The organism is Amycolatopsis sp. MEPSY49 (genome assembly GCF_051337345.1).
Taxonomy (GTDB): Bacteria; Actinomycetota; Actinomycetes; order Mycobacteriales; family Pseudonocardiaceae; genus Amycolatopsis.
Genome location: NZ_JBDLYJ010000002.1, coordinates 646231 through 701662, shown reverse-complemented (window position 1 = coordinate 701662; position 55432 = coordinate 646231). Strand labels below are relative to the sequence as shown.

Annotated in this window: 53 protein-coding genes (2 of these 53 running past the window's edge); 23 read left to right on the top strand and 30 right to left on the bottom strand. The window is 72.4% G+C overall.

The features are described 5' to 3' along the window. From ABFJ78_RS12370 to ABFJ78_RS12345, 6 genes are all read right to left on the bottom strand, one after another. Positions 1–399: the 5' portion of a bifunctional nuclease family protein gene (locus tag ABFJ78_RS12370; RefSeq protein WP_009078856.1), read on the bottom strand. It extends 75 nt beyond the left edge of the window; the window shows 399 of its 474 coding nt (coding positions 1–399); the start codon lies at positions 397–399; its stop codon lies off the left edge, out of view. A 216-nt stretch (positions 400–615) separates the two neighbouring features. Next, a complete protein-coding gene (gene ftsR / locus ABFJ78_RS12365; RefSeq protein WP_436386074.1) occupies positions 616–1362 on the bottom strand; it encodes a transcriptional regulator FtsR in 747 nt (248 codons plus the stop codon). Then, positions 1359–1829, bottom strand: coding sequence for a glycogen accumulation regulator GarA (gene garA / locus ABFJ78_RS12360; protein WP_086679381.1), 471 nt, complete (start codon positions 1827–1829; stop codon positions 1359–1361). The genes ftsR and garA overlap by 4 nt, the downstream gene beginning before the upstream one ends. 115 nt (positions 1830–1944) lie before the next feature. After that, on the bottom strand, positions 1945–2331 hold the full coding sequence (gene gcvH / locus ABFJ78_RS12355; RefSeq protein WP_086679382.1) for a glycine cleavage system protein GcvH: 387 nt from the start codon (positions 2329–2331) through the stop codon (positions 1945–1947). 159 nt (positions 2332–2490) lie between these two features. Then, entirely contained in the window at positions 2491–3117 is a 627-nt protein-coding gene (locus tag ABFJ78_RS12350; protein ID WP_436386072.1) for a CDP-alcohol phosphatidyltransferase family protein, read from the bottom strand. A gap of 13 nt (positions 3118–3130) precedes the next feature. Continuing rightward, entirely contained in the window at positions 3131–3361 is a 231-nt protein-coding gene (locus ABFJ78_RS12345) for a hypothetical protein (RefSeq protein ID WP_436386772.1), read from the bottom strand. Positions 3362–3678: 317 nt separating this feature from the next. On the opposite strand from ABFJ78_RS12345, the gene ABFJ78_RS12340 reads away from it, so the two are divergent. Then, the gene (locus tag ABFJ78_RS12340) at positions 3679–4188 is read left to right on the top strand and encodes a hypothetical protein (RefSeq protein WP_436386070.1); all 510 of its coding nucleotides are present in this window, start codon (positions 3679–3681) and stop codon (positions 4186–4188) included. 34 nt (positions 4189–4222) lie between these two features. Further along, on the top strand, positions 4223–4627 hold the full coding sequence (locus tag ABFJ78_RS12335) for a hypothetical protein (RefSeq protein WP_436386069.1): 405 nt from the start codon (positions 4223–4225) through the stop codon (positions 4625–4627). Between the two features lie 56 nt (positions 4628–4683). Here ABFJ78_RS12335 and ABFJ78_RS12330 read toward each other — a convergent pair whose 3' ends face one another. Next, positions 4684–6387 (bottom strand): AMP-binding protein, encoded by a 1704-nt coding sequence (locus ABFJ78_RS12330; RefSeq protein WP_436386067.1) that lies wholly within the window; start codon positions 6385–6387, stop codon positions 4684–4686. A 13-nt stretch (positions 6388–6400) separates the two neighbouring features. Beyond that, positions 6401–7243: a crotonase/enoyl-CoA hydratase family protein gene (locus ABFJ78_RS12325; RefSeq protein WP_436386066.1), complete on the bottom strand. Its 843-nt coding sequence runs from the start codon at positions 7241–7243 to the stop codon at positions 6401–6403. A 136-nt stretch (positions 7244–7379) separates the two neighbouring features. On the opposite strand from ABFJ78_RS12325, the gene ABFJ78_RS12320 reads away from it, so the two are divergent. Further along, positions 7380–8255: an alpha/beta fold hydrolase gene (locus tag ABFJ78_RS12320; protein WP_436386064.1), complete on the top strand. Its 876-nt coding sequence runs from the start codon at positions 7380–7382 to the stop codon at positions 8253–8255. 12 nt (positions 8256–8267) lie between these two features. Continuing rightward, positions 8268–8795, top strand: a complete 528-nt coding sequence (locus tag ABFJ78_RS12315) for a hypothetical protein (RefSeq protein ID WP_436386063.1) — start codon at positions 8268–8270, stop codon at positions 8793–8795. Here ABFJ78_RS12315 and cobA read toward each other — a convergent pair. From cobA to rpmB, 5 genes are all read right to left on the bottom strand, one after another. Next, positions 8783–10009 (bottom strand): uroporphyrinogen-III C-methyltransferase, encoded by a 1227-nt coding sequence (gene cobA / locus ABFJ78_RS12310; protein WP_436386061.1) that lies wholly within the window; start codon positions 10007–10009, stop codon positions 8783–8785. The two genes, ABFJ78_RS12315 and cobA, sit on opposite strands and share 13 nt — an antisense overlap. A gap of 86 nt (positions 10010–10095) precedes the next feature. After that, positions 10096–10341, bottom strand: a complete 246-nt coding sequence (gene rpsR / locus ABFJ78_RS12305; RefSeq protein WP_436386060.1) for a 30S ribosomal protein S18 — start codon at positions 10339–10341, stop codon at positions 10096–10098. Between the two features lie 5 nt (positions 10342–10346). Continuing rightward, on the bottom strand, positions 10347–10652 hold the full coding sequence (rpsN, locus tag ABFJ78_RS12300; protein WP_436386058.1) for a 30S ribosomal protein S14: 306 nt from the start codon (positions 10650–10652) through the stop codon (positions 10347–10349). Next, the gene (gene rpmG / locus ABFJ78_RS12295) at positions 10652–10819 is read right to left on the bottom strand and encodes a 50S ribosomal protein L33 (protein ID WP_003091682.1); all 168 of its coding nucleotides are present in this window, start codon (positions 10817–10819) and stop codon (positions 10652–10654) included. Before rpmG ends, rpsN begins: the two co-directional genes overlap by 1 nt. Further along, a complete protein-coding gene (rpmB, locus tag ABFJ78_RS12290) occupies positions 10819–11055 on the bottom strand; it encodes a 50S ribosomal protein L28 (RefSeq protein WP_372665303.1) in 237 nt (78 codons plus the stop codon). Before rpmB ends, rpmG begins: the two co-directional genes overlap by 1 nt. 78 nt (positions 11056–11133) lie before the next feature. On the opposite strand from rpmB, the gene mrf reads away from it, so the two are divergent. From mrf to ABFJ78_RS12245, 9 genes are read left to right on the top strand one after another with little or no spacing between them, the layout of a single operon-like run. Next, complete coding sequence (gene mrf, locus ABFJ78_RS12285; protein WP_436386056.1) at positions 11134–12384, top strand: ribosome hibernation factor-recruiting GTPase MRF; 1251 nt, start codon at positions 11134–11136, stop codon at positions 12382–12384. Next, on the top strand, positions 12381–12635 hold the full coding sequence (locus ABFJ78_RS12280; RefSeq protein ID WP_436386055.1) for a type B 50S ribosomal protein L31: 255 nt from the start codon (positions 12381–12383) through the stop codon (positions 12633–12635). The genes mrf and ABFJ78_RS12280 overlap by 4 nt, the downstream gene beginning before the upstream one ends. Then, on the top strand, positions 12635–12784 hold the full coding sequence (rpmF, locus tag ABFJ78_RS12275; protein ID WP_125316285.1) for a 50S ribosomal protein L32: 150 nt from the start codon (positions 12635–12637) through the stop codon (positions 12782–12784). Before ABFJ78_RS12280 ends, rpmF begins: the two co-directional genes overlap by 1 nt. Beyond that, on the top strand, positions 12781–13830 hold the full coding sequence (locus ABFJ78_RS12270; RefSeq protein WP_436386053.1) for a GTP-binding protein: 1050 nt from the start codon (positions 12781–12783) through the stop codon (positions 13828–13830). The genes rpmF and ABFJ78_RS12270 overlap by 4 nt, the downstream gene beginning before the upstream one ends. A gap of 21 nt (positions 13831–13851) precedes the next feature. Continuing rightward, a complete protein-coding gene (locus ABFJ78_RS12265; RefSeq protein WP_436386052.1) occupies positions 13852–14544 on the top strand; it encodes a hypothetical protein in 693 nt (230 codons plus the stop codon). Between the two features lie 54 nt (positions 14545–14598). Further along, positions 14599–15033 carry a MarR family winged helix-turn-helix transcriptional regulator gene (locus ABFJ78_RS12260; protein WP_436386050.1) on the top strand — a complete coding sequence of 145 codons (435 nt, stop codon included), beginning with the start codon at positions 14599–14601 and terminating at the stop codon, positions 15031–15033. Further along, the gene (locus ABFJ78_RS12255) at positions 15030–16700 is read left to right on the top strand and encodes an MFS transporter (RefSeq protein WP_436386049.1); all 1671 of its coding nucleotides are present in this window, start codon (positions 15030–15032) and stop codon (positions 16698–16700) included. Before ABFJ78_RS12260 ends, ABFJ78_RS12255 begins: the two co-directional genes overlap by 4 nt. Further along, complete coding sequence (locus tag ABFJ78_RS12250) at positions 16697–17437, top strand: dienelactone hydrolase family protein (RefSeq protein ID WP_372665310.1); 741 nt, start codon at positions 16697–16699, stop codon at positions 17435–17437. The genes ABFJ78_RS12255 and ABFJ78_RS12250 overlap by 4 nt, the downstream gene beginning before the upstream one ends. Before the next feature lie 11 nt (positions 17438–17448). Further along, positions 17449–17721, top strand: coding sequence for a DUF6295 family protein (locus ABFJ78_RS12245; RefSeq protein ID WP_086675395.1), 273 nt, complete (start codon positions 17449–17451; stop codon positions 17719–17721). 1 nt (position 17722) lies between these two features. Here ABFJ78_RS12245 and ABFJ78_RS12240 read toward each other — a convergent pair whose 3' ends face one another. From ABFJ78_RS12240 to ABFJ78_RS12225, 4 genes are all read right to left on the bottom strand, one after another. Further along, the gene (locus ABFJ78_RS12240; protein ID WP_436386047.1) at positions 17723–19138 is read right to left on the bottom strand and encodes a pyridoxal phosphate-dependent decarboxylase family protein; all 1416 of its coding nucleotides are present in this window, start codon (positions 19136–19138) and stop codon (positions 17723–17725) included. Continuing rightward, positions 19125–20438, bottom strand: a complete 1314-nt coding sequence (locus ABFJ78_RS12235; protein WP_436386046.1) for an MFS transporter — start codon at positions 20436–20438, stop codon at positions 19125–19127. The genes ABFJ78_RS12240 and ABFJ78_RS12235 overlap by 14 nt, the downstream gene beginning before the upstream one ends. A gap of 121 nt (positions 20439–20559) precedes the next feature. Continuing rightward, positions 20560–21585 carry an LLM class F420-dependent oxidoreductase gene (locus tag ABFJ78_RS12230; protein ID WP_436386045.1) on the bottom strand — a complete coding sequence of 342 codons (1026 nt, stop codon included), beginning with the start codon at positions 21583–21585 and terminating at the stop codon, positions 20560–20562. A 9-nt stretch (positions 21586–21594) separates the two neighbouring features. Further along, on the bottom strand, positions 21595–22557 hold the full coding sequence (locus tag ABFJ78_RS12225; protein WP_436386044.1) for an oxygenase MpaB family protein: 963 nt from the start codon (positions 22555–22557) through the stop codon (positions 21595–21597). Positions 22558–22676: 119 nt separating this feature from the next. On the opposite strand from ABFJ78_RS12225, the gene ABFJ78_RS12220 reads away from it, so the two are divergent. The 5 genes from ABFJ78_RS12220 (at position 22677) to ABFJ78_RS12200 (ending at position 27461) form a co-directional block, all read left to right on the top strand. Beyond that, positions 22677–23267 (top strand): TetR/AcrR family transcriptional regulator, encoded by a 591-nt coding sequence (locus tag ABFJ78_RS12220; protein WP_436386042.1) that lies wholly within the window; start codon positions 22677–22679, stop codon positions 23265–23267. A 58-nt stretch (positions 23268–23325) separates the two neighbouring features. Next, entirely contained in the window at positions 23326–24111 is a 786-nt protein-coding gene (locus ABFJ78_RS12215) for an IclR family transcriptional regulator (RefSeq protein WP_436386040.1), read from the top strand. A gap of 95 nt (positions 24112–24206) precedes the next feature. Further along, positions 24207–26015, top strand: a complete 1809-nt coding sequence (locus ABFJ78_RS12210; protein WP_436386039.1) for a glycosyl transferase — start codon at positions 24207–24209, stop codon at positions 26013–26015. Between the two features lie 20 nt (positions 26016–26035). Further along, positions 26036–26881: a DUF4397 domain-containing protein gene (locus tag ABFJ78_RS12205; RefSeq protein WP_436386038.1), complete on the top strand. Its 846-nt coding sequence runs from the start codon at positions 26036–26038 to the stop codon at positions 26879–26881. After that, positions 26871–27461: a class F sortase gene (locus ABFJ78_RS12200; RefSeq protein WP_436386037.1), complete on the top strand. Its 591-nt coding sequence runs from the start codon at positions 26871–26873 to the stop codon at positions 27459–27461. The genes ABFJ78_RS12205 and ABFJ78_RS12200 overlap by 11 nt, the downstream gene beginning before the upstream one ends. Here the strand turns inward: ABFJ78_RS12200 and ABFJ78_RS12195 are convergent. From ABFJ78_RS12195 to ABFJ78_RS12170, 6 genes are all read right to left on the bottom strand, one after another. Continuing rightward, entirely contained in the window at positions 27458–28561 is a 1104-nt protein-coding gene (locus tag ABFJ78_RS12195) for an LLM class flavin-dependent oxidoreductase (RefSeq protein ID WP_436386035.1), read from the bottom strand. The two genes, ABFJ78_RS12200 and ABFJ78_RS12195, sit on opposite strands and share 4 nt — an antisense overlap. Continuing rightward, on the bottom strand, positions 28558–29568 hold the full coding sequence (locus ABFJ78_RS12190) for an ABC transporter substrate-binding protein (protein ID WP_436386034.1): 1011 nt from the start codon (positions 29566–29568) through the stop codon (positions 28558–28560). The genes ABFJ78_RS12195 and ABFJ78_RS12190 overlap by 4 nt, the downstream gene beginning before the upstream one ends. Next, complete coding sequence (locus tag ABFJ78_RS12185) at positions 29555–30256, bottom strand: ABC transporter ATP-binding protein (protein WP_436386033.1); 702 nt, start codon at positions 30254–30256, stop codon at positions 29555–29557. Before ABFJ78_RS12185 ends, ABFJ78_RS12190 begins: the two co-directional genes overlap by 14 nt. Next, positions 30241–31059, bottom strand: coding sequence for an ABC transporter permease (locus ABFJ78_RS12180; protein WP_436386032.1), 819 nt, complete (start codon positions 31057–31059; stop codon positions 30241–30243). Before ABFJ78_RS12180 ends, ABFJ78_RS12185 begins: the two co-directional genes overlap by 16 nt. Positions 31060–31184: 125 nt before the next feature. After that, positions 31185–31895, bottom strand: a complete 711-nt coding sequence (locus ABFJ78_RS12175) for an MBL fold metallo-hydrolase (RefSeq protein ID WP_436386031.1) — start codon at positions 31893–31895, stop codon at positions 31185–31187. 16 nt (positions 31896–31911) lie between these two features. Then, positions 31912–32865: a zinc-dependent alcohol dehydrogenase family protein gene (locus ABFJ78_RS12170; protein ID WP_436386029.1), complete on the bottom strand. Its 954-nt coding sequence runs from the start codon at positions 32863–32865 to the stop codon at positions 31912–31914. Between the two features lie 48 nt (positions 32866–32913). Between ABFJ78_RS12170 and ABFJ78_RS12165 the strand changes: the two genes are divergently transcribed. After that, positions 32914–33483, top strand: coding sequence for a TetR/AcrR family transcriptional regulator (locus ABFJ78_RS12165; protein ID WP_436386028.1), 570 nt, complete (start codon positions 32914–32916; stop codon positions 33481–33483). Here ABFJ78_RS12165 and ABFJ78_RS12160 read toward each other — a convergent pair. Together ABFJ78_RS12160 and ABFJ78_RS12155 are read right to left on the bottom strand one after the other, a co-directional pair. Further along, positions 33415–34581: a hypothetical protein gene (locus tag ABFJ78_RS12160; RefSeq protein WP_436386027.1), complete on the bottom strand. Its 1167-nt coding sequence runs from the start codon at positions 34579–34581 to the stop codon at positions 33415–33417. The two genes, ABFJ78_RS12165 and ABFJ78_RS12160, sit on opposite strands and share 69 nt — an antisense overlap. Positions 34582–34842: 261 nt before the next feature. Continuing rightward, entirely contained in the window at positions 34843–35355 is a 513-nt protein-coding gene (locus ABFJ78_RS12155) for a DinB family protein (protein ID WP_436386026.1), read from the bottom strand. 44 nt (positions 35356–35399) lie between these two features. Here ABFJ78_RS12155 and ABFJ78_RS12150 point away from each other — a divergent pair, with 44 nt between their 5' ends. From ABFJ78_RS12150 to ABFJ78_RS12140, 3 genes are read left to right on the top strand one after another with little or no spacing between them, the layout of a single operon-like run. Next, positions 35400–36251 carry a hypothetical protein gene (locus ABFJ78_RS12150; protein ID WP_436386024.1) on the top strand — a complete coding sequence of 284 codons (852 nt, stop codon included), beginning with the start codon at positions 35400–35402 and terminating at the stop codon, positions 36249–36251. Between the two features lie 54 nt (positions 36252–36305). Continuing rightward, positions 36306–37970: an ABC transporter ATP-binding protein gene (locus tag ABFJ78_RS12145; RefSeq protein WP_436386022.1), complete on the top strand. Its 1665-nt coding sequence runs from the start codon at positions 36306–36308 to the stop codon at positions 37968–37970. Further along, a complete protein-coding gene (locus ABFJ78_RS12140; RefSeq protein WP_436386021.1) occupies positions 37967–39718 on the top strand; it encodes an ABC transporter ATP-binding protein in 1752 nt (583 codons plus the stop codon). The genes ABFJ78_RS12145 and ABFJ78_RS12140 overlap by 4 nt, the downstream gene beginning before the upstream one ends. A 137-nt stretch (positions 39719–39855) precedes the next feature. Here ABFJ78_RS12140 and ABFJ78_RS12135 read toward each other — a convergent pair whose 3' ends face one another. Next, positions 39856–40725 carry a LysR family transcriptional regulator gene (locus ABFJ78_RS12135; RefSeq protein WP_436386019.1) on the bottom strand — a complete coding sequence of 290 codons (870 nt, stop codon included), beginning with the start codon at positions 40723–40725 and terminating at the stop codon, positions 39856–39858. 75 nt (positions 40726–40800) lie between these two features. Between ABFJ78_RS12135 and ABFJ78_RS12130 the strand changes: the two genes are divergently transcribed. Next, positions 40801–41409 (top strand): dihydrofolate reductase family protein, encoded by a 609-nt coding sequence (locus tag ABFJ78_RS12130; protein ID WP_436386017.1) that lies wholly within the window; start codon positions 40801–40803, stop codon positions 41407–41409. A gap of 47 nt (positions 41410–41456) precedes the next feature. Here the strand turns inward: ABFJ78_RS12130 and ABFJ78_RS12125 are convergent, their stop codons facing one another. The 4 genes from ABFJ78_RS12125 to ABFJ78_RS12110 all read right to left on the bottom strand — a co-directional run. Continuing rightward, entirely contained in the window at positions 41457–41666 is a 210-nt protein-coding gene (locus ABFJ78_RS12125) for an MbtH family protein (protein WP_400873095.1), read from the bottom strand. Between the two features lie 10 nt (positions 41667–41676). Further along, positions 41677–42702 carry an ABC transporter substrate-binding protein gene (locus ABFJ78_RS12120; protein ID WP_436386015.1) on the bottom strand — a complete coding sequence of 342 codons (1026 nt, stop codon included), beginning with the start codon at positions 42700–42702 and terminating at the stop codon, positions 41677–41679. A 96-nt stretch (positions 42703–42798) separates the two neighbouring features. After that, a complete protein-coding gene (gene panD, locus ABFJ78_RS12115; RefSeq protein WP_436386014.1) occupies positions 42799–43209 on the bottom strand; it encodes an aspartate 1-decarboxylase in 411 nt (136 codons plus the stop codon). Between the two features lie 2 nt (positions 43210–43211). Further along, positions 43212–55432, bottom strand: partial view of an amino acid adenylation domain-containing protein gene (locus tag ABFJ78_RS12110; protein ID WP_436386012.1) — the 3' portion only. The gene runs 5908 nt beyond the window's last position; the window shows 12221 of its 18129 coding nt (coding positions 5909–18129); its start codon lies beyond the right edge, outside the window; the stop codon is at positions 43212–43214.

The window sequence follows — 55432 nt, the reverse complement described above, 5'->3', positions numbered from 1 at the left end:
CTGCTCGTCCGGGATGATCAGGCCCGCCTCCTCCAGCACCGCGTCCACGGCGTGGATGGGGACACCGATCCGCAGGGCCAGCGCGACCGAGTCGCTCGGCCGGGCGGACACCCGGATGTCGCCGTCGAAGACCAGTTCCGCGAAGAACGTGCCTTCCTTGAGGTCGGTGATGACGACCTGCTCGAGCTCCCGGCCGAGCGCTCCGATGACCTCTTTCAGCAGGTCATGGGTGAGCGGACGGGCGGGCCGGACTCCCTGTTGCTCCAAGGCGATGGCGGTGGCTTCGACCGAGCCGATCCAGATCGGCAGGTACCGTTCACCCTCGGTCTCCCGCAGCAGCAAGATCGGCTGATTCGCGGGCAGCTCGACCCGCACACCGACGACGCGCATCTCGCTCATCGGGCTTCGCCTCCCTCTCGTGCACGCGGGCGCAGGTACTGGAACGTTTCGGCGCCGCCACTGCCGACGCTACCCGTCATTCCCACGCTGTGCTCGCTGTCGAGACTATCTCGGTTCGCCTGCCGCAAACCCCTGCCTTCACGGTACGGCATGCGGCACCGAACATTCAGTCATTGACATGGGACCGCAAAGAGGATCTCACTGCCCCGTTGCTGATCAACACCCCGTGACGCCGCGGATTCCCGCCTTGACGAGAAGCGTGTGGAGCGTCACGGACAGTGCCGCGACCTCCCGGACGACTTCGTCCGCCCTCGACTTCGCTTCCGGGTCACGGTGCCGATACACCGGGGTCACGATCTGCTCCAGCAGCCCGACCTCCCGGTCGGCCGCGGCGCGGAAGGCACGCAGGTGTCTCGGCTCGATACCGAATTCGGTCATCGCCTTCACCGTCCGCGCGACCAGCACCGCGTCCGGGTCGAAGAACCCCGCGGGACCGGAGCGGACCAGGCCGTACTGCTGCAGCTCGGCCAGGGCGGCGGCGTCGATGCCGGCCTGCTCCAGGAGCTCCTCCTGGGTCAGGCGCTGCTCCTTGCCCACGGCGAAGTCCTCCGCCACGGGCAGGCCGACGTTCTCCGCCGTCACGTCGATCGGCACCAGCCGCCGCGGCGGGCGGGGCAGGGCCGCGGCGGGCTCGGCACCCGAGTCCGCCGCGTCCAGCTGCTCCTTGATGACCTTCAACGGGAGGTAGTGGTCCCGCTGGGCGGCCAGGACGAACCGCAGGCGCTCCACGTCCGCCGCGGCGAACTGCCGGTAGCCCGAAGGCGTCCGGCCCGGCGTGACCAGGCCTTCCGCTTCGAGGAACCGGATCTTGGAGATGGTGACATCGGGAAAGTCCCCGCGCAGCTGCGCGAGTACCGCCCCGATGCTCAGTCCGTGGTTCTGTGGCCGCCCGGCCGCCGTCACTGCGCCCCCTGGCCCCCGTGACCCGGGCCGGTCAGGAAGACCAGGCGGAACTTGCCGATCTGCACCTCGTCGCCGCCCGCGAGGACGGCCTGGTCGACCGGCTCGCGGTTGACGTAGGTGCCGTTGAGGCTGCCGACGTCGATGACGACGAACTCGCCGCCCTCGCGCCGGAACTCCGCGTGCCGCCGCGAGACCGTGACGTCGTCCAGGAAGATGTCGCTGTCCGGGTGCCGCCCGGCGCTGGTGGTGTCGCGGTCGAGCAGGAACCGCGAACCCGCGTTGGGCCCGCGCTTCACGACCAGCAGGGCCGAACCCGGCGGCAGGGCGTCGACACCCTGGACCGGCGCCTCCGCGGCCGGGGCGGGCTCGTGGCCTTCGGCTTCGGCCAGGAAGTCGGCCCGGAAGACAGAGGTCCGCTCCGGAGACTGCTCCGGGGGAACGCCGCCGGGCCCGTCGTTCGTGCTCACCTGAGCTCTCCTCCACACATGCTGTGATGCCTAGTACTCAAGAACGTGTAGCTGCCAACGTACCGTGCCTGATCGATTCTCCGAGCCCCGGCTCCCCGAACCGGCGGAGCGGGCTTCAGCCCTTGGTCAGGGCGTCGTACGCCTCGGCTTCGAGCAGGGCTTCCAGGCCCGCCGGGTCGTCGAGCCGGATCTCGATCAGCCAGCCCTCGCCGTACGGGTCGCTGTTGATCAGCTCGGGCGAGTCGGCGACGGCGTCGTTGACCGCCACGACCTCGCCGTCGACGGGCGCGAACAGCTCGGAAACGCTCTTGGTCGACTCGACCTCGCCGAACACGTCGCCCGCGCTGACCTGGCGGCCGACCTCGGGCAGGTCGACGAAGACGACGTCGCCGAGCTGGTCCTGGGCGTACTCGGTGATGCCGATGCGGACGAGGGTGTCCTCGCCGCGGGTGGCGACCCACTCGTGTTCCTCGGTGTAGCGAAGCTCTTCAGGAGCGGACACCGCCGGTCCCCTTTCATGCCCTCACTGGCGAAACGTGCTGGGCGAAGTCTTACACCCACACGGCGCAGCCGCCCGGCACGGGCCGGGAAAAGGTCGCCCTCAGTCGCCGGTGGGGCGTGCGCTGCCGTGGCCCGAACGTCACCTGCCGGCGCGGGTGGCTCAGTCCCGCGGGAAAGCGGCGCCGCGCAGGGCGTTGCGCGCCTGGACCACGTACAGCACCCCCGACCACACGTACAGGACCGCGCCCCAGATCGTGAACGCGTAGCCGATCGGCCGGGCCACCGCCGCCACGTCGGAGCCGCCCTGGGCGAGCAGCAGGAACGGGAACGCGTACATCAGCACGAACGTCGCGCCCTTGCCGATGTACGTCACCTCCGGCGGGGCGAAACCGCGGCGGCGCAGCACGGCCACGCACACCCCCAGCACCGCTTCGCGCAGCACCAGCGGCACCACGACCCACCACGGGATGATGTCGCGGACCAGGAACGCGATCAGCGTCGCGAGGATGTAGAGCCGGTCGGCCGCCGGGTCGAGCAGCTGGCCGAGCCGGGACATCTGGTTGAGCCAGCGGGCCAGCTTGCCGTCGAGCCAGTCGGTCAGCGCGCTGAACACCAGCAGCGCGAGCGCCCAGCCGTCCTCCTTCGGCCCCAGCAGCAGCCACAGGAACACCGGGACGCCGGCGAGCCGCAGCAGCGACAGCATGTTGGGGACGTTGAAGGCCTGCTTGAGCAGGGACGGCTCGGCGGCGCTCGCCTGCGCGGCGGGTTCGGGTGCGGCTGTGCTCACCCGCCCAGCGTAGTCAGCAGGCGCGGCGGCGGCTCCAGCCGCGCCGCTGCAGTTCGGCGCTGCTCAGCGCCTCGGGACGGCCCCGGTAGTCGGTGCCCATCCAGCGGACGCGGCCGGGGCGCGCCTCCAGGACGTACGGCCGCCCGCAGCACCAGACGACGCTGCTGGGGACGGTCGGCGGGCCGGACGGGCCGGTGTTCTCGTCGGTGCTGGGTTCGGGGCTGGTCGCAGCGTCGGCGTTCATCGCTCTCACGGGCTCGGGACGGGTGTCGGGGACGGGAAGCTCGTCGGCCTCCACCAAGATCTTCGGCACGCGGAGCCGCTTTGTTAACCGGCTCGGCCGGAATTAGACCGATCGATTCTTGATGGCAGCGTGAGGTTTCGGAGCGTGAACGGAATGTTAATTGTCCATTGTGGACAGCGCAGGAGCGCCCACCGTGACCGGCCGCCACCCGGCTGGAGTAATCTGCCGCACACCTGTGGGCGAGCCGCTCCACGGGGCCCCCACCCGGACGGGCCAGAATGACCGGGCCAGGCCCGACCCGGGGAGGAACGATCGCGGTGCCCCACCCGACCACCACGAGGACGTGGCGGCCGCTGCTCGCCGCCTGCCTCGCCGTACCCGCGCTGGCGGCCTGCTCCGGCGAGCCGGGCGCGCAGGCCCCGGCCTCGTCGGCCCCGCCTTCGACGTCCGCCGCGGCGTCGGCGTCGACCACCGCTCCCCCGCCGCCACCCGCCGACGGCAGCTCGTCCGCGCCCGCGCCGGTGACGAAGCCGTCCGGCGCGCCGCCGTCGGTGCCCGGCTCCTGCGGCACGGTGACCGCCGCCAGCGGGCTGACGCTCTACGTGTTCGACAGCGGCTCGGCCGGCGTCAGCTGCGTCGCGGCGACGAAGCTCGTCGGCGACTTCCACCGCAAGATCGCCGGGCGCCAGGGCGCCGGCTCGAACGACGCGGTGAACGAGACCGTCGACGGCTGGCTGTGCACCTCCGGGCCGCCGGCCGCGCAGGGCGGCACCACCTGCACGAAGGGCGAGCAGACGGTGTTCGCCGCCGTCGTGCCCTCCGAGTGACCCCTCCCGATCCGTTTCCGCTCTTGAAGGGCCCATGAAGACACTCGCGTACCCCCTGCTGCTCGTCGCCGCGGCCGCCGTCCTGGCCGGCTGCGGCGGCGGTGACCCGGCGCCCGCCGCGCCGTCCTCCGCCGAGCCCGCTGCCGTGCCCGCCGCGGCCGCGGCCGCCGGGTCGACGGCCCCCGGCGTCCCCTGCGGCGACGTCACCGGCACGGGCGGCGCGAAGACGGCGGTCGTCGCGCACGGCCAGGTCGACTGCGCCGCGGCGACCAAGCTGCTGAAGGACTACTTCGCGAAGCTGACGCCGGCCGACGCGAACGACGCCGACGGCCCGGGCCCGATCGTCCTCGGTGAGTGGACGTGCGGCAGCGGCGCCGGCGACCCGGTGACGGCGTGCTCGACCGAGGACGGCCGCCAGGTCGAGGGCACCCGCGGCTGACCGGGCGCTCGCCGATGACGTGAATGACTCATTCACGTCATCCGGAACGGGCCCGGTCAGCCCTTGAGGTCCGGGAAGTCCTCTTCGCGGTACTCGGTCCCCTCGGCGCGCTTCGGGTCGCTCTCGCGGCCCCGCAGCTCGACGCGGCGGATCTTGCCCGAGATCGTCTTCGGCAGCTCCGCGAACTCGAGCCGCCGGATGCGCTTGTACGGCGCCAGGTGCTCGCGGCAGTACGCCAGGATCGACCGCGCGGTCGCGGCGTCCGGGGAGAAGCCCGAAGCCAGCACGACGTACGCCTTGGGCACCGCGAGCCGGATCGGGTCCGGGGCCGGCACGACCGCCGCCTCCGCCACGGCCTCGTGCTCGATCAGCACGCTCTCCAGCTCGAACGGCGAGATCCGGTAGTCGGACGCCTTGAACACGTCGTCCGTGCGCCCGACGTACGTGATGTAGCCGCGTTCGTCGATCGAACCGACGTCGCCGGTGTGGTAGAAGCCGTTCGCGAACGCCGCCGACGTCCGCTCGTCGTCATCCGCGTAACCGGTCATCAGGCCGACGGGACGGTGCTGCAGGTCGAGGCAGATTTCACCTTCCGACGCGCGCTCGCCGCTGACCGGGTCGACCAGCGCCACCACGAACCCGGGCAGCGGGCGGCCCATCGATCCGGGCACGACGTCCTGGCCCGGTGTGTTGGCGATCTGGACGCTGCTCTCGGTCTGGCCGAAGCCGTCGCGGATGGTGACGCCCCACGACTTCTGCACCTGCTCGATCACCTCGGGGTTGAGCGGCTCCCCCGCCCCGACGACCTTCTTCGGCGGCGTCTTCAGCGCCGTCAGGTCGGCCTGGATCAGCATCCGCCACACCGTCGGCGGCGCGCAGAAGCTCGTGACGCCGCAGCGGTCCATCTGGGCCATCAGCGCGCCCGCGTCGAAGCGGTTGTAGTTGTAGAGGAAGACCGTCGCCTCGGCGTTGAACGGCGCGAAGAAGTTGCTCCACGCGTGCTTCGCCCAGCCGGGCGAGGAGATGTTCAGGTGGACGTCGCCCGGTTCGAGCCCGATCCAGTACATCGTGGACAGGTGACCGACCGGGTACGAGACGTGCGTGTGCTGCACCAGCTTCGGCTTCGCCGTCGTACCGGAGGTGAAGTAGAGCAGCAGCGGGTCGCCGGCCTTCGTCGGGGCGTCCGGGGCGAACTCCGGGGACTGCGCGAACGCGGCCGAGTACTGCTGCCAGCCCTCGACCGGCTCCCCCACCGCGATCCGCGTGTAGTCGCCGGAGACGTCCGCGAACTTCGGCGCGTCCACCGAGCGGACCACGACGTGCTTCGCCGCGCCGCGCTCCACGCGGTCGGTCAGGTCGGCCGGGCCGAGCAGCGTGGACGCCGGGATGATCACGGCGCCGAGCTTGATCGCGGCGAGGATGGTCTCCCACAACTCGCCCTGGTTGCCCAGCATGAGGATCAGCCGGTCGCCGCGGCGGACGCCGAGACTCCGCAGCCAGTTCGCGACCTGGTTGGACCGGCCGGACAGCTCCGGGTAGGTCCAGCGGTTCTCGGTGCCGTCCTCCTCGACGATCCACAGCGCGTACCGCTCGGCGTTGTCCGGGTCGTGCGCGACGACGTCGAACCAGTCGATCGCCCAGTTGAACTCGTCGAGTGACGGCCAGGCGAAGTCCCGGTAGGCCGTCTCGTAGTCCTCGCGGTGGGCCTGCAGGTAGTCCCGCGCGACGCGGAACGCGTGGTGGACCTCCGAAGCGGTCACGGCTGCCTCCTAGTTACTCGCCCTTGAACTCCGGCGGGCGCCGCTCCAGGAACGCCTGGACCGCTTCGCCGAGGTCCTTGCTGGGCAGGAACGCCGAGTTCCATGCCGCGACGTACCGGAGGCCGTCGGCGACCTGGCGCTCGGTGTTCGTCGCCAGTACCTGCTTCGTACCTTGCACCACGAGCGGCGGGTTCGCAGCGATCTCCCCGGCGAGTTCCCGCGCGGCCTTCAGCAGCGCGTCCTGGTCGGCGTGGACGTCGTTGACGAGACCGATCTTCTCGGCGCGCGCGGCGTCGATGTCCTTGCCGGTCAGCGCGAGCTCCCGCAGGTGCCCTTCGCCGATGATCGAGGCGAGCCGCTGGAGGCTGCCCAGGTCGGCCACGATGGCGACGCGCACCTCGCGGACGCTGAACTTCGCGTCGGCGCTGGCCAGGCGGATGTCCGCGGCCGCGACGACGTCGACCCCGCCGCCGATGCACCAGCCCGAAACGGCCGCTACGACCGGTTTGCGGCATTCCGCGATCGAGCTGACCGCCGCCTGCAGCGACCGGACCTGGTCGAGGAAGGCCGTCCGCGGGCCGGCCAGGTTCTCGCCGCCGAGCATCGGCGCCCAGTCGCCCATCATCGCGGGCAGATCGAGGCCGTAGGAGAAGTGCTTTCCGCTGCCGGTCAGCACGACCGCCCTGACCTGCGGGTCGGCGTCCAGCGCGCGGAAGACCAGCGGCAGCTCGCGCCAGAAGTCCGGCCCCATCGCGTTGCCCTTCGACGGGCCGAGAAGCGTCACTTCGGCCACGGGGCCGGCGACGTCGACCTTCAGGGAGACGAGATCGGGCAAGCTGTCAGCGGTAGCGGTCATGGGGGTCATCTTCACCCATGACCGCGCCGGGCCGCCATTGGCACCTTGTCAACTGATGGGGACGTCACTGTGCCGAAGCGGGCCGGGGATGCTTTCCTGAACAGAGGTCACCACGACACGGGGAGGACGGTGGGACATGAGCCCGGCCAGCGCGACCGCGATCGAGCCCGATCCCCCCGCCGCCCCGGCGCGGCGCGCGTCCCGCCCGATCGAGCTGACCGGCTCGTTCGAGCACGAGGGACACCGGCTCTGGTACACCGAGTTCGGCAGCGGCGACCGCGTCGTCGTGCTCACCCACGGCATCATGCTGACCCGCCGCATGCACGCGCCCCTCGCGCGCCGGCTGGCCCGCGCCGGGTTCCGGGTGGTCACGCTCGACCTGCTCGGCCACGGCGACTCCGACCGGCCGACCGAGTCGTGGCTCTACTCGATGCCGTCGTTCGCCGAGCAGACCCTGGCGCTGCTGGACCACCTGGAGGTGTCCGCCGCGGTGATCGGCGGGACGTCGCTCGGCGCGAACGTCTCGCTGGAAGTCGCGGTCCTGGCCCCCGACCGGGCCCGCGGGCTGATCGTCGAGATGCCGGTGCTGGACAACGCGATCGTGGCGGGGCTGATCACGTTCGCGCCGCTGCTGATGGCGGCCCGGTTCCTGCCGGTGACGGTCCAGGCGGTGGCGCTGGCGGCGTCCCTCGTCCCGCACGGCAACCAGTGGGTCGACGTCGTGACGGACACGCTCTCGCAGCGTCCCGCGCCGATGGCGGCGTTGCTGCACGGGGTGCTGTTCGGCCGGATCGCGCCCCCGAAGTCGGTGCGCCGCAAGATCACCACGCGGGCGCTGGTGATCGGCCACCAGGGCGACCCGATCCACCCGTTCGGCGACGCGGACACGCTCGCCGTGGACATGCCGGACGCGGAGTTCGTCCAGGCGCGCAGCCCGGTGGAGCTGAGGTTCGACCCGACCCGGCTGTCCGACGCGATCCGGGATTTCGCCGCGAGCTGCTACGAGGACTGAGATGCTGCGCCCATGCCTTTGGTGTGGGTGACCGGCAACTCCGGGGCCGGCAAGTCGGCGGTCTGCGCGCTCTTGAAAGACCGGGGCGAGCTCGCGGTCGACGCGGACATGGAGGGCTACAACCACTGGGTGGACCGGACGAGCGGGCAGGTCGTCGCCGATCCCCCGGATCCGGTCCCGGCGGGCTGGCTCGACCGCTTCGGGTGGAAGACCAGCCGCGCGCGGGTCGAGGCCCTCGCGGCGGAGGCGCGCGAAGAGGTCGCGTTCTTCTGCGGCTCCACCGAGAACGACGAAGAGGTGCGGGATCTCTTCGACCTCGTGGTCTGCCTGGTGGTCGACGACGACACGCTCCGGGACCGGCTCCTGAGCCGCACTTCGAACAGCTTCGGCAAGCACCCGGAAGAGATGAAGGCGGCCCTCGACGCCAACAAGGGCGCCGAGGCCGCCTACCGGAGGCTCGGCGCGACGATCGTCGTCGACGGCTGCCGGCCGCCGGCCGAGGTCGCCGACGCGATCCTCGCCGCCGCCTACGAGGATTGAACCGGCGCCAAGCCCGCCACCGGGCCGATGACGATGATCGCCGGCGGCCGGACCCCCGACGCCGCCGCGTCCGTGACCACCGTGTCCAATGTGGACCGCAACGTTCGCTGGGTCCGCATCGTGCCGTCCTCGATGATCGCCACCGGGGTGTCCGCCGGGCGGCCGCCGTCCAGCAACGCCTTCGCGAACTGCGGCAGCCGCTCCACGCCCATCATCAGCACGATCGTGCCGCGCATCCGGGCCAGCAGCTCCCAGTCCACCAGCGACCGGTCGTCGCCCGGGGCGACGTGGCCGGAGACCACCACCACCTCGTGCGCGACGCCGCGGTGGGTGACCGGGACGTCCGCCACCGCCGGGACCGCGAACGCGCTCGTGATGCCCGGGACCATCGTCACCGGGACGCCCGCCTCGGCGCAGGCCAGCACCTCTTCGAAGCCGCGGCCGAACAGGTACGGGTCGCCGCCCTTGAGGCGGACCACGAACTTGCCCTCCTTGGCCTTCTCGATCAGCGTCCGGTTGATGACGTCCTGGCTGGCCGCGCGGCCGTAGGGGATCTTCGCCGCGTCCACGACCTCGACCTCGGGCGCGAGCTCGTCGAGCAGCTCGCGCGGCCCCAGCCGGTCGACCACGACGACGTCGGCGCGCGAGAGCAGCCGGCGGCCGCGGACGGTGATCAGCTCCGGGTCGCCCGGGCCGCCGCCGACCAGGGCCACGCCGGGGAGAGTGCCCTCGGGGTGCGGGCGGCGGCCGTCTTCGATCGTGCCGTTGTGCAGGCCGTCGAGCATCGAGTCGCGGACCGCCGCCGAGCGCAGCGGCTCGCCGCCGGACAGGACACCGAACAGCAGGCCGCCGTGCCGCCCGGACGCCGGCGTCACCGCGGAGCCGGACTCGCCCTCGTCGGCGCGGACGCAGAAGACCCGCTCGCGCTCGGCCTCGGCGCAGATCGCCGCGTTGACGTCCGGGTCGTTCGTGCAGGCCAGGGCGTACCAAGCATCGCGAAGGTCGCCCTCGGCGTAGCCGCGCTCGTGCCAGACCAGCTCGCCCGCGTCCGCCATCCCCTGCACCGACGGCGTGGTGTGTGGCGACACCAGTTCGATGCGCGCGCCCGCGCTGATCAGCCGCGGTAGCCGCCGCTGGGCCACCGAGCCGCCGCCGAACATCACAACGCGGCGGCCGGTGAGCTGGAGGCCGGAGAGGTAGTGCGGGTCGTCCATGGGCGGGAGTTTATTGACGGTTCACCCGCGCGCCAGCCCAGCGTGGGTCACGCCACCCGGAGAACCTTCCGGGTGGCGTGACCACGTCAGCTCGTGCGGCCGGCCGCCGGGTACGGCAGCAGCGCCATCTCCCGGGCGTTCTTGATCGCCGTGGCGACCTGCTTCTGTTGCTGCGGTGTCAATCCCGTCACGCGGCGGGCGCGGATCTTGCCCCGGTCCGAGATGAACTTCCGCAGCAGCTCGACGTCCTTCCAGACGACCTCGGTGACCTTCGCGGCGCGCAGCAGGTTCACCTTGCGCTTGACCGGGCGATCCCGGTTCGGCCTGGGCATCCGGCTCACCAGCTCGACTTCGTGACGCCGGGCAGCTCGCCGCGGTGCGCGGCCTGCCGCATTTTCACCCGCGACAACCCGAACTTCCGCAGGTAGCCGCGCGGGCGCCCGTCGGCGGCGTCGCGGTTGCGGATGCGCGTCGGACTCGCGTCGCGCGGCAGCTTCTGCAGCGCGACCACGGCCGCCCCCTTCTCCTCCGGAGACGACGACGGCGATGCGATGACGGCCTTGAGCTCGCGGCGCCGGGCGACGTACCGCGCCGCGACCGCCTTCCGCTGCTCGTTCTTCGCGATCTTCGACTTCTTGGCCATCAGCGCTCTTCCTTGAACTCGACGTGCTTGCGCGCGACCGGGTCGTACTTCCGCAGGACCATCCGGTCGGGGTCGTTCCGCCGGTTCTTCTTCGTGACGTACGTGTAGCCCGTGCCCGCGGTGGACCGCAGCTTGATGATCGGGCGGACGTCGGTGCTCTTCGCCATTACAGCTTCACTCCCCTTGCCTTCAGCTCGGCCACGACGGCCTCGATGCCGCGCTTGTCGATCGTCTTCATGCCCTTGGCGGAGACGCGCAGCCGCACCCAGCGGCCCTCGCTCGGCACGAAGTACCGGCGGTTCTGCAGGTTCGGCTCCCAGCGCCGGGATGTGCGGCGGTGCGAGTGCGAGACCTGCTTGCCGAAGCCCGGCTTGCGGCCGGTGACCTGGCACACGGCGGACACGAGACCTCCCAAGTTGGTATCGGTTTTCGTTTTCATCTACTCTACGCACCGTACCCCGCCCGTATTCCTGGAGCCCTCGTGACCCCTGATTCCCGCACCCCGCTCGTCTTGGTGAGCGGCCTCGCGCCGGGACCGAACGCCACGCTCGCCGAACTGCTGCGCGTGGCCGGGCCCGGCACCGCCGTCGTCCACCACGACCTGCGCGAGATCCACTCCGGCGTCGTCCGCCGCCGGCTCCGGCTCGAGCAGCGCGACCAGCTGACCGTGCTCGAGCTGGCCCACGGCTGCGTGTCCTGCACGCTGCGCGAAGACCTCCTCCCGCTGCTGCGGCACCTGGCGCGGATGCCGCAGGTCCGCCGGATCGTCGTGCGGCTCGACGAAGCCATGGAGCCGGAACCGGTGAGCTGGGCGATCCGGAACGTCCTGGTCGGCGACCACCCGGTGAGCGACGACGTCGACCTGCGCGCGGTGCTCACCGTCGTGGACTGCGCGACCTTCCTCGCCGACGCGACCGGCGACGACGTCCTGGCCGAACGGAACCTGCAGGCCAGCCCGGAGGACGAGCGCACGGTCGCGCAGGTCGCGCTGTCGCAGGCCGAGTTCGCCGACGTCCTCGTGCTGGCCGGCGCCGCGACCGACGCGTGGACCGCCGCGAAGGCGTCCGCGGTCCTCGACCGGGTCGCGCCGTCGGTGCCCCGCGTCGAGCTGAGCCGGATCGACGGGCACAGCGTGCTCGACGCCGTTCCCGCGGACGCCCGGCGCGGCGAGGTCACCGACATGCACGGCGCCCTGCTGCGCGGCCAGCCGCCGGTGCACGTCGACTGCGGCATCGGGCTGGTCACCTTCACCGCGCAACGGCCGTTCCACCCCGGGCGCCTGCACGACGCCCTGGACGTTCTGCTCGACGGCGTCGTGCGGACCCGGGGGCGCGCCTGGGTGGCGAGCCAGCCCGATGTCGCGTTCTGGATCGAATCGGCCGGCGGCGGCCTCGGCATCGGCCACGCCGGGCCGTGGCTCGCCGCGCCGGACGGTCCGGAGTGGACGGACGTCTCCCCCGAGCGCCGGACGCTCGCGTCCCTGCGGTGGCACCCGGTGCACGGCGACCGCGCGCAGGAGCTCGTCGTCGTGACGGACCAGACAACGCCCGACGAGATCGACGCGGCCCTGCGCGGCGCTCTACTGACCGAAGAGGAACTCGCGGCAGGACCCGAGGCGTGGGCGCGCTACCCCGACCCGTTCGGCGACTGGCACGAAGAACCGTGCGAGGACACCGAACCCGACCCGGCGCGGCACGACGCGACCGCGGCGAACCGAAAGGAAGACCAGTGAAGACCGGAATCCACCCCGACTACCACCCCGTGGTGTTCAAGGACTCGTCCACCGGCGACGCGTTCCTGACCCGCTCCACCATCACCTCCGACAAGACGATCGAGTGGTCCGACGGCCGCACCTACCCGCTGGTCATGGTCGACATCAGCTCGTGGTCGCACCCGTTCTGGACCGGCACCCAGCGGATCATGGACAGCGCCGGCCAGGTCGAGAAGTTCCACCGCCGCTACGGGAAGCGGGGTACGCGCTGATGGCCGTCCCGAAGCGGAAGAAGTCCCGCAGCAACACACGTTCCCGGCGGTCTCAGTGGAAGGCGGCGGTGCCGGACCTGGTGCCGATCAAGGTCGACGGCGAGGTTCGGCTGGTTCCGCGGCGGCTGATGCGGCACTTCCACTCGTGAGCGTCCCGGTCACGGTGTTGTCGGGCTTCCTCGGCGCGGGCAAGACGACGCTGCTCAACCACATCCTCGCCAACCGGGCGGGCCTGCGGGTCGCGGTGATCGTCAACGACATGAGCGAGGTCAACATCGACGCCGGCCTCGTGCGCTCGCGGGAGCGCCTCGTCGAGCTGACCAACGGGTGCATCTGCTGCACCCTGCGGGAGGACCTCTTCGAGGAAGTGGCCGCGCTCTGCGCGGAGGACCGCTTCGACCACGTGCTGATCGAGTCGAGCGGGATCTCCGAGCCGATGCCGGTGGCGGCGACGTTCACGTTCCTGGACGGCGTCGCCCACCTCGACACCATGGTGACGGTGGTGGACGCGGCGAACTTCGCCCGCGAGCTGGCGGCCGGCGACTCCCTCGTGGAGCGCCGGCTCGACCAGTACGCCGGCGACGAGCGGACGGTCAGCGACCTGCTGATCGACCAGGTCGAGTTCGCCGACGTCCTGCTGCTGAACAAGACGGACCTCGTCCCGGACGCCGAGCGCCTGGTGGCGACGCTGCGGCGGCTCAACCCCGTCGCGGACGTCGTCACCGGCAGCTTCGGGAAGGTGCCGCTCGACCGGGTCTTCGGGACGGGCCGGTACGACGCCGAGCGGGCGCAGGAGGCGCCGGGCTGGGTGGCCGAGCTGAACGGCGACCACGTGCCGGAGACCGAGGAGTACGGGATTTCGAGCGTGGTCTTCCGCGCCGGGCAGGCGTTCGACCCGGCGGCCCTGTGGGACTTCGTCGCGCGACGGCTGGACTCGGGCGAGTTCGGGACTGTCTTGCGGTCCAAGGGGTTCTTCGCGCTGGCGTCCCGGCCCGGGGTGACCGGGCTGTGGTCGCAGGCGGGCTCGGTCGCGAGGTTCGAGCCGCAGGGGGTGGCCGCGGAACCGCGGCAGGAACTGGTGTTCATCGGCGTCGATCTGGCGGGCGAGGCACTCCTCGCGGCCTTGCGCGCTTGCCTCGGGGAGACGACCGGGCCGGACCCGTTCCCCGAGTGGGAGCCGATCCACGTTCATTGACCGCGGCGGAAGAATGGCGGCATGGACGGGCGGGGATATCTGGAGAAGCTGATTTCCGACAGTCTGGGCGCGGGCCGGGGGCAGCCGATCGGCGGCCGGCGAAATTCGCTCGACCGCCGGATGATCCGCGGGGTGGCGATCGGCCTGGTGGCCGCTGGGACGCTGCCGCAGGAGGAAGCCGACCGGATCCTCGCCGACCTGGACGAGACCCTGCGACGGGCCGGCTGGCTTCAGGTCGTGCACGGGGAAGCGTCGACATCGGCCCGCTTCGAGCCGACGGCCAGGCCGGTGGGCGCCGAACGCCCCGAGTGGCGCCAGGCGATCGAAGCGCCTCCCACCCCGGTGGTGCGGCAAGTGGTTTCGCTGGCCGGCCGCACCCTCGATGTCGGCGAGCTGACCGCGGACCTGGTGAGCCTGGAGGTGTGGTCGGCCTTCGCCGTCCTGACCCTCGCGCACGGTGACGTCGAGCCGAGCCGGATACGGGAGCACCTGGCCCTGCGTACGCGCTGGCGCGGGTGGGACGACGCCGGAACCCAGTACCGCGGCGGCAGCCGAGGCGGGTCCGGCTCACACGGCTTGCTCGTGGAGCGGCTCACGTTCGAACCCGGGCCACCGGACGAGGCCCGGGAGCTCACCCTGGCCGTCGAGTCCTCCGGCAGCCAAGCCGCCGTCGTGATCCCGTTGACCGGCGAAAGCTCCCGGCACACCCGATAACGGCCGGTCCGTCCGAGTTGATCAACCCAGGTTTATCAGTCTAGGTTGACGATCGTGACGGACGAGGACCTCCTCCAGGCGAGCGCGGACCTGCGCGTCGCGCTGGGCCGGGTGATCCGACGGTTGCGGCAGGGGTACGTCGTCGGGGAGCTGACGCTGCCCGAGCGGTCGGTGCTCTCCCGGCTCGACCGGGAGGGCCCGGCCACCCCGGGCTGCCTCGCCGATCTCGAACGCGTCAAGCCGCAGGCCATGGGCGTGACCCTGGCCGGGCTGGTCGAGCGCGGGCTCGTCGAGCGGCGCAAGGACGACTCCGACGGCCGCAAGGTGCTGATGTCGGTCACCGAAACCGGCGTCAAGCTGCTCACCGACCGCCGTTCCCGTACGACCGAGAAGATGGCGACCGCGCTGGCCGAGAAGTTCACCGCGGCCGAGCAGCGCGAGCTCATCGCGGCCATCCCGCTCATCGAACGGCTGGCGGACGAACTGTGAGCTACAAGTGGGTCGCGCTGTCGAACACCACGCTCGGCGTGCTGATGTCCGCGCTCGACGGCTCGATCGTGATCATCTCGCTGCCGGCGATCTTCCGCGGCATCGGCCTCGACCCCCTCGCCCCGGGCAACATCGGCTACCTGCTCTGGATGATCCTCGGGTACCTGCTGGTGCAGGCCGTGCTGGTGGTGACGCTCGGGCGGCTCGGCGACATGTTCGGCCGGGTCAAGATGTACAACCTCGGGTTCGTCGTCTTCAGCGCCGCCTCGGTGGCGCTGTCGTTCGACCCGTTCCACGCGGGCGGCGGCGCGCTGTGGCTGATCGGCTGGCGGATCGTGCAGGCCGTCGGCGGGTCGATGCTGACGGCGAACTCGGCCGCCATCCTCACCGACGCCTTCCCCGCCGAGCAGCGCGGGATGGCGCTGGGGGTCAACCAGATCACCGCGCTGGCCGGGCAGTTCCTCGGCCTGGTCGTCGGCGGGCTGCTCGCCGAGATCGACTGGCGGGCGGTGTTCTGGGTGAGCGTCCCGTTCGGGCTGCTCGGCACGATCTGGTCGATCCGCAGCCTCCGCGAGGTCGGGACGCCGAAGCGCGCGAAAGTCGACTGGGGCGGCAACGTCACCTTCGCCGCCGGGACCGCGTTGCTGCTCGCCGCGATCACCTACGGCATCCAGCCCTACGGCGGCGCCGCGACCGGCTGGGGCAGCCCGTGGGTGCTCGGCGGGATCGGCGCCGGCGTGCTGCTGCTCCTGCTGTTCGGCGTCATCGAGACCCGGGTCGCCGCGCCGATGTTCCAGCTTTCGCTGTTCAAGATCCGCGCGTTCGCCGCCGGCAACGTCGCCGCGTTGCTGACTTCGGTGGCTCGTGGTGGCATGCAGTTCATGCTCATCATCTGGCTGCAGGGGATCTGGCTCCCCCTGCACGGCTACGACTACGAGCGCACCCCGCTGTGGGCGGGGATCTACCTGCTGCCGTTGACCGTGGGCTTCCTGATCGCCGGGCCGGTGTCGGGCTACCTGTCCGACCGGTTCGGGGCGCGGCTGTTCTCCACCGGCGGGCTGCTGCTGGTCGCGGCGGCGTTCCTCGGCCTGCTGGCCCTCCCGGTGGACTTCCCCTACCCGGCGTTCGCCGCGCTGCTCGTCGTCAGCGGGATCGGCCAGGGCATGTTCTCCGCGCCGAACACGTCGGCGATCATGAGCAGCGTGCCGACCGAGCAGCGCGGGGTCGCCTCCGGCATGCGGGCGACGTTCCAGAACTCCGGGACGTCGCTGTCGATCGGCGTGTTCTTCTCGCTGATGATCGCCGGCCTGGCTTCGTCGCTCCCCCAGACACTGACCAGCGGGCTGCAGGCCCACGGCGTCCCGGCCGGGGTCGCCGACGGCGTCGCGCAGCTGCCGCCCGTCAGCACGCTGTTCGCGGCGTTCCTGGGCAGCAACCCGGTCGGGCACCTGCTCGGCCCGGACGTCCTTTCCGGGCTCGCCCCGGCCGACCGCTCGGCCCTGACCGGCGGGGAGTTCTTCCCGCAGCTGGTGTCCGGCCCGTTCCACCACGGCCTGGTGGTCGTGTTCACCGCGGCCGCGGTGATGGCCGTCGTCGCCGCGGTGGCGTCCGCCTCGCGCGGCAAGCGTTACTTCCACACCCCCGAGGGATCGAAGGAGAACCGATGACCGACGAGATCGTCGCCGGGACCGTCACCATCACCGGCCACGGCGGGGACGAGCTCGAGGCGTACCTGGCCAAACCGACCGACGACACCCCGCGCGGCGGGGTCGTGGTGATCCACCACATGCCCGGCTACGACGCGGCGACGAAGGAGATGGTCCGCCGCTTCGCCGTCGAGGGCTACAACGCGCTCTGCCCGAACCTGTACACGCGCGAAGCGCCGGGCGCGGACCCGGACGACGCGGCGGCGACGGTCCGCGCGTCCGGTGGCATCCCGGACGACCGCCTGGTCGGTGACGTCTCCGGCGCGGCGGACTACCTGCGCGCGCTGGAGAACGCGAACGGCCGCGTCGGCGTCATCGGGCACTGCTCGGGCGGGCGGCACGCGTTCCTGTCGGCGTGTTCCCTGGACCTCGACGCGGCGGTCGACTGCTACGGCGCCTTCGTCGTGAACGATCCGCCGGAGGCCATGAAGCAGATGAAGCCGTTGCTGGGCTTGGCGCCGCAGCTGTCGTGCCCGCTGCTCGGCATCTTCGGCGCGGACGACCAGTTCCCGAGCCCGGACGAGGTCGCCGTGCTGGCGGCCGAGCTGGAGAAGCTGGGCAAGGAGCACGAGTTCCACACGTACGCGGACGCGGGTCACGCGTTCTTCGCGGTCGACCGCCCGAGCTACCGGCCGGAAGCCGCGAAGGACGGCTGGGAACGCATCCTCGACTTCTACTCCCGCACGCTGACCGCCTGAGAGGACCTCGCATGTGCACTTACCTGACGGAGAAGTTCGAGCTCGAGGGCAGCGGCAAGGGCGCCCGCGGCTGGTTCCGGTTGAACGAGGGGACCGTGTACGTCGACCACCCGGTCCACGCGCCGTACGCGCACACGGTGAACATCGACTTCCGCAACCCCGGCTTGGGCGCTTCGGCCCGCGTCGCGCTCGAACTGACGGAGGAGGACGCCTTGGCCCTGGCGGACGCGATCCACGCGGCCGTCAAGTCGGCGCCCGAAGGCTTGGCTTCGCGGAACCAGTGATTCAGGGCGTGTAGAGCGCGCCCAGGAATTCCAGCAGCAGCCGCTCCCGCAACGGCGCCGGTGCCGTTGCGAGGAGCGCGTTGATCGGGGCCATCCGGTCCGGCAGTCCCGAAGCGCCGCCCAGACCCGCGGCGGCGAGGAGGCCGGCGAACTGCTCCGCCGTCAAAGTCGCCGGGTCCAGCGCGGCGACGAACTCCGCCACCGCCGGGTCCACCGTCACCGGGCCGGCCTCGCGGGCCGCGTCCACCGAAGCCGCGAGGTCGGTCAGGAACTCCTTCTCGCTGCCGTGGTTCGCCGCCGTCACCGTCAAGTGCAGGTTCACCGGGGACGACAGGTGGGCGAATTGCGGCTGGACGTACCAGCCCCGGGCCTTCATCTCGTCGGCCACCGTGAACAGGTCGAAGCCGTCGTCGCCGGTGAACGCGATCAGCGTCGACACCGGGTCGCCCAGCACGCGCAGGCCGTGGATCTCGGCGATGCCGGACCGGATCCGGGAAACCGCTTCCCGTGTGGACGCCGCCAACGAAAGGTAGCCCTCGGGCCCGAGGTGGCGCACCACCGCCCACGCCGCCGCGAGGGGGCCGCCCGAGCGGGTGCTCTGGATCGTCGTGTTCAGCATCGTGTAGCCGGGCCAGGCCGCGCTCGCGAAGTAGTGCGACCGCCGCAGCTCCGCCGACGCGTGCAGCAGCACCGATGTCCCTTTCGGACAGTACGCGTACTTGTGCAGGTCCACCGAAATGCTCGTCACGCCGGGGACGCGGAAGTCGAACGGCGGCACGTCGGCGCCGAGGCGCGCGAAGTACGGCAGCACCCAGCCGCCGATGCACGCGTCGACGTGCATCCGGACGCCGCGGTCGAAAGCCGCAGCCGCGATCGGCGCGATCGGGTCGAGGACACCGTGGGCGTACGACGGCGCGCTCGCCACCACCAGCACCGTCGAGTCGTCGATCGCCGCCGCCATCGCCGCCGGGTCGGCGCGGAACGTCACCGGGTCGACCGGGACGTCGATCCGCCGCAGCCCGAACAGGTGCGCCGCCTTGTGGAACGCCGCGTGCGCGGTCGTCGGCAGCACGATCGACGGCGACTCCACCGAAGGCCGCGCGTCCCGGGCCGCGAGCACCGCCAGCAGACAGGACTCCGTTCCACCGGAGGTCACCGAGCCGACGACACCCGGAACGTCACCGAGCAGAGAAGACGCCGCCGAAACAAGGTCGTTCTCCATGCGCAGCAGGCTCGGGAACGCCGTCGGATCGAGGCCGTTGGCCGACGACGCCAGCGCGTGCGCCGCCGCGCCGAGGGAGTCCACTTCGGACAGCCCGCTGTCGTAGACGTAGGCCAGGGTGCGGCCGCCGTGCGTCGGCAGGTCACCCGCGCGCAGTTCTCGCAGCGCCGCGAGGACGTCCTCAGGCCGGCTCATGCCGCGGCTCCAGGACCTTGCGCCGCAGCAGCGGCAGCGCCAGCGCGATGAGCACGCCGGGGATGATCGACGACCCGATCAGGATCGCCACGATCGCGCTGTGCGGCTGGAAGGCCGTCGCGTCCGTGCTGGAGACGTACCCGCCGAACGCGAGGATCAGCGCCCACAGCCCGCCGCCGAAGGCCAGGCCGAGCGTCTCCCCCGCCGTCCACACACCGGCCGCGATCCCGGCGCGGGTCTCGCCGGTGCGCTCCTCTTCGGCGGTGATCAGGTCCGGCAGGATGGCCAGCGGGAACACCGAAATCCCCGCGTACCCGACGCCGCACAGGGCCACGAAGACGAACGACACGACCAGCGGGATCGACTGCGCGAACACCAGCCCCAGCAGCCCGATCGCGAACGCCCCGGTCGCCAGGCGGAAGCCGTTCAGCTTGCCGACGCGGTCGCCCAGGCGCGGCCACAGCGGCATGGTGACCAGTGCCGGCCCGACGAAGATGACGAACAGGATCGTGCCGTACTTGTCGCTGCCGAGGATGCGCTGGGCGAAGAACGGGATCGCGGCGAGCACCGTGCCGATGCCCAGTGCCTGGATGAAGTACGTGCCGAGCAGCCAGCGGAACGGCCGCCAGCCGGCCAGCGTGCTGACGAGCTCCTTGAGGCTCACGGTGTTCGGCCGCAGGGAGCCGACCGGTGCGTCCTTGAGCCCGAAGTACACCAGCAGCGTCGCGGCCAGCACGATCAGCCCGATCACCACGGCCATGATCCGGTAGCCGGCGACGCCTTCGATCGCGGCGGTGATCGCCGGGGCGCCACCGCCGCAGATCAGGATCGTCACGGCCAGCACGCCGATCCGGACGCTGGTGAGCTTCGTGCGCTCGGTCGCGTCTTCGGTCAGCTCGGCGGGCAGCGCGTTGAACGGCACCTGGAACAGCGCGTACGCCGTGGCGCAGGCGGCGAACAGGACCGCCACGTACAGCGCGTCCGGCAGCGGCCCGCCGAGCCCGGGGTGGGCGAACATCGCCGCGAACAGGATCGCGACCCCGACGCCGCCGATCAGCAGGAAGCGGCGCCGGCTGCCGGTCTTGATCAGATCGGCGTCGGACAACCGGCCGGCGACCGGGTTGAAGAAGAAGTCCCAGGCCTTGGGCACGAACACGATGGCGGCGGCCCAGCCGGCGGGCACCGCCATGGTGTCGGTGAGGTACTTGACCAGGACCAGGCCGGGCACCGTCCCGAAGGACCCGGTGACGAACGAGCCGAGCGAATAGCGGAACCTCGTCCGGCCGGACAGCGTCGCCATGGTCCTCCTCGAAACAGGCGTACCGGGTGCAGGCCATGAGTATTCGATCTCGGCGAGCACCCGGTAGGGATCGAGGGGAATCGTGCCATCGTCGTGACCAAGGCCACGACAGGGGCCCGCGCTAGCCGATCGCGCGGGCGATCTTCTCCAGTGTCGCCGCGTCACCGCGCAGGAGCAGCTGCGTGACCACCGTTTCCTCCCACGCCTGCAGCTCGTCGCGGATCTTCGCCGCCGGCCCGATCAGCGAGGTGTCCTCGACCAGCGACGTCGGGATCGCGGCGGTCGCCTCGTCCTTGCGGCCGGCCAGGTACAGCTCCTGGACCTTGTCGGCGACGTCCTCGTAGCCGAGGCGGGCGAAGACGTCGTGGTGGAAGTTCACGCTCTTCGCCCCCATGCCGCCGATGTACAGCGCGAGTGAGGGCTTGATCCAGCTCGCCGCCTCCTCGACGTCGTCGTGCACGATCACCGGGATCGAGCACGGCACCTCGAACGTCTCCAGCGTGTGCCGGGCCCCCTCGCGGGCGAACCCCTCCTCCAACGCGGCCTTGTAGAAGCCGTTGCTCTTCGGGGAGAAGAACAGCGGCAGCCAGCCGTCGCCGATCTCGGCCGAGAGGGCGACGTTCTTCGGCCCCTCGGCGGCCAGGTAGATCGGGATCTCCTTCCGCAGCGGGTGCACGGTCGGCTTCAGCGCCTTCCCGAGTCCCGTACCGCCCTTGAGCGGCAGCTGGAAGTGCTGGCCGTCCAGCGTCACCGGGGCTTCCCGGGCGATCACCTGCCGGACGATGTCCACGTACTCCCGCGTCCGCGCCAAGGGCTTCGGGTACGGCTGCCCGTACCAGCCCTCGACGACCTGCGGGCCGGACGCGCCCAGCCCGAGCACCATCCGGCCGCCGGAGAGGTGGTCGAGCGTCATCGCGCTCATCGCCGTCGCGGTCGGGGTGCGCGCGGACATCTGCACGATGTTCGTGCCGAGCCGGATCCGGCTGGTGGACGCGCCGTACCAGGCCAGCGGCGTGAACGCGTCCGAGCCGTACGCCTCCGCCGTCCACACCGAGTCGAAGCCGAGCTCCTCGGCCTTCACCACGGCTTCCAGCGCGCCCGGCGTCGGACCGCTGCCCCAGTACCCGACGTGGAATCCCAGCTTCACGAATGCCTCCTAGGTGTTTCGACGGACGTTCGGCGCGTAGTGCTCCGGCTTGCCCCGCTCGGACAGCGGCGGCAGGTTCCTGGGTGGAGTCTCGACCAAGGGCGCGTCCGGAGCCACCTCGCCGCGCACGCGGCGCCAGCCGGCGCGCGCCCGCGGGTGGTAGCGGCGGTCGTGCGGGACGAGCTTGAACACGGCGTTGATCAGCTTCCCGACCCGGCGGTGCCGGCGCGCGTCGCGTTCGGACCAGCGGAAGCCGAGCAGGTCGCGGACCTCGCGGTCGTAGAGCCCGATGGTCAGCCAGCGGAAGTTCTTCGCGACCAGCGCGCTGACCGGCCGCCAGAGCACGTCGGGCAGCCACGGCAGGAACGGCGGCTTGGCGATCCCGCGCAGGTCGAGGACGTCCCGGGTGGCCTTGTTGTCCTCCAGGACCTCGGCGCACATGTGCTTCCAGTAGCGCTGGAAGTCCTCCCAGCTCGCCGGCACCGGCCGCATGGTCATGCCGTACATCCGCCACCACGTGACGTGCTCGTCGAACAGCCGCCGCTTCTCCGCCTCGCCGATGCCGCCCATGAAGTGGTCGGCGATGAGGATCGTGCTGACGAAGAACGTCGAGTGCGCCCAGTAGTAGGTGTCGGGGTCGAGGGCGTGGTAGCGCCGGCCTTGCGCGTCGACGCCCTTGATGCGGTCGTGGTAGCCGCGGACCGCCAACGCGGTCGCGTGCGCGCGCGGACCGTCGTAGACGACGCCGCCGATCGGGTAGAGCGAGCGGAAGAGCCGCTGCCAGCGCTCCTCGAAGAACCGCGAGTGCTGCTCGACGCCGGCACCGAGGCCGGGGTGCATGTTCTGCATCGAGCCGGCCCACAAGGCGATCAGCAGGCCGCGCCAGTCACCGAAGTACTTCCACGTCAGCGAGTCCGGGCCCAGCGGTGCTGTGACATCCGGGGCTCCGCCCCGGGCCGGGGGCTCCGCCACCCGGGCCCCCTCAAAGCGTTCCAAGGCATCCATCGGCGGCTCTCCTCGTCGAGTCCAACTGACTACGGCTGTTGTCAGGCTAGGATCTGACAACACGCGTAGTCAACCGAGGAGTGATCATGCCGGGCCGCACGTGGGCGGGCACGACCCTGGACGACCGGAAGGCGCAGCGGCGCGCGCAGCTCGTCTCCGCGGGCCTGGAGCTGCTGGGCACCGAGGGCTCGGCCGGGACGAGCGTGCGCGCGGTGTGCCGGCACGCGAAGCTCACCGAACGCTACTTCTACGAGAGCTTCAGCGACCGCGAAGAGCTGGTCGCCGCCGTCTACGAGCACGTCGGCGAGCAGGCCCGGCAGGCCTTGGTGGCCGCGGTCCGGGACGCGCCGACCCCGGTCCTGCGCGCCGAGCACGCCGTGCGCGCGTTCGTCGAGCTGATCGTCGACGACCCCCGCAAGGGCCGGATCCTGCTGCTCGCGCCGCTGACCGACCCGGCGCTGACCCGCCGGGGCCTGCACCTGCTGCCGGTGTTCGCCGCGCTCGTCGGCGAGCAGCTGTCCCACGGCGACGAGACCGAACGCCGGATGGTCGCCGTCGGGCTGGTGGGCGCGCTGAGCAACGTCTTCATCGCCTACCTCGACGGCTCGCTGAAGGTCTCGCGGGAGCGGCTCGTCGCCCACTGCGTGAAACTCGTGCTCGGCGCCGACGACCACTGACGTCCACCTCCTTGCCGACCTCGTGACAGTCGCGCGGCGGATCGGGCACACTCAACCCATGCGTACCGCTGGGCGGAACGACGGCGCGAGCGGCGACGGTCTCGTCGCGGCCCGGCTCGCCGCGCTGCTGGAAGCCTTCCGGCCGGGTGACGACACCCTCGGCGTCTCCGAGCTGGCCCGCCGGACCGGGCTGGCGAAGACGACCGTGCACCGATTGGTGGGTCACCTCGCCGGCACCGGCCTCCTCACCCGCGAGGGGGGTGCGGTGCGGCTGGGGCTCCGGCTGTTCGAAATCGGCCAACTGGCCTCGCCCCGCCGCGGACTGGTCGAAGCGGCCCGGCCGTACCTCGCCGACCTGCGCGAGGCGACCCGCAACACCGTCCACCTCGCGATCCTCGAAGGCACCGAAGTCGTCTACCTCGACGTGCTGCGCGGCCCGGACGCGCCGACGCTGCCGTCGCGCATCGGCGGCCGGTTCCCCGCGCACGCCACCGGCGTCGGGAAGGCGATCCTCGCGTTTTCTCCGGAATCCGTGGTGGAGAAGGTGATCGACGCCGGATTGCCCAGGATGAGCCCGAAGACGATCACCGCGCCCGGGTTGCTGCGCCGCCAGCTGACGCGGGTGCGCGAAGACGGGATCGCGTTGGAGCGCGAAGAATCCGGCGTCGGTGTCGTGTGCGCGGCGAGCCCGCTGCTCGACGCGCGCGGGGACGCGGTGGCCGCGGTCTCGATTTCCGGCTGGGCCAACCGGATGCGGACCGAACGGGTCGCGCCCGCCGTCCGGACGGTCGCGCTCGCGTTGACCCGGACACTCTCCGGATCCACTCCGGACAGTCGGAAATAATCTTGCGGGACAACGCTTTTCCGGTCACTGGGCCGACCGGCTGACGTGACCCTCCCGAGCTGGACGGGTGATCGGGAGCGGCTACGATCCGTCCAATGGCCCAGCACAGCCGCGGGACGACGGTCCCCGGCCGCTCCCCCGCGACGCTCTCCGAACCGGTGGCCGCACACCGGCTGCTGTCGCTCGACATCGTGCTCGCGCTGCTGGCGCTGGCCGGCGGCCTGCGGGTGCTCTACCTCGCCGCGCCGGCGCCGGCGTTGCCCGCCGAAGCCGCGAACGTCGCCCACGCCTACGCGCTCGGGCACTTCACGGCGTTCACCGACGCGGGCGGTGCCGGGGTCAGCCCGTTCGGCTGGTGGCAGCTTTCGGCGTACACGATGCTCCTCGACGCCTTCGGGCGCTCCGCCACGGCGCTCGCGGCGGTCCGCGAAACGATGCTCGTCGTCGCGGTGCTCGGCGCCCTGCTGCTGTGGGTCCTGGCCCGGCGGCTCGGCCTGACGCGGTGGGCGGCGGCCGCCGCGGTGCTGCTGCTCGCGGCGTCCCCGCTGGCGCTCGGCCTGCAGCGGCTCGTCGTCGTCGAACACCTGGCGGCGGCGTGGGCGCTGGGCGCGCTGGTGCTGCTCACCCGGCCCGGCGCCCGGATCCGGCACGACGTCCTGGCCGCGCTCTGCCTGCTGGCGGCCGTCCTTACGTCGCCGTTGGCGCTGGTCTTCCTGCCCGCGGCCGGCTGGCTGCTGGTGCGGCGCGCGCCCGTGCGGGCCGCGCTCGTGGCGGTGCTGCTCAACCTCGGGCTCGGCATCGCGTTCGGTCCGGCGTCGGGGATCCTGCGGCCGCACCTCGCGGCCGCGGGCCATCCCTCGGTCGCCGACTGGGTCGCGCTCGATCCGTCCTGGGCGGTGCTGTCGACCGTCGCCCTGGTGGCCGCCCTCGCCGTGCCGTCGCTGCGGCCGTTCGCGGTGTCCGGGCTGCTGCTCGTCGCCACCCTGCTCGTCCCCGGAGTGCCGGACACCGCCGTGCTCGCCCTGCTGCTGCCGGTGACGCCGCTGCTGCTCGCCGGAGTCGTCCAGGCCGTGACCCGGCAGCGCTTCCCGGCCCACCGGTGGGAAGCCAGGCGCGGAACCGGCGTCGCCCTCGCCGCGGTCGTGCTGGTCGCGGCGACCGCCGTCGGCTGGGGGTACGGCTACCCCGCCATGACGCCCGCCGCCGACCGGAACGGACCCCTCGCCGAGGCGCGGGAATGGTTGCGGGTCAATGCTTCCGGCGCCCGCGTGCTGGTCGGCGACGCCGCCTGGGCCGAGCTGGCGAAGGCGGGCTGGCCGACCGGCATGCTCGTCGCGTCCTCCGCGTGCACCGTTACGTGCCCGCCCGCCGAGTGGGCTGTCTTCACGGCCGACGAAACCGGTCTCCGGCACCGGTACCCGGACATCGGCGCCGCGTTCGAGACCGCCGCCGCGACCGCGGTCTTCGGTACCGGTGACGACCGCGTCACCGTCTCGCGCCTCGGGCTGCCGCCCGCCGACCCGGCCGCGCCGTCGGAAGCGTCGGCCCGTGCCCACGCGGGCGAGGCGCTGCAGGCGTCGACCCGGATCACGTTCACCCCCGACGCCGCCGGCCCGCTCCGCGCGGGCCACGTCGACCCCCGGCTGATCGCGACGCTCGCCGCGCTCGCGGCGCTGCAGCCGGTCGGGGTCGCGGCGTTCCCCGAGGTCCCCGGCGAAGACCCCGCCGGGCAACCCCGCCGCCGGGTGCTGCTCACCGGTGGCGAAGACGGCGCGGCCGCGTTCTACACCGGCCAGCGCGACCTGTTCCGCCCCTCGTCGGTCGCCCGGACCGGCGGCGGCGTGCTCGTCACCTACCCGCTGTTCGCACCCCCGGGACTGCTCGTCCCGTTCTCCTCCCCCTGACCGGCGAAAGAGGCCCTCCGATGCGCACTCTCCCCCAGCTCCTGCTCAGACCCGGCGGGCTGACCGCCGCGGCCCTCCTGCTCGTCGCGCTGACGCCGGTCACGGCCGAGGCGGCGACCGCCCCCGGCCCGGGCGTCGGCTGGATCCGGGTCGGTCACCTCTCCCCCAAGGTCCCGCCGGTGGACATCTACTTCGCGCCGTTCGGCCAGGCCGAGAAGGCCGTCATCCGCAAGGCCGGCTACGGCGCCGTCACGCCGTACTCCTCGCTCGACCCCGGCAAGTACACGCTGTCGATGCGGCCCGCCGACGCCGCTTCGAGCACCCCGCCCGCGCTGTCGGCGACGATCGAGATCGCCGAGCGGTCCGCCTACTCGCTGCTGGTCTTCGCGAACGGCCCGGGCAACACGCTCAAGGGCACGCTGGTCACCGACGACCTCACCGCGCCCGCCGCGGGCAAGGGCCGGCTCCGGATCGTCGAAGGGTCGGCGGCGATCGCGCCGGTCTCCGTCGACGGCCCGGGCGTCCTGCTCGCCAAGGACGCGCCCTACGGCTTCACCTCGCCCTACGTCGACGTGGCGGAGGGACGCTGGCCGCTGCAGCTGCGGGCCGGCTCGGTGCAGTCCGCTCCCGAAGTCGACGTCAAGGCCGGGAGTTCGACGACCGTCCTGGTCCTCGAGAACAACGGCGTGCTGAAGGCGAACCCGATCTCCGACGGCGCTTCGCTGCCCGAGCCGCCGAAGCTGGGCGTCGAGACCGGTGGCGGGGGCACGGCGTCGCCGTCCGGACCGCCGCTGTGGCCGGGCCTCGCGGCGGTCGCGCTGCTGGCCGCGCTCGTCGTGGGACGCCGGGCGGCCCGTGCGCGCTGACGTCGGAGCCCTGCTCGTCGCGGCCATGGTCGTGGCGGGCTGCTCCCCGGCGCCGGCACCGGTGGCGCCGCCGGCGGTGCGGACCACGATCGAGACAGCGACCGGACCGAAGCCATTGCCCACGGCGGCCGAGGTCCGCCCGGTGCGGTTGCGGATCCCGGCGATCGGCGTCGACGCGGCCGCGCTCGTCCCGCTCGGGCTGGGCGCGGACCACCAGCTCGAAGCCCCGGCGCGCTTCGAAGACGTCGGGTGGTACGCCGCCGGTCCGGTGCCGGGCGACCCCGGGCCGGCGGTGATCGCCGCGCACGTCGACTCCCGGTCCGGCCCGGCACCGTTCTTCCGGCTGCGCGACCTGCGCGACGGCGACGAGGTGTTCGTCGGACGCTCGGACGGCCAGGAGACCCGGTTCGTCGTCGACGCCGTCCAGCGCTATCCGAAGAACGCGTTCCCGACCGACGCGGTGTACGGGCCCGCGCCGGGCAGCGCGCTGCGGCTGATCACCTGCGGCGGCAGCTTCGACGCGGCGAAACGGTCCTACCACGACAACATCGTCGTCTACGCCTCGACCCGCTGGGGTTAGTACTCCTTCAGCAGCCCGCGCCGGGCCAGCTCGGGCCGGACGCCGTCGCCGAACCAGTACGCCTCCTCCAGGTGCGGGTAGCCCGACAGCACGAACTCGCTGACGCCGACGCTGTGGTACTCCTCGATCAGGTCCGCGACCTCTTCGTGGCTGCCGACGAGCGCGGTGCCCGCGCCGCCGCGGACCAGGCCGACGCCCGCCCACAGGTTCGGGTGGATCTCCAGCCCGCGCACGCCACCGTCGGTCCGGCCGCCGTGCAGCGCGACCATCCGCTGCTGCCCGACGGACTCGCTCGCGGCCAGCTGCGCCTGTGCCTTCGCGACCTGCTCCGGGCTCAGCGCGTCCAGCAGCTTCTGCGCCTCCGCCCACGCCTCGGCCGACGTGTCACGGGAAATCGTGTGCAGCCGCACGCCGAACCGGATCGGCCGGTCCCCGGCCAGCTCGCGGACCTTGCCGATCTTCTCGGCGACCTGCGCGGGCGGCTCGCCCCAGGTCAGGTAGACGTCGGCGTGCCGCGCCGCGACCGGCAGCGCGGCGGGCGACGACCCGCCGAAGTAGATCGGCGGCACCGGCTCCGGCGCGGCCAGCGTCGTCGCGCCCTCGACCCGCAGGTGCTCGCCTTGGAATGTGAAGGGCTGCCCGGACCAGACGCCGCGCACGATCGTCAGGAACTCGTCGGTGCGCGCGTACCGGGCGTCGTGGTCGTGCCAGTCGCCGAAGCGCCGCTGCTCGACCGTGTCGCCGCCGGTGACGATGTTGAGCAGCACCCTGCCCTCCGACAGCCGTTGGAACGTCCCGGCCATCTGCGCGGCGAGGGTCGGCGAGATGACGCCGGGGCGGAACGCGACCAGGAACTTCAGCCGGGTCGTCTCGCGGATCAGGGCGGCCGTGGTCAGCCACGCGTCCTCGCACCACGTGCCGGTCGGGGTGAGGACGCCTTCGAAGCCCTGCCGCTCGGCGGCTCGGGCAACCTGGGCCAGGTAGTCCAGATCCGGCTGGCGCTGGGCCGACGGGCCCTGGGACCGGTTGGCGTGGAAGCGTTCCACGATCGTGCGGCCGTCGCCGCTGGTGGGCAGGAACCAGTGCAGCGTGATGCTCATCCGTTGCTCCTCGCCTGATCCAGGTCGCCGGCGAACCGCCGGTCGGCGAACGCGGCGAAGTCCACCTTGCCGGGCAGAGTCTTCTCTTCGGTGAAGGCGTCCGCGAGCTGCTGTTCGGACGCCACCACGGAGTCGTCCAGCGCGATCGGCAGGTCCCGGCCGGCGTCGACGGTCTTCTGCGCGACCGCGAGCTTCAGCCCGGTCTCCTTCGCCCACGCCTGCGCCCATTCCGCGCGGTGCGTGTCGGCCCACTTCTGCGCCTTGACGACCCGGACGGCGAAGTCCCGCAGCGCCGAGTTCTTGCCGGGATCGGCCAGCGCCGCCGTGCCCGCGGTCAGGAAGCCGAGCCCGTTCGAGGCGCCGCGGCCGTCGGCCAGCACGCGGGCGTGCGCTTCGAGCTGGGCCTGCGCGGTGTAGGGGTCCCAGATCGCCCAGGCGTCGATGGTGTGCTGGGTGAACGCGGCGTAGGCCTCCGACGGCTGCAGGAAGCTCAGCTTGACGTCCTTGGTGGACAACCCGTTGTTGTGCAGGGTGTTCAGCAGCTGGCCGTGGGCCGAAGTGCCCTTGGCGACGCCGATCGTCTTGCCCTTCAGCGCGGCGACGTTCGGCAGGGTCGAATCGGGCGGGACGAGGAGGGCCTCCCGTTCGACGTTGCTGCGCGACACGCTGATCACCTTGATCTTCGCCTTCGCCGCGGCCGCGAAGATCGGCGGGGTGTTGCCGACGCGGCCGGTGTCGATCGCCCCGGCCGACGCGGCTTCCAGCAGCGGCGGACCCGAGGTGAACGTCGACCATTCGATCTTGTACGGCGTGCCGTCGAGCTGGCCGGCCGCGGTGAGCAGCGATTTCACGCCGCCCTTCTGGTCGCCGACCTTGAGCGTCACCTTCGCCAGGTCCGCCGCGCTCACCGGGCCCGGCACGGCCGCCTGATCGGCGCCGGTCGCCGAGCCGCAGCCGGCCAGCGCCAGCGCTGCCGCGAAGCCCGCGATTCCGTTACGCCACCGCATTTTCGGTCACCCCCAGGTCCGCCAGCACGCGCCGGCGGAGGTCGTCGTGGTCGGCTTCGCTCGGCCGGTGCTCGGCCACGATCCGGCCGCCGTCGAGCACCAGGACCCGGCCGGCGAGCCGGAGAGCCTCGTCGACGTCGTGGGTCACCAGCAGCACGCCCGGCCGGTGCCGCCGCCACAGGTCGACGACCAGGCCGTGCATCGCGATCCGCGTCAGCGCGTCGAGGGCGCCGAACGGCTCGTCGAGCAGGAGCAGGCCGGGTTCGCGGACCAGGGCGCGGGCCAGCGAGACGCGCTGGGCCTCGCCGCCGGACAGCGTCAGCGGCCAGTCGTCGGCGTGCTCGGCCAGGTGCACCTCCGCCAGGGCCTTCTCGGCCAGCGCGCGGTTGCGGGACTTCGAGACGCCGTCCTGGCGCAGGCCGAGGACGACGTTGCGCCAGACCTTCCGCCACGGCAGCAGCCGCGGCTGCTGGAAGGCGACCGAGACGGTCCCGGCCACGGTCGCCTGGCCGGCCACGTCGTCGTCGAGGCCCGCGAGCACCCGCAGCAGCGTCGACTTCCCGGAACCGCTGCGGCCCAGCAGCGCAACGAACTCGCCGCGGTCGACCGTGAGATCCAGTCCACTCAGGACGGTCCGGTCGCCGAACTTCTTCGTGAGGTCGCGGACTTCCGCTACCGGGTTCGCCACCGCAGCACCTTCCGTTCGAGCAGCCGGACCAGCGCGTCGGTGACCAGGCCGAGCAGGGCGTACAGGACGAGCCCGACAACCACGACGTCGGTGCGCAGGAACTCGCGCGCGTTGTTGATGAGGTAGCCGACGCCGGCGTCGGCGTTGACCGTCTCGCCGACGATGAGCGCCAGCCAGGCGATGCCGAGCGACTGCCGGAGCCCGACCAGCGCCTGCGGCAGCGCGCCCGGGAGGACGACGTGCCAGAGCCGTTCCGCGCGGCTGAACCCGAGCGCCCGCGACGCTTCGACGAGGTTCGGTTCGGCGCTGCGGATTCCCGAGTGGACGTTGAGGTAGAGCGGGAAGGCCACGCCGAGCGCGACCAGCACGATCTTGGTTTCCTCGCCGATGCCGAACCACAGGATGAACAGCGGGATCAGGCCGAGGAACGGCAGTGTGCGCAGCATCTGCACCGGCGGGTCGACCAGCACCTCGCCCCAGCGGGACAGCCCGGACACGATGCCCAGCACCACCCCGACGACGGCACCGATCGCGAAGCCGGCGCCGACGCGGCCGAGCGACACGGCGAACGCGTTGCCGAGTTCGCCGGTGCGCGCGACTTCGACGCCGGCCTGCACGACCGTCCACGGTGAACTGAGCTTGTCGGGCGGCAGGACGCCGGTGGCGCTGAAGACCTGCCAGGCGGCGACGAGCACCACCGGGCTGATCCAGCGCCGCAGATCGGGCCGCCACGCGATCCTGCGCGGCGGCCCGTCGGCGCGTTTCCGGGCGCGCGCGAGCACGCCCGTGGTGGAAATCGACACGGATTTCTCCCGGGGACGGGGATGTTCGGGATGACGTGGTCCCGACCATCGGGCCCCGGGCGGGCGAAGTCAATCGGTGCCCAGTCCGTGAAATCGCGGGGTTTCAGCCCGTGGAACGCACTTGCTCAGCCGCCGAACATGACCTTCCATTCGTCGAGCGACCGCGGCCGGTAGACGAAGTTGCTGCGCTTGACGTCCGACAGCGCGGCCGACGGCTCGGCCGAGTACTGGTGGCCGGGGTAGACGACGGGGTCGCCCGGCAGCCCGGCGAGGGCCTGGAGGCTGCGGTAGATCTCCTCGGCGTCCCCGCCGGGGAAGTCGGTGCGGCCGCAGCCTTCGAGGAAAAGCGTGTCGCCGGAGACGAGCTTGTCCTCGACGAGGAAGCACTGGCTGCCGGGCGTGTGGCCGGGCGTGTGCAGCATCCGGATGGGAACGGACCCGACCTCGAGGACGTCGTCGTGCTCGTGCGCGCGCAGATCGCTGTGCTCGACCCCGGTCACGCGGCGGACCCACTCGGTCTCGGCACCGTTGACGTGGATCGGCACCGGCTGCAGGGCCAGCAGCTCGGCGATCCCGGGCAGGTCGAAGCCGAGCATCTCGCCGCCGACGTGGTCGGGGTGGTGGTGCGTGGCGAGCACCCCGGTGAGCCGCATGCCATCGGCTTCGAGAACCGAGAGCAGATCCTGCACGGCGTAGGCGGGGTCGACGATGACCGCTTCCCGGGTGTCCCGGTCCCCGATGAGGTAGGCGAAGTTCACCATCTGCGTCGCGACCGGGTCGCCGACGGCGAAGTCCCGCCCGGCGAGCAGCTGCCGGAAGTAGAGCCGATCTGCCATGGCCCCACCCTACGGGTCAGCTTTCCGGCGGGGTCAGCACGATCCGTCCGAACACCTCGCCGGCCTGCATCTTCCGGTGCGCCACCACCGCGTCCGCCAGCGGCAGCACCTCGTGCACGACCGACTTCAGCTCGCCGCGGGTCGCCGCGGCGAACACGTCCGCGAGCACCGCGCGGCGGTCGGCCCAGGGGATGCTGTCCGCGCTGAACACCGCGAACGACAGGGACTTGCGGAACGCCGTGAAGAGCTCCGTGCCGAAGTCCGCCGGCGGCTGGCCGCCGACCACGCCGAGCGCCACCATCCGGCCGTTCGGCTTCAGCTTGGCGAAGAACCCCGGCAACCCCGGGCCGGCGACGACGTCGAGGATGACGTCGTAGGTGTCCGGGCCGTCGGCTGCACGGTTCAGCACGTGCGTCGCGCCGAGTTCGCGCAGCCGCCGCCCGCGCTCCGGCGACGACGTCGTGACCGCGATCGCGCCGTCGCCGGCCGCGAGCTGGACGGCCATGATCCCGATCCCGCCCGCCGCGCCGCGGATCAGCACCGACTCGCCCGGCGTGAAGTGCGCGTGCCGGAGGGCGAAGTGCGCCACCATGCCGGAGCTGCCGAGGGTCACCGCGTCGACGGGTGACAGACCTTCCGGCAGGGGAACGAGCGTCTCCGCCGGGGCGACGGCCCGCTCGGCGTAGCCACCGCCGGTGCCGGCGAACGCCCACACGCGCCGGCCGAGCCACGACGGGTCGACGCCGTCGCCGGCCGCCGTCACGGTGCCCGCGATTTCGCCGCCGAGGACGTGCCCGGGCTCGAACCCGTAGGCGGCGAGAGCGCCGCTGAGGATCACGGCGTCGACCCCGCCGACGCCGATCGCCTCCGTGTCGACCAGCACCTGCCCGGCGCCGGGTCCGGGGTCCGGGAGGTCGACGACCGCGAGACCTTCGGGAGCACCGAATGCTTGCACTGCAACTGCTTTCATGCGTCCGACGATAGTGGACGCCGGCGTCCACTTCGCTAAACTGAGAGCGTGGTCGATCTTTTGCCTCACAAGCTGCGCTCCGACGCCCGTGACAACCGCGAACGCATCCTCGACGCGGCCCGCGCGGTGTTCGCCGCCGACGGCCTGGACGTCCCGATGCGCGAGATCGCCCGGCGCGCCGGCGTCGGGCCGGCGACGCTGTACCGCCGGTTCCCGACCAAGGAAGCCCTGGTCACCGCGGCGTTCACCGACCAGATGCGGGCGTGCTACACGATCGTCGACGAAGGACTGGCCGAACCCGACCCGTGGCGCGGCTTCGCACTGGTGGTCGAGAAGCTGTGCGACCTCCAGGCGCGCGACCGAGGGTTCACGGCGGCGTTCACGTCGGCGTTCCCGCACGCGATCGACTTCACCGCGGACCGCGAACGGGCGTTGCGCTCGATCGCGGCGCTGATCCGCCGCGCCCAGGAGGCGGGTGCGGTGCGGGCCGACGTCGTCCTGGACGACCTCGTCCTGGTCCTCATGGCCAACAGCGGGCTCCGGGCGGCGTCACCGGCCGCGCGCGTCGCGGCTTCCCGGCGCTTCGCCGCGCTCGCGTTGCGGGGATTCCGGGCCTGACCACTGGTGCACGGTGCCCTGGTGCAGGGCGGCATAGGCGCGATCTCGCAGGACGTTCGCCTCGGCGTCCGACAGCGTCCGGTCGAGGGGCCGGAGCACCAGCCGGACCAAGAGGTTCTTCTGGTGCTCGGCCGCACCCAGGCGCGCCAGGGCCTGCGGCGGAAGCTGAGCGCAGGGCGTCTCCTGGCGGATCTCGACGGACTCGACGAGGTCCGCATCGGCGCCGAGGGCGGTCCGGACGCGGTCGCCGAGATCTTCGGCGCGATCATCGGCGGCGACGGCGATCGAGAGGTCCCGGCGAACCGGCGGCAGCGCGGACACCGGACGGTAGGGTGCGAGATCGGCTAGCTGCGCGGCGACGGCGGGCTCGGCCGAGCGCAGCAGGCGGATGTCGGGGATGCCCTTGAGCAGCATGAGCATCCGGTCGAGGCCCATGCCGAGGGCGAGGCCGGACCAGCCGTCCCCGAGGCCGGCCCGTGCGAGGACGGCCGGGTGCGCCAGCCCGCACTCGGCGACCTCGACCCACTCGCCGTGGTGTTCGACGTCGAGCTGGGCACCGTCCACTGTGTACGGGTGACGGCGGGGTTCGAGCCGCCATCGCCGTCCCGGCAGGAGGGCTTCGACGAGGGAGGTCACGAGCTGCTCGAGGTGAGCTCGGGTGCTGGTGCCGCGAGTGATCCGCCAGAGGTCGAGCTGGTGCGGGGTGCCGCTGTGCAGCCGGTCGATGGAGTCGCGCCGGTAGACGACGCCGGGGCAGACGAGCAGGACGTCATCGGCGGGGCGGGCGTTGAGCGCCCGGAGCGCCGCGGGGATCATCGCGCTGGAGTGGCTGCGCAGGACGTGGCGGTCGTCGACGTAGCGGGTGTAGCGAGCGTCGCGGGTGACGTCGGCGGGGTCGTAGCCGAGGTGGTCGTAGTTGTCGGCCACGGTGACGATCCGGTCGCCCGGCCACCGCCGGACTTCGGTACCGGGGAGCGCGACGGCCGAGACGGCCCGGTCGACGACGAGCTGGATGGCGTGCGGCCCGGCGGCGGGATCGGTGAGATCGCGGACGGCGAGGTCGCGGGTGAGCTGGGCGGCGGTGAGGGGTTCGGGCATGACGGAGCCTCCTGGTGAGCGGGACGGGTGAGCGAAAGTGCTCCCCCTGGCCCGGACACCCCGGCGAGGTTCGGTATGGCCCTGGTCGGTCGCGCTGCTCAGACAGAGAGGACGGGCGTGGCACCGGAACCCCGCTGGCGCCCGCGAAGGGCCAGGGGGCCGGTAAATCGGCGGTACTCCGCAACGACGGCCACGAACCCAGATTAACCGCACATGTCACGCGAATTTCCCGTCGACGCACGGCAACAGCACGGACACTCCCTACTCACCCACCTCCCCATCAGCCAATTCCCGAAGCAAATCCAAATGCCCCACATGCCGCGCCGTCTCCTGAACGACATGCGCCACCACCCACCGCACGGTGAACTCCCCACGCCGCCGGGTCCGGTCATCCGGCCCCAACCGCCGCAGCGACTTCTCCGCCCGCGCCCACTCGGCCTTGTACGCCGCCACCACGGAAGCCGGCGTGTCCTCAGCCGCCAAATCCCAACTCGGGTCCGGCGAACCCGCCCACAACGACGGCAGATCCGCTCCCCCGGCCTCGATCGACAACCACCACCGCTCCACGGCCGTCAGGTGCTTCACCACCCCCAGCGCACTCAACCGCGGCGACGAGGGCAACGGCGTGGCCACCGCCGAAGCAAGCGGCAACCTCGCCAGCTTGTTCACCGCCGTCGCGCGGAGGAACTGCAGGAAGTCCAGCTGAAGGCGCAACTCGTCGAAAGCCAGCCGGGCCGGCCATGACCGCTGCGTCTTCGAACTCGTGTTCGACATGACCGCAAGGTACCCCACGGGTCCGACAAAATAGAGTGATCGCCATGTGGTGGGGACTGCTCTGCGCGCTCGGCGCGGCGATCGCGTACGGCGTGGCTTCGGTGATGCAGTCGGTCGCCGCCAAGGCCACGGACACCGGCAAGGACGGCGTCGACCCCCAGCTCCTGGTCCGCGTCCTCAAACAGTGGAAGTTCGTGCTCGGCCTGTCCCTCGACGTCCTCGGGTTCGTCGCGCAGATCGCCGCCCTGCACGTTCTTCCGCTCTTCGTCGTGCAGGCCGCCCTCGCCGCCAGTCTCGCCGTCACCGCCGTCGCCGCGCGGTTCCTCGGCGTGCGGCTCGGGACGAAGGAGTGGGCGGCCGTCGCGGTCGTGTGCGCCGGGCTCGGGCTGCTCGGCGCCGCCGCCGAGAGCGAAGGCTCCGATCCCGTCAGGCTCGGCTTCCGGCTCGGGCTGATCGGTGCCGTCGCCGTGCTGGCCGCCGCCGGGATCGCCGCTGGGAAGGCGAACCGCCGCGTCCGGACGCCCGCGCTCGGGCTCGTCGCCGGCCTCAGCTTCGGCGTCGTCGCCATCGCCGGCCGGATCATCCCCAGCCTCGCGCCGCTGGACCTGCTCACCGACCCGGCCACCTACACCGTCGCGGTCGCGGGTGGGATGGCGATGCTGTTCTACGCGACGGCGTTGCAACGCGGGAGCGTCACCACGAGCACCGCGATGATGGTGCTCGGCGAGACCGTCTTCCCGTCGCTGGTCGGGGTGCTCGTCCTCGGCGACCGCACCCGGCCGGGGTTCGCGGTGATAGCCATCGCCGGGTTCGTCCTCGCCGTGGCCGCCGCGCTCGCCCTCGCCCGGTTCGGCGAGCCGGACACAAGTGAGACGAAGCCGACCGTGTTCCCGTAACTTCTTTACTTAGACTAGCCTTACCTATCCCACGACCAGGACAGGGAGGCGCGGGTGAGCACGACCGGACGGGAAGTCCTCCGCCGTTCGATCACCGGGCAACGACGATCGGTGGGCCTCGCGGCCCTGCTGACCGCGTGCCACCAGGGCGGCGAGGCGCTGGTGCCGGTGGTGATCGGCGTGGTGATCGACCAGGCCGTCGCGGGCGGCTCGGTGGGCACGCTGCTCCTCTGGCTCGCGGTGCTCGGCGTGCTCTTCGCCGTGCTGTCGACCAGCTACCGGCTCGGCGCCCGCTTCGGCGAGCGCGCCGCCGAACGCGCCGCCCACGAACTCCGGCTCGACGTCGGGCGCCGGGTCCTGCACCCCGGCGGCGGCGCGGAGTCCCTCGCGGGCGAGCTCGTCAGCATCGGGACGTCGGACGCGAAGCGCGTCGGCCAGGTCAACGGCGTCCTGCCGTTCGGCGTCGCCGGGCTGGCCGGGCTGCTGGTCAGCGCCGTCGTGCTGCTCACCATGAGCGTCCCGCTCGGCCTGCTGGTGCTGCTCGGCACGCCGCCGATGCTCTACCTCGCGCACCTGATCGGCAAACCCCTCGAACGCCGCAGCGAGGCCGAGCAAGAACGGTCCGCCTTCGCCTCCGGCATCGCCACCGACCTCGTTGCCGGGCTGCGCGTGCTCAAGGGCGTCGGTGCCGAACGCGCCGCCGTCTACCGCTACCGCCGCACCAGCCAGGACTCGCTGAAGGCGACGCTGCGGGCGGCGCGCGCCCAGGCCTGGCACAACGGCGCTCTGCTCGCGCTGACCGGGATCTTCATCGCCGTCGTCGCACTCGTCGGCGGGAACCTCGCGGCCGCGGGCGACATCAGCGTCGGCGACCTCGTCGCGGCGGTCGGGCTCGCGCAGTACCTGATCACGCCGTTCTCGATCTTCTCCTGGGTCAACGGCGAACTCGCCCAGGGCCGCGCGTCGGCCGCGCGCATCGCCGACGTCCTCAACGCCCCGCCCGCCGTCGACGCCGGCGAAGCAACCCTTCCGACGCCGGCCGCGGGTCACGTGCGGCTGTCCGCACTGAGCCGCGGTGCCCTGCGGGACGTCGATTTCGAAGCCCGCCCGGGAGAACTGCTCGGCGTGGTCGCCACCGACCCGGCCGCCGCGACCGACCTCCTGGACTGCCTCGGCCGCGCCGCCGACCCGGCGACCGGCACCGTGACGGTCGACGCGGTCGACCTGTCCACTGTGGACCCCAGCCGGGTCCGCGAGGTGGTGCTGGTGGCCGCGCACGACGCGGACCTGTTCGCCGGCACCGTCGCGGAGAACTGCGGCACCGGGCCGCTGGCCGAACCGGCGATGACCGCGGCGGCCGTCGACGAGGTGGCCGAAGCGCTGCCCGACGGCGTCGCGACCGCCGTCAGCGAACGCGGGCGGTCGCTCTCGGGCGGGCAGCGGCAGCGGGTCGCGCTCGCCCGCGCCCTCGCGGTGGACGCGCCGGTGCTCGTGCTGCACGACCCGACGACCGCCGTCGACACCGTCACCGAGGCCCGGATCGCCGCGGGCCTGGCCGAACTGCGGCGTGGCCGCACCACCATCCTCGTGACCACCAGCCCGGCGCTGCTCGCCGCGACCGACCGCGTCGTCCTGCTCGACGACGGGCGGATCGCCGGCGAAGGCAGCCACGCCGACCTGGCCGGTCGCGCCGACTACCGGGCGGCGGTGCTGTCGTGACCCGCGAACTCCTCCCCGTGGCCGACGGCCGCCGGATCCGTGCCGTCCTCGGCGAGCTCGCCGGCCGGTCCAAGGGCCGCGCCACCGCCGCGTTCACCATGCTCGTCGCCGCGACGGCGATCGGGCTGCTCACCGCTCCCCTGCTCGGCCGGGTCGTCGACCTGGTAGCGACGCGCCGGCCGGCGGCGGACCTCGTGACACCGGTCGTCGGCCTGGTGCTCGTCGCGCTCGCCCAGGCGGTCGCGACGGCCATCGGCGTGTCGCTGGTGGCGCGGCTGGGCGAGACGATCCTCGCCGAGCTGCGCGAACGCTTCGTCGAGCGGGCCCTCGGCCTGCCGCTCGACCAGCTGGAGCGCGCCGGGTCCGGCGACCTGACCGCGCGCGTGACGAACGACGTGTCGGTGGTCGCGGAAGCCGTCCGGCAGGCACTGCCCGAGCTGGGCCGCTCGGTGCTGACGGTGGTGCTCACCCTGGGCGCGCTGGCGGTGCTGGACTGGCGGTTCCTGCTGGCCGCGCTGGTCGCCGTGCCGATCCAGCTGTGGACCGTCCGCTGGTACGTGCCGCGCGCGAAGCCGCTGTACGCGAGCCAGCGCGAGGCCGTCGGGGCACAACAGCAGCAGCTGCTGGACACCATCGGCGGCGCGAAGACCGTCCGCGCGTTCCGGCTGACGGACGCCCACCTGGACCGGGTGCGCGACCGGTCGAACACCGCCGTCGACCTCGCCCTGCGCGGGATCCGGCTGGTGACCCGGTTCTACGCGCGGCTCAACCTGGCGGAGTTCGTCGGGCTGTCGGCCGTGCTGGCCATGGGGTTCCTGCTGGTCGGGGCGGACGCGGTGACGGTCGGCGTCGCGACGGCCGCGGCGCTGTACTTCCACAGCCTGTTCGGCCCGATCACGACGGCGCTGGCCCTGGTCGACGACGCGCAGGCGGCCGCGGCCAGCCTCGCGCGGCTGATCGGCGTCGCGGACCTGCCCGCCGAAGCCGCCCCCGCGCAGCCGGCCCGGCCGGTCGACGCGTCGGTGAAGACGGCGGCGGCCGGCTATTCCTATGTGGACGGTCACCCGGTGCTGCGCGACATCGACCTCGGCGTCGCGCCCGGCGAGCGGGTGGCGCTGGTCGGGGCGAGCGGGGCGGGCAAGACGACGCTGGCCAAGCTGATCGCCGGCATCCACGCGCCCGACACCGGCTCGGTCACGCTCGGCGGCGTCCCGCTGGACGAGCTCGGTCCGGAGGCCACCCGCCGGACGGTCGCGCTGATCAGCCAGGAAGTCCACGTCTTCGCGGGGCCGCTGTCCGACGACCTCCGCCTCGCGCGGCCGTCGGCGACCGACGCGGAACTGCGGGCGGCGCTGGCGAAAGTCGGCGCACTGTCCTGGGTGGACAGTCTGCCGGACGGCCTCGCCACGGTCGTCGGCGAAGGCGGCCACCAGCTGACGGTGACCCAGGCCCAGCAGCTCGCCCTGGTCCGGCTGGTGCTGGCCGACCCGCCGATCGCGATCCTCGACGAAGCCACGGCGGAGGCGGGCAGCGCGGGCTCGCGGGTCCTGGAGTCCGCGGCCGCCGCGGCCCTGGAAGGACGCACGGCGCTGGTGGTCGCCCACCGCCTGACGCAGGCGGCGGCGTCCGACCGGATCGTGGTCCTCGACGCGGGCGCGGTGGTGGAGACCGGCACCCACGACGAACTGGTCGCCGCGGGTGGTCAGTATGCGACGCTGTGGGCGGCCTGGTCAGGCCAGCGCGCCTGACGCGCGGGCGGACCGGGCAGCTCACCAAGGGGCACGGGCGAAGCATCCGGCCACCCGATCAAGCCAGCGCGCCCGACGCGCCGGCGGACCGAGCAACCCACCAACCGGGCCGCGAGCGAAGCTTCCGCCCCACCCCATCAAGCCAGCGCGCCCGACGCCACCTCCGTGAGCGCGGCCAGCACGGCCGCGACCGCGGGCGGGTCGGGCGGGTCGCCGTAGGTGGCGGCGTGGATCCGGCGCCGGAAACCGGTCTCGGTCGCGTGGACGCCGGGCCGGCGGTGGGCTTCCAGTGCGAGCCCGGGCAGGATGGCGACGCCCGCCCCGGCGGCGACCAGCGACTGCACGACGACCATGTCGTCACTCAGCGAGGCGATGCGGGGGCGGAAACCCGCCCGCGCGCACACCGCGCCCAGTTCCTCCTGACACCGGGCGCAGCCGCCGATCCACCCGGAGTCCCGGTGGTTCTCGAGGCGGTCGCCGGCTTCCCGGCTGACGAGGTGGACCGGGTCGTCGCCGAGGTGGCGCAGGCGGAAGCCCTCCTCGACCGGGCCGTCGGCGTGGCTGAAGACGACGGCGACGTCGATCTCGCCGTGGCGCAGCATGCGCAGCGCTTCGACGGGGTGCTCGTCGACGAGGCCCAGCTGCAGTCCCGGGTGCGCCTCGGCCAGCACGGCGGCGGCTTGCGGGACGATCGTGGCCAGCGTGGACGCGTTGGCGGCCAGCCGGACCACGCCCGCCTGCAGGCCGACCTGCGCCGCCAGCTCGGTGGCCGCAGCGTCGACCCGGCCCACGATCTCCGCCGCGCGGTGGGCCAGCAGCCGGCCTTCCGGCGTCAACCGGATGCCGCGGCCGATCCGCTGGACGAGCTGCGCGCCGGTGGCCGCCTCCAGCCGGGACAGGTGGTGGCTCACCGACGGCTGCGAATAGTGCAGCTCACGCGCCGCTTCGGTCACCGATCCGTGCCGCGCCACCGCGGCGAGCACCTTGAGGTGGACCAGGTTCAGCATTCATCAACGTTATCAATGCGTTCCCGGCCGATTTGGCATTGGACGTCATGCGCCGAACGCCGCAAGCTCGTGCCCATGACGAAGGTGACCTGCGACCTCACGATCTCACTCGACGGCTACGCCGCCGGCATCAACCAGACCGAACAGCGCCCGTTCGGCGAAGACGGCGGCGACGGCTGGGGCGACAAGCTGCACGCCTGGTACGGCGAAGGCGCCGAGCAGCACCCCGACGAGTTCGCGCGGATGATGACGGCGAAGGCGTTCATCATGGGCCGCAACATGTTCGGCCCGGTGCGCGGCGACTGGGACCGGCCGTGGACGGGCTGGTGGGGCGACAACCCGCCGTACCACGGCCCGGTCTTCGTGCTGACCCACCACGCGCGCGAACCGCAGCCGATGGACGGCGGCACGACGTTCCACTTCGTCACCGAAGGGATCGAGACGGCGTTCGAACGCGCTCGCGAAGCGGCCGGCGACGGGGACATCTCCGTCCACGGCGGCGCGAACACCGTCAACCAGTACCTCGCCGCCGGGCTGATCGACGAGATCCGGCTGCACGTCGCCCCGCTCATGCTCGGTGCCGGTTCGCGGCTGTTCGACGGCGTCCCGCCGCTGGATCTCGAGCAGGTCGGGGCACGGGCGGCGAAGTCCGTCACGCACCTGATCTACCGCGTACGGCACTGAGAACGCCGGGAACCCGTCGGGCTCCCGGCGTTCCCGGCAAGAGGAACTCAGTCGTCCATGGCGTCGGCCAGGGACTTGGGCCGCATGTCCGTCCAGTTCGCTTCGACGTGGTCCAGGCACTCCTGGCGGGCCGCCGGGCCGAACGCGACCGTCCAGCCGGCCGGGACGTCGACGAACTCCGGCCACAGGCTGTGCTGGTTCTCGGCGTTCACCAGCACCAGGTACGTGCCGTCGGGGTCTTCGAACGGGTTGGTCATGCGGGCCTCCTCAGGCGGCGATGTCCGTGCGGGCGCCCTTGACGACCTCGGTCAGCTTCTGGATGACCGGGGCCGCGAGCACCGGGTTGAACCGGGGTTCGGTCGACCAGTCGGCGAGCTGGTTCGCCTTCACCGCGGGCAGCTGCGCCCACGTCGGGATCGCGGCCAGCTGCTGGCGCGACAGCGCGTACGTGCGGCTGTCGGTCAGGATCAGGTCGGCCGGGTACTTGCCGGCCTGCTCCCAGCTGAGCGTCTCGAAGTAGTCGTCCGAGCCGCCGCCGTTGACGATGTCCAGGCCGAGGTCGCGGTAGTAGGCCAGGTCCGCGAAGAACTCCGGCTTGCAGACGTACAGGTTGTCCTTGTCGCTGGACACGACCAGGACCTTGAGGCCGGGCTTGGCCTTGATCGCCGCCTTGAGGTCGTCGGACGCCTTCTGGAAGTCGTCCTTGCCCTTCTTGATGACGTCGGAGTTCGCGTCACCGCCGAGCGCGACCGCGAGCTGCTCGTAGCGCTCGATCACCTTCGGCAGCGTGACCTTGTACTCCGACATCGCGACGATCGGCGCGACCTGCTGCACCTTGGGGCCGAGGTCGTCCTTGAGCACCCACAGGTCGGTCGGCTTGGCGCCGGTGAGGCCGGTGATCACCAGGTCGGGCTTGGTGGCGGCGAACTTCTCCATGCTGAAGTCGTCCCAGGCGTTGCCGATCGAGGTGACGGCGTTCAGGTCGATGTTGCCGGCCTGGATCTCCTTGCCGCCGTCGGCCGTCTTCTGCGGGCCGAACACGCCGACCGGGCGGACGCCGTAGTCCCACAGCGCGGCCGCTGAGCTGACGTAGGCGACGACGCGCGTCGGACGCTGGTCGCGCGACGTCTTCTGCCCGCGGTCATCGGTGAACTCCCACGGTCCGGACGACCCCGGGGCGGCCTTGTCGTCACTGCTGCCGCACGCAGTCAGGACGACGGTCGCCGCGAGGCCACCCGCCCCGATCAGGAATCCACGCCGGCTGAGCCCGGCAGCGCCTTGAAACACGGACATGTGAACCTCTCGACGACTTTAGGGTAGGCACACCTTATTTAGGTGAGGCTGCCGAAAGCAACCGTCGCGACCTACCTGTGTCCACGCCCACCTGCGTCAATTCCGGCCGGAAAGCTGGGCTTCCGCGCCCGGCACCGGCTCGGCCGGGTCGTGTCCCAGGTGGACCTGGCGGTTGTCGGCGTCGACGTGCACCACCCGCGGCCGGTGGCCGGCGCGCTCGGCCTCGTCGACCTGTGCGTAGGTGATGATGATGACGAGGTCACCGGGGTGCACCAGGTGCGCGGCCGCGCCGTTGACGCCGATGACGCCGGTGCCCGGGTCGCCGGTGATGGCGTAGGTCTCCAGCCGGGCGCCGTTGGTGATGTCGACGACCTGCACCTTCTCGCCTTCGACGATGTCCGCGGCGGCCATCAGGTCGGCGTCGATCGTCAGCGAACCCACGTAGTGCAGGTCGGCCTGGGTGACGGTGGCGCGGTGGATCTTGGCGTTCATCAGGGTGCGATGCACTTCTACCTCGCGTCTCGGGTCAGCAGCGCGGCGAGTCCGGCGGCTGTCGGGGTACGGAAGAACTCGGCGATCGGGAGCTCCGTCCCGAGCCGCTCGGTGATCCGGTTGCGCAGGACCACCAGCAGCATCGAATGCCCGCCGAGGGCGAACAGGTCGTCGTCGGCCCCGACGGCGCCGACGTCCAGGACCTCCGCGAAGATCTCGCAGAGGGTCTTCTCCAGGGGTGTTTCCGGGGCCCGGCCCCGGGTTTCGTACTCGGGCACCGGCAGCGCGGCCTTGTCGAGCTTCCCGTTGGGCGTCACCGGGAAAGCGTCGAGGGGGACGATCGCCGCGGGCACCATGTACTCGGGCAGCGACCGGACCACGAACTCCCGCAAGCGCGCCGGATCCGCCGTCGCCGGGGTCGTGTAGGCGACCAGCCGCTTGTCCCGGTCCTCACGGACGACGACGAGCGCCTGCTCGACGTCGTCGTGGCGGGCCAGGGCCGTCTCGATCTCCCCCGGCTCGATCCGGAAGCCGCGGACCTTGACCTGGTCGTCGGTGCGGCCGAGGTACTCGAGCTGCCCGTCCGGCCGCCATCGCACCAGGTCGCCGGTGCGGTACATCCGCTCCCCCGGCGGCCCGAACGGGTCGGCCACGAACCGGTCGGCGGTCAGCGCGGGCTGGTCGTGGTAACCGCGGGCCAGCCCGGCGCCGGCCAGGTACAGCTCGCCGGGCACGCCGGCCGGGACCGGGGCCAGGCCGCCGTCGAGGACGTACGCGCGGGCGTTGTGCACCGGGCGGCCGACCACCGGGCGATCCGCGTCCGCGAACCGGCCGACGAGAGCGTCCACTGTGGCCTCGGTCGGGCCGTAGAGGTTGTACGCCTCGGTGCCCGGCATCGACCGCAGCTGCTCCCACAGCGTCTGCGACACGGCCTCGCCGCCGACGCCGACGACTCCGAGGGCGCACTTCCCGTCTTCTACGACGCCCGCCGCGGCCAGCTGCGCGAAGTGCGACGGCGTCAGTTCGAGGAAGTCGAGCCCGCGCTCGCGCACCACCGCGGCGAGCCGGTCGGGGTCGCGGCGGGTGTCGTCGTCGACGACGTGCACCTCGTGCCCGTCGAGCAGCCACAGCTGCGGTTGCCAGGAGGCGTCGAAGAAGAACGCCCAGGCGTGCCCGACCCGCAGCCGGCGCCCGCCCGCCGCGGCGACCGCCGGGCGATAGAGCGTCTCGCGGTGGCTGTGGAACAGGTTGACCAGCCCGGAGTGCGGGACGACGACGCCCTTGGGCTTGCCCGTCGAGCCGGACGTGTAGAGCACGTAAGCCGGGTTCGCCGGCGACGGCGGGGTCAGCGCCTCGTCACTGTCCACAATGTCCTCGACGAAGAGCGCCCCGGGAACCGGTGAAGCCACCGCGCGGCTGGTCAGGACCAGCGCGGCACCGGCGTCGTCCAGGATCGACGCGATCCGCTCGGCCGGCTGGTCCGGATCCACCGGCAGGTACGCCGCACCCGTCTTGAACACGCCGAAGATGGCCTCGACGACGGCCGCCGAGCGCGGCAGCACCAGCGCTACGACCTTTTCGGGCCCCGCGCCCCGCGAAGCCAGCCACCGGGCCAGCCGGTCGGTGCGGGCCGCGAACTCGGCGAACGTCACGCTGCCGGACGCGTCGCTCAGCGCGGTCGCGCCGGGTGTCGCGGCCACCTGGGCGGCCAGCCGGTCGACCACGGTGGGCGCCGACGTCGTCAGCGGCGCGCCCGCGCCCCAGTCGCGCAGGATCCGGTGCCGCTCGGCCGGTTCGAGGACGTCGATCCGGCTCAACGGCCGGTCCGGGTCCGCGACGACGGCCGTCATCAGCCGCACCAGGCGCTCGGTGAGCGTCCGGGCGGTCGGCTCGTCGAACAGGTCGAGGCTGAACTCGAGGTCGCCCTCGATGCCGCCGGGCGTTTCCACGAGGTCGAACGACAGGTCGAACTTCGCCTGCCGCAGCCCCGTGTCCCGGTAGGCCGCGTCGAGGCCGAGCAGCCGCTCCGGCTCCGAGCCGGAGTGGTAGACGGCGAGCATGACCTGGAACAGCGGGTGCCGCGCCAGGGACCGGGCCGGGTTGAGCAGCTCGACGAGGTGCTCGAACGGCAGGTCCTGGTGGGCGTACGCGGCCAAGTCGGCCTCCCGGACGCGGTCCAGCAACTCCCGGAACGTCGGGTCGCCGCCGGTGTCGGTGCGCAGGACCAGCGTGTTGACGAAGAACCCGGCGAGGTCCTCCAAGGCGTGATCGGTCCGGCCGGCCACCGGGGTGCCGAGCGGGATGTCGGTGCCCGCGCCGAGCCGGGTGAGCAGGGCCGCCAAAGCCGCCTGCAGCACCATGAACGTGCTGGTGTCGCTGCCGCTGGCCAGCTCACGAAGTCCACTGTGGACCTCGGCGGGTACGGTGAACGGCACGGCGGCGCCCCGGTTCGTGGAGCGCTCCGGGCGGGGCCGGTCGACGGGGAACGCCAGCTCGTCCGGGATCCCGGCGAGGGTGTCCCGCCAGAACGCGGCCTGCCGGCCGAGGATGCTGTCCGGGTCGTCGGCCCGGCCGGACATCTCTCGCTGCCAGAGCGTGTAGTCCGCGTACTGCACCGGCAACGGCGTCCACTGTGGACGCCCGCCGCGCAGCCGGGCGGCGTACGCGGTGTCGAGGTCCCGCTTCAGCGGCGGCAACGACCAGCCGTCGCCCGCGATGTGGTGCACCAGCAGCACGAACACGTGCCGCTCGGGCCCGGCCGACACGAGTGTCGCGCGGATCGGGATTTCGGCGTCCAGGGTGAAGCAGTACGACGCCGCCGCCGTGACGCTCTCGTCGAGGTCGGCGGCCGTCTCGGTGACCAGCACCGGCCGCGCGCGGGCGTCGGCCGGGTCGAGGACGACCTGCCGGGGTGTGCCGTGGTCTTCGGCGAGGATCGTGCGCAGGATCTCGTGCCGGGCGACGACGTCGGCGAGCGCCGCCTGCAGCGCCTCGGCGTCGACCGGCCCGGTCAGTTCCCACGCCCACGGGATGTTGTAGGTCGCGCTCAGCCCGTCGAGGCGGTCGAGGAACCACAGGCGCTGCTGGGCGAACGACAGCGGCAGCACCTCGGGCCGTTCGACGGGCACCAGCGCGGGACGGCTTTCCCGGCCCGGGTCGAGGAGTTCCGCGAGCCGGGCCGGCGTCGGCGCGTCGAACACCGCCCGGATCGGGACCTCGACGCCCAGCAGCGCGCGGATCCGGCTGACCAGCCGCGTCGCGAGCAGCGAATGGCCGCCGAGGGTGAAGAACCCGTCGTCCGGGCCGACCTGCGGCACGCCGAGGACGTCGGCGAAGAGGTCGCACAGCGCCTGCTCGGCCGGCGTCCGCGGGACGCGGCCCGACGTCCGGATCTCCGGGTCGGGCAGCGCGGCGCGGTCGAGCTTGCCGTTGGCGTTCACCGGCAGCTCCGGCAGGACGACGATCGCCGCAGGCACCAGGTAGTCCGGCAGCCGTTCGGCCAGCGACGCCCGCAGCGCGGCCGGGTCCCCGGACGGCGCGACATAGGCGATCAAGGCGCCGGAGCGGGCGATCACGACCGCGCGGGCGACCGAGGCGTCGGCCGTCAGCACCGCTTCCACCTCGCCCGGCTCGACGCGGAAGCCGCGGATCTTGATCTGCTGGTCCGCTCGCCCGACGAATTCGAGAGCACCGTCGGCGCGGCGGCGGACGACGTCGCCGGTGCGGTACATCCGCTCCCCCGGCTCGAAGGGCGAAGCCACGAACCGTTCCGCGGTGAGCGCCGGACGGCCGAGGTAGCCGCGGGCGAGCCCGGCGCCGGCGAGGTACAGCTCGCCGCGGACGCCCGGCGGCACCGGCCGCAACCCGGCGTCGAGGACGTACGCGCGGGTGTTCGCGACCGGCCGGCCGATGGCGACCGGCCCGCATTCCTGCGCGAGGCTGTCGCCGGCGACTTCCGAACAGCCGTACAGGTTGATCAGTTTCGCCGACGGCCACCGCCGCCGCACCTTCTCCGCAAGCGCGACCGAAAGCGGCTCACCACTGGTGATCCACGTCGTCACGGCGTCGAACGCGTCGTCCGGACCGTCTTCGACGAAGCTGTCCAGGAGGCTCGGCACCACGGTCAGCACCTGGGCGCCGGACGTGCGGACGAGTTCGGCGAGCGCGTGCGGGTCGGTCGCGGTCGCGTCGTCGGCGAGGACCACCGGGTCGCCCGCGACGAGGCCGCCGAGCAGCTCGGTCGAGCCGTCGATGAAGGTCAGCGCGCTCTTCGCGACGCGCACGCCTTCGGCGATGCCGCGGCCCCAGTGCAGCCGGTTGGCGAGCGCCCGCTGGGTGCCGGCGACGGCCTTCGGGCGTCCGGTCGAACCGGACGTGAAGATCACGTACGCCGGGTGGTCCGGGCGGATCGACGGCCAGGCCGGTTCGGGCCCGGTGTCGCCGGGCCGAACGAGTCGGTCCCCGAAGCCTGCTTCGGCGATGACCAGGTGCGGATCGGCATCGGCGAGCATCAACTCGACGCGCTCGGCCGGGTGGTTCAGGTCGAGGGGCAGGTAGGCCGCACCGGTCTTGAGCACTGCCAGGAGCGCGACGACCAGGTCGGTCGAACGCGGCAGCGCGACCGCCACCACCCGTTCCGGCCCGGCACCACGCGCCAGCAGGGCCCGGGCGAGCGTCGTCGCCCGGGCGTCCAGTTCGGCGTAGGTGAGGGTTTCGCCGCCGAACACCAGAGCCGGAGCGTCCGGTGTCCGCGCCACCTGGGCGGCGAACAGCTCCGCGACCGTCTCCGCGGGCAGCGGGGTCGCGGAGACGGCGCCCAGCCGCTCGTGCTCGGCCGCGGTGAGCAGGTCAACCGAGCCGATCCGGGTGTCCGGGTCGGCGACGACGGCCTGCAGCAGCATCCGGAGCCGGTCGAGGATGGCTTCCACGCTCGCCCGGTCGAAGACGTCGCTGTTGTACTCGGCGGTGCCGCGGATGCCGGTCTGGTTGCCGGGCCGCTCGCCGACGAAGAACGTCAGATCGGCGCGGGCGGTGCCGGTGCGGACCGGTTCCTCCGCGACGGTCAGGCCGGGCAGCGCGAGGTCGGCGACGGCGTTGTTCTGCCACGCCAGCATCGTCTGGAACAGCGGGTGGTACGCCAGCGACCGCGCCGGGTTGAGCACTTCGACCAGGCGCTCGAACGGGACGTCCTGGTGGGCGTAGGCGTCGAGGCTGCGGTCCCGCACCCGGGCGACGAGGTCGCGGAACGTCGGGTCGCCGCCGGTGTCCACGCGCAGCACCAGGGTGTTGACGAAGAAGCCGACGAGGTCGTCGAGGGCCTGGTCGGTCCGGCCGGCGATGGACGTGCCGAGCGGGATGTCGGTGCCCGCGCCGAGCCGGGTCAGCACGGCGGTCAGCCCGGCGTGCACGACCATGAACACACTGGCCCCGCAGGCGCGGGCCAGCTCGACGAGTCCACTGTGGAGGCCCGCGTCCCAGCCGAAGGCGAACTGCTCACCGCGGTAGGACGCCTCGGCCGGGTGCGGCCGGTCGGTCGGCAGCTCGATCCGTTCCGGCAGGCCGGCGAGGGTTTCGCGCCAGTAGGCCAGCTGCGGCTCGATGACCGGCTCGCCGAGGACGTCCCGCTGCCACAGCGTGTAGTCGGCGTACTGCACCGGCAACGGCGTCCACTCGGGAGTCTCCCCCGCTTGTCGCGCGGTGTAAGCCGTCGCGAGGTCGCGCCACAGCGGCGCCGTCGACCAGCCGTCCGAGGCGATGTGGTGGAACACCAGCACCAGGACGTGCTCCCGAGCGCCGAGGCGGAGCAGCTCGGCCCGCAGCGGAATCTCGGACTCCAACGCGAACACCGTATGCGCCACTTCGGACACCGCGTCGGCGAGCGTCGCCTCCGTGACCGTGTGGGTGGGCAACGGGATCGTGACGTCGTCGAGCACCAGCTGCCGGGCTTCGCCGTCGATCTCCGGGAAGACCGTGCGCAGAGCCTCGTGACGGTCGACCACATCGGACAGGGCGCGTTCCAGCGCGGAGACGTCGAGGTCGCCGGTCAGCCGGACCGCCGTCGGCATGTTGTACGTCGCCGACGGGCCTTCCAGGCCGTGCAGGAACCACAGCCGCTGCTGGGCGAACGACAGCGGCAGCACATCCGGCCGCGGTTCGACCCGTTCCAGTGCGGGCCGGGCGGCTGTGGAGTCCGAAGTGGACAGCAGGGCGGCGAGCCCGGCGACCGTCGGCGTCTCGAAGACCGACCGCACCGGTAGCTCGACGCCGAACACCGCGCGCAGCCGCGCGACCAGCCGCGTCGCCATGAGCGAATGCCCGCCCAGCGCGAAGAAGTCGTCGTCGACGCCGATCGACGCGGTGTCGAGGACTTCGGCGAACAGTCCGCAGAGGACCTCTTCGACCGGGGTCCGCGGCGCGCGGCCGGCGGTGACGGCGTGGGTGTCCGGGCTCGGCAGGGCGCGCCGGTCGAGCTTGCCCGAGGCGAGCAGCGGCAGCCGGTCCAGCACGACGAACGCCGAGGGCACCATGTACTGGGGCAGCCGGTCGCGGACGTGGGCGCGCAGGGCCGAGACCAGGGCGCTGGTGTCCCGCCGGCCGGCCGGGTGGTTGCCGAGCGTCTCCAGCGCGGCCCGGACCGGCTTGCCCCGGTAGATCCGCGTCGGCTCGCCGGTGGTGAACACGACTTCGAGGAAGCCTTGCCGCGCCGGTGCCGCGTAGCCGCCGTAGCCGAGTTCTTGCAGCTTCTCGATGTCCACGCCGGACGGCTCGGCCTCCAAAGCGGACAGTGCGGCGTCGGCGTCGCCCTCGGCGAGCGCGGCGACGGCGGCCAGCTCACCGGACAGCCGCGCGTCCGGCACCCCGGTGACCCGGAGCCGGGCCGGGCGCTCGGCCAACAGCAGCTCCAGCTCGTCGAGCGATGTGAACGGGACGACGGTTTCCTCGACCGCGGCGGGCTTCGGCGCCTTCCGCAGGACGACGTCGTATCGGTGCCGGGTCAGCTCGTTGTGCGCGTGACCGCGCTTCATCCGGAGGTCCACGTCGTCGAAGCCGTCCAGCTCACGGGCCAGCGTCGCGAAGAAGTCCGGGTCCAGCACCAGCTCGCCCTCGCGGGCGATCGCCTGGTCGACCGCGGCCGTGGTCCGGCGGCCGTGGCGCAGCTCGGTCGCGGTCCGGAACGCGCGCAGGGAGCGCAGGTTCCGGATGTCGCCGAGGAAGATCACGCCGCCCGGGGCGACCCGCGCGGCGGCCGTGCGAATCACCTCGGCGAGGTAACCGACGCTCGGGAAGTACTGCGCGACCGAGTTGATGATCACCGTGTCGAACGGTTCATCCGGCAGCTCGCCGAGGTCGTGCGCCGGGCAGGCCGCCAGGTGGACCTTGCCTGCGAACGACGTCGTCGCGAGTTCGCGCCGCAGGTTGGCGATCGCCTTCTCCGACAGGTCGACGCCCCAGTACTCCTCGGCGTCCGGCGCGATCCGCGACAGGATGAGCCCCGACCCCACACCGATCTCCAAAACCCTCCCGAGGCCGGAGCTTTCACGTGAAAGCGACGGTTCCCTCAGGGAACGGATGCGGTCGATCGTCGCCGCGTGCCACTCCCGCATCTCGTCCAGGGGGATCTCGGAGCCGTCGTAGCTGGAGTTCCAGCCGGTGAAGTTCTCCTCCAGCCCACCGGAAGCGGCTTCGGTGAACACGTTCTCGTGCAGCTCGCGCCACTCGCCGACGTGGTCCAGCTCCGCCTCTTCGTCGCGGCCGGCGACCGGGACGGCGTAGGCGATGAGCCGCCCGTCCCGGGCGATCACCACGGACTGGCCGACGGCCGGGTGCTCGCCGATGACGGTCTCGATCTCACCCGGCTCGATGCGGTAGCCGCGGATCTTGACCTGGTCGTCCGCGCGGCCCAGGAACACCAGTCGCCCGTCCGGCAGCCACTTCACCAGGTCACCCGTGCGGTAGAGCCGGCCGCCGTCACCGAAGGGGTCCGCGACGAACCGTTCCGACGTCAGCGCGGCGCGCCCGAGGTAGCCACGGGCCAGCCCGGACCCGGCGAGGTACAGCTCCCCCACCACGCCGGGCGGGACCGGCCGCAGCGCGGCGTCGAGCACATACGCCCGGGTGCCGGGGTCGGGGACGCCGATCGGGACGACTGTCGCGTCCGCCAGTTCGACGGGGTCGCTCTCGCCGAGCGTCGAGTTGGTGGTCGCCTCGGTCGGGCCGTAGGCGTTGAACATCCGCCGCCCGGGCGCCCACCGTTTCACGAGCTCCGGCGACACGCGTTCCGTGCCGGCCAGCAGCACGCTGTCGCGCGGGAGGTCGCAGTCCGCCGGCATGGCGTCGAGCAGCGCGGGCGGCAGGATCATGAAGTCCACCGCGTGCTGGTGCGCGTACTCGGTCAGCGCGGGCCCGGCGACCCGCCGCTCGGCCGGGACGACGACCAGCCGGCCGCCCGACAGCAGGCCGAGGCACAGGTCCCAGAAAGCGACGTCGAAGCTCGGCGACGCGAACTGCAGCACCCGGCTGTGCGGGCCGATCCCGAACCGCTCGACCTGGGTAGCGACCAGCTTGGTGACGCCCGAGTGCTGGAGGACGACGCCCTTGGGCCGCCCGGACGAGCCGGACGTGTAGATCACGTAGGCCGCGTTCTCCGGCTTCACCACGACGTCCGGGTCCACTGTGGACATGGTGTCGAGCGCCGGGTCGTCCAAGAGCACCCGAGGAACGTCCGCGGGCAGCTTGGTGTCGATCTCCCGCGTCGTCACGACGCAGACCGGGCGCGCGTCGGAGACCATGTAGGCGATCCGGTCGCCCGGGTAGTCGACGTCGACCGGCAGGTAGGCGGCGCCGGCCTTGAGCACCGCCAGCTCGGCGATGATCATTTCGAGGGACCGGGGCACGGCCAGCGCGACCACGCGCTCGGGCCCGGCGCCGCGGTCGAGGAGCAGGTGCGCGAGCCGGTTCGCGCGGGCGTTCACCTCGGCGTAGGTCAGCTCGACGTCCTCGAAGACCAGCGCCACGGCGTCCGGCGCTTCGGCCACCCGGCGGGCGAACAGCCCGGGGAACGTCTCGGTGCCGGCGGGTTCGAGCGAACCGGCCCACTCCGTCAGGATCCGATCGCGCTCGTCCCCGGCCAGCAGATCCAGGGCGCCGACCGGGCGGTCCGGCTCGGCGAGCGCCGCGCGCAGCAGCACTTCGAGCCGGCGCAGGATCGCGTTCGCGCCCGCGTGGTCGAAGACGTCGGCGTTGAACTCCAGCACACCGGCGATCCCGGCCTCGCGTTCGGTGAGCGAGATCGACAGGTCGAACTTCGACGTCCCGGTGGTCACCGGGATCTCCGTGACGGTCAGGCCGGGCAGGGTGACCTCGGCGCGCGCGTTGTTCTGGCCGGCGATCATCACCTGGAACAGCGGGTGGTAGGACAGCGAGCGCGCCGGGTTGAGCACCTCGACCAGGCGCTCGAACGGTACGTCCTGGTGGGCGTAGGCGTCGAGGTTGCGCTCGCGGACGCGGGCGACGAGGTCGCGGAAGGTCGGCTCGCCACCGGTGTCGACACGCAGGACGAGGGTGTTGACGAAGAAGCCGACGAGGTCGTCCAGCGCGGAGTCGGTGCGGCCGGCGATGGGTGAGCCGATCGGGACGTCGGTGCCCGCGCCGAGCCGGGTGAGCAGGGCGGCGAGCGCCGCGTGCACGACCATGAACACGCTCGCGCCGGCCTCGCGGGCCAGTTCGGCCAGCCGCGCGTGCAGGCCGGCGTCCCACGCGAAGGTGTGCAGTTCACCGCGGAAGGTCGCGGTCGCCGGGTGCGGCCGGTCGAGCGGCAGCTCGATGCGGTCGGGCAGGCCGTCGAGGGTGTCGCGCCAGTAGTCCAGCTGCGTGCTGAGCACGCTGTCCGGGTCGTCTTCGCCGCCGAGCAGATCTTGCTGCCACAGCGTGTAGTCCGCGTACTGGACCGGCAGCGGTGTCCATTGTGGAGCCTCTCCGGCGCGACGGGCGGCGTAGGCCGCCGCGATGTCCCGCCACAGCGGGGCCATCGACCAGCCGTCGGAGGCGATGTGGTGGAACACCAGGGCCAGGACGTGCTCACGGTCGCCCAGCCGCAGCAGTTCGACGCGCATGGGCGCTTCACGCTCGAGGTCGAACGAGCCGCGGACGAGCCTGGTCAGTTCGGCGTCGAGGTCGATGACGTCCCGCACGGGCAGAGCGACCTCACCTGCCGGGAGGACGTCCTGGTACGGCACGCCGTCGCGCTGCGGGAAACGCGTCCGCAGGGCCTCGTGCCGACCGACTACATCGGACAGTGCGGTGCGCAGCGCCTCGACGTGGACCTCGCCTTCCAGGCGCATGATCAGCGGGACGTTGTAGGTGGCCGACGGGCCTTCGAGGTGGTGCAGGAACCACAGCCGCCGCTGCGCGCCGGACAGCGGCACCAGCGCCGGCCGCGCCACCGGGACGAGCGGCGGCCGCGCGGCGCCGGTCCCGACGCCGACCAGCGCGGCCAGGCCGGCGGCGGTCGGTGTCTCGAAGACCGAACGGACTTCCAGCTCGGCGTTCACCGTCGTGCGGATGCGAGCGATGAGCCGGGTGGCCAGCAGCGAATGGCCGCCCAGGGCGAAGAAGCTGTCGTCCGGGCCGACCCGCGGCAGACCCAGGACGTCGGCGAACAGCTCGCACAGCTGCCGTTCGACCGGGGTGCGCGGCTCGCGGTCCGACGTCGGCGTGACCGGGTCGGGCGAGGGCAGCGCACGGCGGTCGAGCTTGCCGTTGGCGGTCACCGGGAGCACGTCGAGGACGACGATCGCCGAAGGCACCATGTGCTCGGGCAGCCGGTCGGCCGCAAGGGTCCGCAGGTCCGCGGTGAGGGTGCTGATCCGGCGGAACCGGCCCGGGTTGCCGGTGTAGGACAGCAGCGGGCCGGTGCCCGGCCGGAACGCGCCGGCGGGGTCGCCGGTCGTGAAGAGGACGTCGACCGAGCCGTCGCCCTCGGCGGACCAGGTGACGACCGTGCGGTAGCCGTGCGCGTCACCGAATGCGTACCAGTCTTCGGGGTTCACCCCGCCCGGCGCGGTACGGCCGTTCGGAACGCGTTCGATCCGGCATGGCCCGGCGATCTCGTCCATAGTGGACAGATCGGTGCCCCACCCGAGTACGGGTACCTCCCGCGCCGGGGCCGAGCCGGGGCGCAGGACCACGTCGTAGCGGTACTGGGTCAGCTCGTTGACCGCCCGGCCGCGCTTGACCCGGATGTCCGCGGTGACCCCGGGGAGCCCGGCGAAGAACTCGGGCGCGACGAGCAGTTCCTTTTCCCGCAGGAGGTTCTGCTCGACGTCGCCGCCGCGCGCTTCGGCCACCGTGGTGTGGAAGGCGCGGACCTGGCGGAGGTCGCGGACGTCGCCGACGAACAGCGACCCGCCCGGCGCGAGCAGCTCGAGAGCCCCGCGCAGCACCTCCAGCAAGTACGTCCCGCTCGGGAAGTACTGGACGACGGAGTTGAGCACGATGGTGTCGAAGAATCCGGACGGCAGGCCGGACAGGTCCGCGGCGTCGCCGGTGCGCAGTTCGACGCGATCGGCGAGCGCGGGGTCGGCCTCGACCCGGCGGCCCAGCGACGCGATGACCTCGGCGGAGAAGTCCGTACCCCAGTAGGTCTCGCAGTGCGGGGCCAGCTCGGTCAGCAACAGGCCGGTGCCGACGCCGATCTCCAGCACCCGGCGCGGGTTCAGGTCACGGATGCGCGTGACGATCGCGTCCCGCCACTCCCGCATCTCGGCCCGCGGGATCGGCTCGCCGGTGTAGCTGGAGTTCCAGCCTTCGAACTCGTCGTCGATGGCCGCGTACATCGAGTCGTACAGCGCGCGCCACTCGCCGACCTGCTCGGTCTCTTCGTCCGCCGTGCTCGCGGTGTCGGCGGGCACGACGTACCCGACCAGCCGGACGTCGCCCGGCCGGTCCTCCCGGACGACGACCACCGCGTGGGCCACCTCGGCGTGCGTGGCGAGGGTGGCCGCGATCTCCCCGGGCTCGACGCGGAAGCCGCGGATCTTGATCTGCTCGTCGCCGCGGCCCAGGAACTCCAGGACGCCGTCCGGCCGGAAGCGGGCGAGGTCACCGGTGCGGTACATCCGGGCGCCCGGCGCGCCGAACGGGTCGGCGACGAACCGTTCCGCGCTGAGCCCGGGCCGCCCGAGGTAGCCCCGGGCCAGCTGCACGCCGGCGAGGTACAGCTCCCCGGCGGTGCCCGGCG

Excerpts from the sequence above, each read along its gene's own strand:
- ABFJ78_RS12265 (WP_436386052.1), top strand. The coding sequence starts at position 13,852 with ATGGACGGGCGGGGATATCTGGAGAAGCTGATTTCCGACAGTCTGGGC.
- ABFJ78_RS12155 (WP_436386026.1), bottom strand. The coding sequence starts at position 35,355 with ATGTCGAACACGAGTTCGAAGACGCAGCGGTCATGGCCGGCCCGGCTG.
- ABFJ78_RS12195 (WP_436386035.1), bottom strand. The coding sequence starts at position 28,561 with ATGAGCATCACGCTGCACTGGTTCCTGCCCACCAGCGGCGACGGCCGC.
- ABFJ78_RS12245 (WP_086675395.1), top strand. The coding sequence starts at position 17,449 with ATGTGCACTTACCTGACGGAGAAGTTCGAGCTCGAGGGCAGCGGCAAG.
- ABFJ78_RS12190 (WP_436386034.1), bottom strand. The coding sequence starts at position 29,568 with ATGCGGTGGCGTAACGGAATCGCGGGCTTCGCGGCAGCGCTGGCGCTG.
- ABFJ78_RS12210 (WP_436386039.1), top strand. The coding sequence starts at position 24,207 with ATGGCCCAGCACAGCCGCGGGACGACGGTCCCCGGCCGCTCCCCCGCG.
- rpsN (WP_436386058.1), bottom strand. The coding sequence starts at position 10,652 with ATGGCCAAGAAGTCGAAGATCGCGAAGAACGAGCAGCGGAAGGCGGTC.
- ABFJ78_RS12320 (WP_436386064.1), top strand. The coding sequence starts at position 7,380 with ATGAGCCCGGCCAGCGCGACCGCGATCGAGCCCGATCCCCCCGCCGCC.
- cobA (WP_436386061.1), bottom strand. The coding sequence starts at position 10,009 with ATGGACGACCCGCACTACCTCTCCGGCCTCCAGCTCACCGGCCGCCGC.
- ABFJ78_RS12125 (WP_400873095.1), bottom strand. The coding sequence starts at position 41,666 with ATGACCAACCCGTTCGAAGACCCCGACGGCACGTACCTGGTGCTGGTG.
- rpmF (WP_125316285.1), top strand. The coding sequence starts at position 12,635 with ATGGCCGTCCCGAAGCGGAAGAAGTCCCGCAGCAACACACGTTCCCGG.
- ABFJ78_RS12160 (WP_436386027.1), bottom strand. The coding sequence starts at position 34,581 with ATGCCCGAACCCCTCACCGCCGCCCAGCTCACCCGCGACCTCGCCGTC.
- ABFJ78_RS12120 (WP_436386015.1), bottom strand. The coding sequence starts at position 42,702 with ATGTCCGTGTTTCAAGGCGCTGCCGGGCTCAGCCGGCGTGGATTCCTG.
- ABFJ78_RS12205 (WP_436386038.1), top strand. The coding sequence starts at position 26,036 with ATGCGCACTCTCCCCCAGCTCCTGCTCAGACCCGGCGGGCTGACCGCC.
- ABFJ78_RS12175 (WP_436386031.1), bottom strand. The coding sequence starts at position 31,895 with ATGGCAGATCGGCTCTACTTCCGGCAGCTGCTCGCCGGGCGGGACTTC.
- ABFJ78_RS12345 (WP_436386772.1), bottom strand. The coding sequence starts at position 3,361 with ATGAACGCCGACGCTGCGACCAGCCCCGAACCCAGCACCGACGAGAAC.
- rpsR (WP_436386060.1), bottom strand. The coding sequence starts at position 10,341 with ATGCCCAGGCCGAACCGGGATCGCCCGGTCAAGCGCAAGGTGAACCTG.
- rpmG (WP_003091682.1), bottom strand. The coding sequence starts at position 10,819 with ATGGCGAAGAGCACCGACGTCCGCCCGATCATCAAGCTGCGGTCCACC.
- ABFJ78_RS12240 (WP_436386047.1), bottom strand. The coding sequence starts at position 19,138 with ATGAGCCGGCCTGAGGACGTCCTCGCGGCGCTGCGAGAACTGCGCGCG.
- ABFJ78_RS12335 (WP_436386069.1), top strand. The coding sequence starts at position 4,223 with ATGAAGACACTCGCGTACCCCCTGCTGCTCGTCGCCGCGGCCGCCGTC.
- ABFJ78_RS12325 (WP_436386066.1), bottom strand. The coding sequence starts at position 7,243 with ATGACCGCTACCGCTGACAGCTTGCCCGATCTCGTCTCCCTGAAGGTC.
- ABFJ78_RS12250 (WP_372665310.1), top strand. The coding sequence starts at position 16,697 with ATGACCGACGAGATCGTCGCCGGGACCGTCACCATCACCGGCCACGGC.
- ABFJ78_RS12130 (WP_436386017.1), top strand. The coding sequence starts at position 40,801 with ATGACGAAGGTGACCTGCGACCTCACGATCTCACTCGACGGCTACGCC.
- ABFJ78_RS12235 (WP_436386046.1), bottom strand. The coding sequence starts at position 20,438 with ATGGCGACGCTGTCCGGCCGGACGAGGTTCCGCTATTCGCTCGGCTCG.
- ABFJ78_RS12215 (WP_436386040.1), top strand. The coding sequence starts at position 23,326 with ATGCGTACCGCTGGGCGGAACGACGGCGCGAGCGGCGACGGTCTCGTC.
- ABFJ78_RS12170 (WP_436386029.1), bottom strand. The coding sequence starts at position 32,865 with ATGAAAGCAGTTGCAGTGCAAGCATTCGGTGCTCCCGAAGGTCTCGCG.
- ABFJ78_RS12135 (WP_436386019.1), bottom strand. The coding sequence starts at position 40,725 with ATGCTGAACCTGGTCCACCTCAAGGTGCTCGCCGCGGTGGCGCGGCAC.
- ABFJ78_RS12220 (WP_436386042.1), top strand. The coding sequence starts at position 22,677 with ATGCCGGGCCGCACGTGGGCGGGCACGACCCTGGACGACCGGAAGGCG.
- ABFJ78_RS12150 (WP_436386024.1), top strand. The coding sequence starts at position 35,400 with ATGTGGTGGGGACTGCTCTGCGCGCTCGGCGCGGCGATCGCGTACGGC.
- ABFJ78_RS12315 (WP_436386063.1), top strand. The coding sequence starts at position 8,268 with ATGCCTTTGGTGTGGGTGACCGGCAACTCCGGGGCCGGCAAGTCGGCG.